Genomic DNA, 56148 nt, shown 5'->3' with positions numbered 1-56148 from the left:
GCTGATCAGCCGTACCCACAAGGGCGAACCTTTGCCCGATGAAGAGCCACTGATCGCGCCAGTGGGAGGTCGTTGATATGTGGGATCTCATCGAAAAAGGGTTGGAACATAACGGCTTGATCACCGCATTTGCCTTTGTCGGCGTGGTGATGTGGATTTCCGTGGTGCTGTCCAAGCGCCTGACGTTCGGGCGCATCCACGGCTCGGCGATTGCTATCGTCATCGGCCTGGTCCTGGCGTGGGTCGGCGGCACGATCACGGGCGGCCAGAAAGGCCTGGCTGACCTGGCGCTGTTCTCCGGCATCGGGTTGATGGGGGGCGCGATGTTGCGCGACTTCGCCATCGTCGCAACGGCGTTTGAAGTGCAAGCCACCGAGGCGCGCAAGGCCGGGATGATCGGCGTGATTGCGCTGCTATTGGGCACGATTCTGCCATTTATCGTCGGTGCGAGCATGGCCTGGGCGTTTGGTTATCGCGATGCAATCAGCATGACCACCATCGGTGCCGGTGCCGTGACTTATATCGTCGGCCCAGTGACGGGGGCGGCGATTGGCGCGACCTCGGATGTGATGGCGCTGTCGATTGCCACCGGGTTGATCAAGGCGATTCTGGTCATGGTGGGAACGCCGGTCGCGGCACGCTGGATGGGGTTGGATAACCCGCGTTCGGCGATGGTGTTTGGTGGGTTGGCCGGCACGGTGAGTGGGGTGACGGCGGGCCTGGCGGCGACGGATCGGCGGTTGGTGCCGTATGGCGCGCTGACGGCGACATTCCACACTGGGCTGGGTTGCCTGCTTGGGCCTTCGTTGCTGTATTTCATCGTACGCGGGCTGGTCGGCTAACTTCGGAATGTGTGTTGTCGGGCCGGGCGTCTTCGCGAGCAAGCCCGCTCCCACATTTGGAATGCATTTCAAGTGTGGGAGCGGGCTTGCTCGCGAAAGCGGTGTGTCAGGCTGTCACCTGTCGATTGGCATACATCCGACACTCCGCCAACAATGCCAGCAAATTCGGATCACGCTCCTTGGCCTTCAGAAACACCACGCCAATATGCTGCTGCAACCGATACCTGGGTTGCAGCGGTATCAGTTTCACGCGGTTCTCATATACGGCTGCAATCCGCCCCGGCAGCAGCGCATAACCTACCCCTGAGCTGACCATGCTCAACAGCGTGAAGATGTCATTCACCTGCATCGCCACCTTCGGCTCGAACCCTGCCTGCTTGAACACGCGGTTGCCATCCTGGTGGGTGGCGAAGCCTTGGGTGAGGGTGATGAAGGTTGCGTCACGCACGTCGGCGAGGTCGATCTCCCGCTCGCGGTCGAAGGGCGAGTCGGCGGGAGTGGCGAGGAAGATATCGTCGGAGAACAGCGCGATTTGTTCGCAGTCCGGGTCGTTGGCGTGCTCGTCGAGGGAGATCAGGATCGCGTCCACTTCCATGTTCTTGAGCTTGTAGAGCAGGTCGAAGTTGGAGCCCAGGATCAGGTCGATATTGAGTTCGCTGCGGCGGATCTTCAGGCCCATGATCAGTTGCGGCACGGTTTTCACCGTCAGCGAATACAACGAGCCAAGCTTGAAACGTTCGGCGGAGAAGCCGGCCGCTTCGCGGGTCAGGCGTACGCTGTCGACCACATCGGCCACCAGTTTCTGCGCGCGTTCTTCCAATACGTAGGCGCTTTCCAGCGGCGTGAGGTTGCGCCCTTCGTGTTTGAACAGCGGGCAGCGCAGGGCGTTTTCCAGGGAGTGGATGGCGCGGTGCACGCTGACATTGCTGGTTTGCAGCTCGGCGGCGGCGCGGGCCAGGTTGCCGGTGCGCATGAACGCCAGGAAGATTTCCAGTTTCTTGAGGGTGAATTCTTCGTCGATCAGCATGGCCGTGGGCTCTTGTTCGAATGCTGTTGATTGTGCCCGCAAAACCCTCTCGCGTCCTCGGAACGTCATAAGCCGCTTGCACTCTTATGCGCAAGGCTGGACGCTTGGCAGCCAGCCCATGACGGTTACAGGAGGTCGGAGAACGATGTACCACGGGGAACGATTCAACGCCTGGAGCCATTTGCTCGGTGCTGTCGCGGCGTGCATTGGCGCCGTGTGGATGTTGGTGGTGGCAAGCCTCGACGGCAGCCCTTGGAAGATCGTCAGCGTGGCGATCTATGGCTTTACCTTGATGGTGCTGTACAGCGCTTCCACCGTGTACCACAGCGTGCGCGGGCGGCGGAAAGAAATCATGCAGAAGGTCGATCACTTTTCGATCTACCTGCTGATCGCCGGCAGCTACACGCCGTTCTGCCTGGTGACCCTGAGAGGGCCGTGGGGCTGGACGCTGTTTGGCATCGTGTGGGGGCTGGCGGTGATTGGCATCCTGCAGGAGATCAAGCCGCGCTCAGAGGCGCGCATCCTGTCGATCGTGATTTACGCGGTGATGGGGTGGATCGTGCTGGTGGCGGTCAAGCCGCTGCTCGCCGCGCTGGGCACGGCGGGGTTTATCTGGTTGGCGTCGGGCGGGGTGCTGTATACCGTCGGGATTATCTTCTTTGCCCTGGAGGACCGCCTGCGCCACTCCCATGGTATCTGGCATTTGTTTGTGATTGGCGGGAGCCTGCTGCACTTCGTGGCGATCATGCATTACGTGCTCTGACGGACAACACCTGCGATCCTCGTTGCTTCGACAGAACGGTCTCTACAGCCGCTCCAATAACTCCCGGGCGCGGTGGCCGAAGATCTCCAGCAAATTCGCCAGCATATGCGGCGGAGGCTCATCGGCGCGGGTCAGGGCGTACAGGGTGATCGGCAGCGGCGGCGTGAGCGGGCGGATGCAGGTGGTGGCCGTCGACGCACCCAACGCGGTGAACGGATCGATCACCGTCAAGCCGGCCCCGGACTCCACCATCGCGCGGGCCAGGGAATAGGTTTGCACCGAGATCGTGACCTTGGGGGGTGGGTCGACGTTTTCCAGGTAGCTATCGAGTTTCGCTGCCAGCGGGTCGGCGCTGGAAAGGCCAATCAGCGCCGTGCCTGCCAGGTCCGCCAGGGGCAATGGCTGGCTCAGTTCGGCGTCGGACCAATAGCCTTTAGACGCCAGTGCCACCAGCACACCATTGGCCAGCACTTGCGTGGTCAACCCTGGATGGCCGGAGAAGTTGAGCGTCAACGCCAGGTCAATCTCGCGCATCAGCAGCTTCTGCACCAACTCGCGGCTATGGTCGCTGGACAGCTCGCACGCCATCTCCGGGTAATCGCGCTTCCATTCCAGGATCGCCGGCGGCAGCAGCGACAACGCCAGCGCCGGGATCGCGCCGATGCGCACACTCTGGCCCGGTGCTCGGCGCAGACTTTTGGCCAGGCGCCGCACGCCTTGCAGGCTTTCGGTGACTTTCTCCACTTCGCTTTCCAGCGCCAGGGCTTCCGGTGTGGGCTGCAATTTGCCGCGCACCCGCAGGAAAAGGGGGAAGCCCAGTTGCAATTCGGCGTGCTGCAGCACCTTGGTCACTGCCGGTTGCGACACATGCAGCAATTGCGCGGCGGCGCTAACGGAGCCGGTCTGGCGGATGGCCTGGAAGATTTCGATATGACGCAAGCGCATGGCAAGTCCATAACCTTTGTTTATAGGTGATCCATCTTTATTCATTGTCGGCAGCCTGTCACCTGCCCCTAGGCTTGAGGCCTCTGGATTTAAAGGTGGGCGGCGGAAATGGTGTGCATCATTGGGGGGGGAGTGATTGGTCTGGCCAGCGCCTATGCGTTGGTGCGTGCAGGTCATGAGGTGACGGTGATCGATGCACGCGAGACCCTGGGCAGCGAGACCAGCTTTGCCAATGGCGGGCAGTTGTCCTATCGCTACGTGGCGCCACTGGCCGATGCAGGGGTGCCGCTGCAAGCCATCGGTTGGTTGTTGCGCGGTGACTCTCCATTGAAACTGCGGCCGCGCCTCGACCCCCAGCAATGGCGCTGGATGGCCGCGTTCCTCGGCGCTTGCCGTGGCTCGGTGAACAAACGCAATGCCGCCCACTTGTTGCGCCTGGCGTCCCTGAGCCAGGACACCTTGCAAGTGTGGCGCGATCTCGATCGCCTGGATGGCTTCGACTGGCGGCGCAACGGCAAGCTGGTGACCTTTCGCAATGCCAACGCTTTTGAGCGCGCGCGTGGCAAGGTCACCGATATCCTGCAACAGCAGGTGCTGTCGACCGCCGATTGCGCTCGCCTGGAGCCTGCGCTGGCGGACGGTGGTTTTGTCGGTGGGATTTATACGCCGAATGAGGAAGTCGCTGATTGTCATGCCTTCTGCCAGCGGCTGGCGGCGCGATTGGAAGCGTCGGGACGTTGCCGCTTTATGCTGGGCCGAAAGGTCACCGGCATTCGCCACGCCAAGGGTAGGGTGCAGGCCATCGAATTGGGCGATGAGGTTATGCCAGTCGAACACCTGGTGCTGGCGGCTGGGTATCGCAGCGCGGAGTTGGGCGTGCCGTTGCCGCTTTACCCGCTCAAGGGTTACAGCCTGAGCGTACCGATTGGCGCGCAACACCAGGCACCGAACGTGAGCATCACCGATTACGACCGCAAGATCGTCTACGCGCGCATTGGCGAACAACTGCGGGTGGCGGCCATGGTGGATATCGTCGGCTTCGACGCCCGTCTTGAGCCCAAACGTCTGGCGCTGATGAAACGTCAGGCCTTGGAGACCTTTCCACTGGCGGGCGACTACGACCAGGCGGTGGAGTGGGCCGGTATGCGCCCGGCCACCCCGACCGGCGTGCCGCTGATCGGCGCCAGTGTCTATCGTAACCTGTGGCTGAACCTGGGCCACGGAGCCCTCGGTTTTACCCTGGCCTGTGGCAGCGGCCAGCTGCTGGCCGAGTTGATTGGCCAACACGCGCCTTCTATTGATATGCAGGGCCTGGCACCCCGCGCCGCATGAGGATGTCTGCATGACTATCACCCGCATCAGCAGTAACGAGCGCCTCTCGGGCGCAGTGACGTTCAACGACTTGGTGTTCCTCTCGGGCCAGGTGCCCGGCGATGGTCTGGACGTGGCGACACAAACCCGTGAAGTGTTGGCCAGGATCGATGCGTTGCTGGCCCAGGCGGGCAGCGACAAGGATCATCTGCTCAACGCCACGATTTACCTGAAAGACATCAGTGAAGGTTTCGCACCGATGAATGAAGTGTGGTCAGCCTGGCTGTCACCGGGTTTAGCGCCGACGCGCACCACGGTGCAGGCAGAACTGGCGCGACCGAGTGTATGGGTGGAAATCAGTGTGATCGCTGTACGTAAATGACTTCAAAGACCAACGGAGAATAACAATGAAAAAGATCCTGTTGACCGGCTGCACCCTGGGACTCTTGCTGGGCGCACAAGCCCATGCGAATCAAGCACCGCTGGACGGCACGCTGGGCAAGATCGCCAGCGCCAAGTCCATTACCTTGGGCTATCGCGATGCGTCGGTGCCGTTTTCCTACGTGGGGGATAACAGTGGCAAGCCCATGGGCTATTCGGTGGAGCTGGCGAGCAAGATTGTCGAGCGCATCCAGCAGAAAACCGGCGTGGCCACGCTTAATGTGAAATACAACCTGGTGACGTCCCAGACCCGCATCCCCTTGGTGCAGAACGGTACCGTCGACCTGGAATGCGGTTCCACCGGCGTAACCGCCGAGCGGCAGAAGCAGGTGGCGTTTTCCTACGGGTTCATCTACGTGAAGGGGCAATTGCTCACGGCCAAGGACAGCGGTATCAAAGGCTTTCCCGACCTGGCAGGCAAGAACGTGGTGACCACCGCCGGCACCACCAACGAGCGCTTCCTCAAAAGCTACAACGCCGAGCACAAGACCAACATGTTCGTGATCAGCGCCAAGGATCACGGTGAGGCGTTCAAGATGCTGGAGACCGGTCGCGCTGCGGCCTTTTACATGGATGACGCGTTGCTCTATGGCGAGCGGGCCAAGGCCAAGGACCCGCATAACTGGGTGGTGGTGGGCGAGGAGCAATCGCGGGAAATCTACAGCTGCATGTTGCGCAAGGACGACCCGCAGTTTCTTGCGGTGGTCAACGAGACACTTGGCGACCTTTACCGCAGTGGGGAGATCAACGGGATTTACCAACGCTGGTTCGAATCCCCCATTCCGCCCAAGGGCTTGAACCTGGAATTCCCGATGACCCGTGAGTTGAAGGCGATTATTGCCAAGCCGATCAGTGATCCGGTGGAGTAAGCCCTAGAAATCGCCCCACAACTGTTGGGCGACGGCCAACGCCACCACCGGTGCCGTCTCGGTGCGCAATACACGCGGGCCGAGGCGGGCGGCGTGGTAGCCGGCGGCTTGCGCAGTGTCGACTTCCAGGTCGGTCAGCCCACCCTCAGGGCCGATCAGGAAGGCCAGGCTCGATGGCTTGGCATGGCTGACCATCGGCTCGGCCACGGGGTGCAGCACCAGCTTCAAGTCCGCTTGGGTCTGTTTCAACCAGTCCGCCAACAGCAGCGGCGGATGAATCACCGGCACCGTGGAGCGCCCGCATTGTTCACATGCGCTGATTGCCACCTGGCGCCAGTGCTGCAGGCGTTTGTCGGCGCGTTCGTCCTTGAGGCGCACTTCGCAGCGGTCGCTGAAAATCGGGGTGATTTCGCTGACGCCCAACTCGGTGGCTTTCTGGATCGCCCAATCCATCCGTTCGCCACGGGACAGGCCCTGGCCCAGGTGAATGCGCAGTGGCGATTCGGTCTGGCCGCTGAAGCTTTCCGTAAGCTGCACGGTGACGCGCTTTTTGCCGACCTCCAGCAGGCTGCCCCGGAACTCCAGGCCGGAACCGTCGAACAATTGCACGGCATCGCCTTCGCCCATACGCAATACGCGGCTGATGTAGTGCGCCTGGGCTTCCGGCAATTCGTGATCGCCGAGGCTCAGCGGGGTGTCAGTGAAGAAGCGGGACAATCTCATTTCTGTTCTCTGAAGAGGTTTACGTAGGGGTTCGTTGATCAACCCGGATCGCGGAAGCCTGGGTGGAAGTCCTTCGGCACTGCAACGCTGACGTTGCTGTGGGTGGCAATGTCGATGCCTTCGCTGGCCACTTCGGCGAGGAAGTCGATCTGCTCGGGCGTGATCACATAGGGCGGCAGGAAATACACCACGCTGCCCAATGGCCGCAACAGCGCACCGCGTTCCAAGGCGTGCTCGAACACCTTCAGGCCACGACGCTCCTGCCAGGGGTAGGCGGTCTTGGTGGCTTTGTCCTGGACCATCTCGATGGCCAGCACCATACCGGTCTGACGCACTTCCGACACGTGCGGGTGGTCCACCAGGTGCGCCGTGGCGGTGGCCATCCGCTGGGCCAGGGCCTTGTTGTTTTCGATGACGTTGTCTTCTTCGAAAATATCCAAGGTCGCCAGCGCCGCCGCGCACGCCAGCGGGTTGCCGGTGTAGCTGTGGGAGTGCAGGAAGGCGCGCAGGGTCGGATAGTCGTCGTAGAACGCGTCGTACACGTCATCGGTGGTGACCACGGCCGCCAGCGGCAGGTAACCGCCGGTGAGGGCCTTGGACAGGCACAGGAAGTCCGGACGGATGCCGGCCTGTTCACAGGCGAACATGCTGCCGGTGCGGCCGAAACCTACAGCGATTTCATCGTGGATCAGGTGCACGCCATAGCGGTCGCAGGCTTCGCGCAGCAGCTTGAGGTACACCGGGTGGTACATGCGCATGCCGCCGGCGCCCTGGATCAGCGGTTCGACGATCACGGCGGCGACGGTGTCGTGGTTGTCGGCCAGGGTCTGTTCCATGGCCAGGAACATATTGCGCGAGTGTTCTTCCCAGCTCATGCCCTCGGGGCGCAGGTAGCAATCCGGGCTCGGTACTTTGATGGTGTCGAGCAGCAGCGCCTTGTAGGTTTCGGTGAACAGCGGGACGTCGCCCACCGACATCGCGGCGATGGTTTCGCCGTGGTAACTGTTGGTCAGGGTGACGAAGCGTTTTTTGTTCGGCAGGCCGCGGTTGAGCCAATAGTGGAAGCTCATCTTCAGCGCGACTTCGATGCAGGACGAGCCGTTGTCAGCGTAGAAGCAGCGGGTCAGGCCCTCGGGGGTCATTTGCACCAGGCGCTCGGACAGTTCGATCACCGGCTGGTGGCTGAAGCCGGCCAGGATCACATGTTCCAGCTGATCGACCTGGTCCTTGATGCGCTGGTTGATGCGCGGGTTGGCGTGGCCAAATACGTTGACCCACCAGGAGCTGACAGCATCGAGGTAGCGCTTGCCTTCGAAGTCTTCCAGCCACACGCCTTCACCGCGCTTGATCGGGATCAGCGGCAGTTGCTGGTGGTCTTTCATCTGGGTGCAGGGATGCCACAGCACTGCGAGGTCGCGTTGCATCCACTGGTTGTTCAAGCCCATCGGTTATCTCCTCGAAGCGGTCCCGCGGCCGGCGCAGGTAAATCAATCGCGCAAGCCTATGCAATGGACGGCTGTGTCACAACCTATTAGAGATAATTCGCAGTAAACGTAGGACGATCTGTCACGTTTCTTAGTAATAGTCCTTAATCCATCGTTAACGTACTGTGCATAATCTCAAGATCGTATTTCTCGATATTTCAAAGCGAAATTTTCGGCTTTAATTCGATAGGTAAATCGCTAGTCTTGGGCACAGCTCTTACGGGATTTGGGACATGCAGCTACGTAATTCGTCGGCCCGCTATGGTTGGGTCAGTATGGTTTTGCACTGGGGCGTAGCCTTGGTGGTGTTCGGGTTGTTCGCGCTGGGCCTGTGGATGGTCGGTCTTGACTACTACAGTGCCTGGCGCAAAGACGCGCCCGACTTGCACAAGAGCATTGGCATCACGCTGTTCGCCATCATGCTGGTGCGTATTGTCTGGCGCCTGGTCAGCCCACCGCCGCCACCGCTGGCCAGCTACAGCCGCATGACCCGTATCGGTGCTGCGTTTGGCCACGCGTTCCTGTATCTCGGGCTGTTTGCCGTGATGATCGCCGGTTACCTGATTTCCACCGCAGACGGTGTCGGTATTCCGGTGTTTGGCCTGTTTGAGATTCCTGCCGTGGTTTCCGGATTACCGGACCAAGCAGATAACGCCGGCTTGGTGCATCTGTACCTGGCCTGGGTGTTGGTGGTCTTCGCCGGCTTGCACGGCGTGGCTGCGTTGAAACACCACTTTATCGATCGTGATGCGACCCTTACGAGAATGCTGGGGCGCAAAGCCTGATGTTCAACCTCGACTCACAAGGAATAGAAAGCATGTTGAAAAAGACCCTCGCTGCTCTGGCAATCGGTACTGCTCTGCTCTCCGCAGGCCAGGTGATGGCTGCTGACTACAAGATCGACAAAGAAGGCCAGCACGCCTTCATCGACTGGAAAATCAGCCACCTGGGCTACAGTTTCATCCACGGTACCTTCAAGGATTGGGACGGTACCTTCAGCTGGGATGCCGCCAAGCCAGAAGCCAGCAAAATCGCAGTCGACGTGAAAACCGCCAGCTTGTGGTCCAACCACGCCGAGCGTGACAAGCACATCGCCAGCAAAGACTTCCTGGACGTTGCCAAGTTCGCTGACGCCAAGTTCGTTTCCACCGCAGTCAAGTCCACCGGCGACAAAACCGCTGATGTGACCGGCGACCTGACCTTCCACGGCGTGACCAAGCCTGTGACCTTCAAGGCCACCTTCAACGGTGAGGGCAAAGACCCGTGGGGCGGCGAGCGTGCCGGCTTCAACGCCAAGACCACTGTCAACCTGAACGACTTCGGCATCAAAGGCCCAGGCCCGTCCTCGCAGACTGTGGACCTGGACATCTCGCTGGAAGGTGTGAAGCAGAAGTAATTTCTGTTTTTACCCAAAAAAACCGGATCCTGCGATCCGGTTTTTTTATGCCAGGAATGCAATCAATGCGGGAGCTGGCTTGCCTGCGATTGCATCGACTCGGTGGGCCTGACGCGCCGAGGTGTCCGCATCGCAGGCAAGGCAGCTCCCACCGCTGATTTGTGTTGAGTCAAAAAAAAGCCCCGTCTCGAAAAGAGGCGGGGCTTTTTTTATGGCGCTTTGAAACTCAGCGATTGCGCGTCAGCAGCGCTGGTTTTTCACCACGAGGACGGCCTGGCAGTTGATCCAACTGCTCGGGTGTCGGGAAGCGATCAGCCTTCGACTCCTTGTGGATGATCTTTGGCGCCGGACCACCACGTGGGTTCTGCACGGCTGGCTCGGACGAACGTTGCTGGTCGTCACGGGCCGGGCGGCGGTTGTTGCTGCGCGAGTCTTCGCGGCGAGCCTGGCCATCACGCGGCGCGCCGTTACGCGGGCCATTGCGCTTGGCTGGCGGCGTACCGGTAGTGCCGCCGCTGCTGTTGCGTGGACCATTCTGACGACCACCTTGTGGCTGGCCGCCACGGGGAGCACCTGCGCCAGCGCCCTGTGCCGGGGCGCCTGGGCGACGGCCACGGCCTTGGGCCGGCTTGGCCTGGGGCACGTAGTCGACGCGGTTACCGAAGTTATCCACATCGTCGTCCAGGAACTCGTCCGGAGCACGGTCGGCAGCAGCGCGTGGCGGCTGGCTCGGCTGGCGCTGTTCGCGGGCCGGAGTGCCTTCGCGGGGCTTCTGCTCACGGGCCGGGCGTTCGCCACGGCCGCTGGCAGATTTTTCCTTGCCCTTGTCTTTGCCCTTGTCGCGACGGCCACCGCCACCCCCGCCGCCGTTCGGGCCATCGCCCTTCGGACCGCGTGGGTTGCGCGGGTTGCGCACGTCCGGACGCTCGCGCGCTTCAGGCTTCTCGGCCTCCACGGCGCTGGCATCGAAGCCCATCAGGTCGCCGTCGGCGATTTTCTGCTTGGTCATGCGTTCGATGCTTTTCAGCAGTTTTTCTTCGTCCGGTGCAACCAGGGAGATGGCTTCACCCGAACGACCGGCACGGCCGGTACGGCCGATACGGTGCACGTAGTCTTCATCGACGTTTGGCAGCTCGAAGTTGACCACGTGTGGCAATTGGTCGATATCCAGGCCGCGGGCGGCGATATCGGTGGCAACCAGGATGCGCACGGAACCGGCCTTGAAATCGGCCAGGGCCTTGGTGCGCGCGTTCTGGCTCTTGTTGCCGTGAATGGCGACGGCGGTGAGGCCGTGCTTGTCCAGGTACTCGGCCAGGCGGTTGGCGCCGTGCTTGGTGCGAGTGAAGACCAGCACCTGTTCCCACGCGCCGGCGGTGATCAGGTGGGCCAGCAGCGCACGCTTGTGGCTGGCGGCCAGGCGGAATACGCGTTGCTCGATACGCTCGACCGTGGTGTTCGGCGGCGTGACTTCGATGCGTTCCGGGTTGTGCAGCAGCTTGCCAGCCAGGGCAGTGATGTCCTGGGAGAACGTTGCCGAGAACAGCAGGTTCTGACGTTTGGCCGGCAGGCGGGCGAGCACCTTTTTCACGTCATGGACAAAGCCCATGTCGAGCATGCGGTCGGCTTCGTCCAGCACGAGGATTTCCACGTGGGACAGGTCGACGCTGCCTTGGCCGCACAGGTCGAGCAAACGACCTGGGCACGCGACCAGCACGTCCACACCACGGGACATGGCCTGAACCTGTGGGTTCATGCCGACGCCGCCGAAGATGCAGGCGCTGACGAACTTCAAATCGCGGGCATACAGCTTGAAGCTGTCGTGCACCTGGGCGGCGAGTTCGCGGGTGGGGGTCAGGACCAGAACACGCGGCTGGCGCGGGCCGTGACGCTGGGATTTGTCCGGGTGACCATTGGGAAACAACCGCTCCAGAATCGGGAGGGCGAAGCCGCCGGTTTTACCAGTACCTGTCTGAGCCGCAACCATCAAGTCGCGACCTTGCAACACGGCGGGAATGGCCCGCTGTTGCACCGGAGTAGGCTCGGTATAGCCCGCTGCCTCGATGGCGCGGACTAAAGCCTCGGAGAGACCGAGGGAAGCAAAGGACATGAGTAATCCTGTTTTAGTTAGGGCTTGGCCCAAAGGGATAATCTTGCCGGGCGTGAATGGCGCTTAGGGGAGCGCAACCCCGTCCGGTCCTGCTGCGTCTGGCGGGCACTCCACCGGCTCGCGCGGGCTGAAAGCTGCGCTGTAGCGGGGTTGGGTGCCTTTTTCAAGACCTCAGCGGCCGGGCGTGAGCCTGGCGGAAAGGCCGGAGTATAACAGAGCAATCACGGCGCGCTGCTTTCCTGCTGCTCAACGGTGTGTCCAGCGCCCGTAATCGCTTGGATTCCACCATATTTGGCGCTCAATGCGCTATATGCCGGTTCTTGTTTGAAGCGTTTGAGCTCGGCGGCAAAGCGTTGTACCAACAGATCCATGCCCGCGCCACGGCGCACCGCAAGGAACTGCTGCTGGCGGCTGACCACCGCCGGCGCCTGGCTGACCTTGCCTTCCAGGCCCAATGCCTTGATCACATGCTGGCCCACCCTGCGGTCCGTGATCACCAAGTCGATGCGCCCGAGCATCAATTTGCCGAAGTTGGCCTCATGGCTGGGAGCCGGTTCGTGGTTGAACAGCGCTGAATCGCTGAAGTCGGCGCCGTACAGGTAGCCCGGCGACGTGCCGACCGTAAGGCCGCGCAGGTCTTCGAGCCCTTGTACGGGGTGTGGGCGCTCATTGGCGTAGAACAGCACGAACTCCACATCCGACAGCGGTTCGCTGGGATACAGCAGCAAGGCGTCGCGCTCATGGCTGTGGAAAATGTCCAGTGCCCCGTCGGCCTGGCCCTGGTCGAGCATGGCCAGGCAGCGCTTCCAGGGCAGGAACTGCCATTGCACCTCGACGCCCAGGCGTTGGAACACGATCGCCGTGGTTTCGTAGTCCAGGCCGCGCATGGTGCCATTGTCGTCGTACACATAAGGCGCCCATGGCTCGGTGACAATGCGCAGTTTCTCGCCATAAGCGGCCAGGCTCAGGCAAGTAAAGAGGGTGGCGGTCAACAACTTGAGAATGACGGGCATGGCCTGAGGTTACGATGCTCCCGCCCTAAAGAGAAGCTCTGGCACGCGCATCCGCAGGCGGGGCTAGGTGGCGCTATTTGGCCGGCGACGTCATCAAATGCTCATAGATCGCCACGCGGCGCTTGCCGAGAATCAGGCGCACCACGGGGTTGGCGAACCAGTGTTCCAGCTGGTGGGCATCGATCGGGCGTTTCTGGCGTTCTTCCTGGTTCTGTCGGGCCTTGTCCCACCACACCGGGCCACACGCCTGGTCGAATTCATTCTCGTGCTCGTAGCAGCCATAGAGAATTTCGCGGATGAACTGCTGCTGGTGCTTGGGCAATACCAGGGTAATCAGTTTGTACAACAGGCGCTGCAGGCGGGGAGGGCGCGGCAGGTGTGAGGAGACCTGGCGAGTGTCGGCCAGTGCCAGTGCGCTGGTCGGGGCCGCCCCATGCTTGGCGATCCACGCCTTGACCTTGGCGCGAAACAGCTGCTTGCGGCTCCAGTAATGGTGGATCAGGTCCGGGCATTCGCGCACGTTGACGGTGCGATAGGCAGCGATCGACAGGCAGAATTCTTCCAGGGTGTAGGCGCCCTGGGCATGGGGGAACAGTTCGTCCATCAACTCGATGGAGCGATCGAGGATATGCGCGTCCTGTTGCGTCAGGCCCATGACCCCGGAGTTGAGGGTCATCATGTCATCGTCGGCCACGCCCATGTCCAGCAGGCGCTGGCGCAGGGCGGTGTAGAGAAGGCTTTCGTGGTTGTCGCCGTACTTGGTGTAGAAGGCGTTGCACAGCAGGGTGCCAGGCTGCACGCGCTCGAACAGGTCCATCGGTGAGTGATGGAAAAAAGTGTCGGTGTCGATCAGCATGGCCACCGGCGATTCTTCCAGCACTTGGCGCAACACCACATGCTTGGTGCGGAAGTGATAGCCGTGGGGCTCGCTCCAGCGTTTACGGGTGGCTTCGTCCAGCGGGCGTACGCGCACTGGCAAAAGGCGATAGGGCTCCGGGTTGTCGCTGAATACCTGGATGTCCACGGCGGCTTCCGGGGTGTCCTGCAGGAAGGCCAGCGCACTGGCGATGCTGAACACCGCTTCCTGGTGGTAGGTCTCGGAGCCGAAGACCAGGTAGACCAGTTGTGGGCGGGAAGTCGTGGGCACTGTATTCATGGACTGCTAGGTTCCGTGGCATGTAAAACGACGAAGGCCCTCGTAGAGACGAGGGCCTTGGCACAGCCGGACAAACTTCAGCGTGGCAGCTTGAGGTTGTTCCAGATGGCAAGGCTGGGTTCAGCCTGGTTCAGGGTATAGAAGTGCAACCCTGGCGCGCCACCTTGCAACAAATCTTCACACATAGTGCTGATGACCTGTTCGCCGAACGCCTGGATGCTCTTGACGTCGTCGCCATAGGCTTCCAGTTGTTTACGCACCCAGCGTGGGATCTCGGCACCGCAGGCGTCGGAGAAGCGCGCCAGCTTGCTGTAGTTGGTGATCGGCATGATGCCTGGCACGATCGGGATGTTCACACCCATGGCCCGTACACGCTCGACAAAATAGAAGTAGCTGTCGGCGTTGAAGAAGTACTGGGTGATCGCGCTGTCAGCGCCGGCGTTGGCCTTGCGCACGAAGTTTTGCAGATCGTCTTCGAAGTTGCGGGCCTGGGGGTGCATCTCCGGGTAGGCCGCCACTTCGATATGGAAGTGATCGCCGGTTTCTTCACGGATGAAGCTCACAAGGTCATTGGCGTAGCGCAGCTCACCGCTGGCCATGCCCATGCCGGAGGGCAGGTCACCGCGCAGGGCGACGATGCGCTTGATGCCGGCGGCCTTGTATTGGGTCAGCAGGCCGCGCAGGTCGTCCTTGCTGTCGCCCACGCACGACAAGTGCGGAGCGGCGGGAACTTTGACTTGGCTTTCCAGTTGCAACACGGTGTTGATCGTGCGGTCACGGGTCGAGCCGCCGGCGCCGTAGGTGCAGGAGAAGAAGTCGGGGTTATAGCTGGCCAACTGCGTGGCAGTCGCCATCAGTTTTTCATGCCCAGCATCGGTCTTGGTCGGGAAGAACTCGAAGCTGTAGCGACGGTCTTGGGACATGGTCGTATCCTTGGAAACTCAAAACTGGAAGGCTTACACCGTCAATGTGGGAGCGGGCTTGCTCGCGAATGCAGTGGGTCAGTCATGATTGCTCCGACTGACACTCCGTATTCGCGAGCAAGCCCGCTCTCACACAAGCCCGCTCCGATAGGGAGAGAGCCGGTTACTTAGTAGCGGTAAGCGTGCGGCTTGAACGGACCTTCAACCGTCACGCCGATGTAGTCGGCCTGGGTCTTGGTCAGTTGAGTCACCACGCCGCCGAAGCCGCGGACCATTTCCAGGGCCACTTCTTCGTCGAGTTTCTTCGGCAGTACTTCCACGGTCAGGCGCTCGGCTTTCTGCGCAGGCGACAGGTCGGCGTACTTCTGGCCGAACAGGAAGATCTGCGCCAGTACCTGGTTGGCGAACGAGCCGTCCATGATGCGGCTTGGGTGGCCGGTGGCGTTGCCCAGGTTAACCAGACGGCCTTCGGCCAGCAGGATCAGGTAGTCGTCGTTCTGTGGGTCGAAATCACCAGCGCCGGTGCGGTGAACCTTGTGCACCTGTGGCTTCACTTCTTCCCATGCCCAGTTCTTGCGCATGAAAGCGGTGTCGATTTCGTTGTCGAAGTGACCGATGTTGCAGACAACGGCGCGCTTCTTCAGGGCTTTGAGCATGTTCGCGTCGCAAACATTCACGTTGCCGGTAGTGGTCACGATCAGGTCGATCTTGCCCAGCAGGGCCTTGTCGATGCTGGCTTCGGTGCCGTCGTTCTGGCCGTTGATGAACGGCGAAACCACTTCGAAACCGTCCATGCAGGCTTGCATGGCGCAGATCGGGTCCACTTCGGAGACCTTGACGATCATGCCTTCCTGACGCAGGGACTGGGACGAACCCTTGCCCACGTCACCGTAGCCGATCACCAGGGCTTGCTTGCCCGACAGCAGGTGGTCGGTGCCGCGCTTGATGGCGTCGTTGAGGCTGTGACGGCAGCCGTACTTGTTGTCGTTCTTGCTCTTGGTCACCGAGTCGTTGACGTTGATGGCCGGGATTTTCAGCTCGCCCTTGGCCAGCATGTCCAGCAGGCGGTGCACGCCAGTGGTGGTTTCTTCGGTCACACCGTGGACGCGGTCGAGGATCTGCGGGTACTTCTTGTGCAGCAGCTCGGTCAGGTCGCCGCCGTCGTCGAGGATCATGTTGGCGTCCCATGGCTTGCCATCTTTGAGGATGGTTTGCTCCAGGCACCACTCGTACTCTTCTTCGGTTTCGCCTTTCCAGGCGAACACGGCGATACCGGCAGCAGCGATAGCGGCAGCGGCCTGGTCTTGAGTCGAGAAAATGTTGCAGGACGACCAGCGTACTTCGGCACCCAGGGCAACCAGGGTTTCGATCAGCACGGCAGTCTGAATGGTCATGTGGATGCAACCGAGGATCTTGGCGCCTTTGAGCGGCTGCTCAGCGGCGTACTTGCGACGCAGACCCATCAGGGCAGGCATTTCGGATTCGGCGATGAACGTTTCGCGACGGCCCCAGGCGGCGAGGGACATGTCGGCGACTTTGTAGTCGTTGAAACCTGCAGGCGTGTTTACTGCGCTCATGAAGAGCCTCCATTCGTAGTGTGCGAATGGGCGCCGTTGTGCGTTTAGTATCAGGCCAGGTGGACCAGGCCGGACAACGCCCCATCCGAGCCTGACAGGTTGAACCTGCTGCAGCGCCCCTCGGACAGGTGGCGGGAGAACGGTATCAACCAGAGATGACCGTTTTGAAACGGCGCCGATTATAGCCTTGTGCGCCAGACTTCCCAAGCCTTTCCGTCGGCCATATGAAGATCGCTGATGGGGTTGATAGGTAATGGCACATAGAGCTTGGGCCCACGCTCTGCCATGATGTTGCCCATCATTCGGCAAGACGCTTTGGAGTGACCATGAACTTCCACACCCGCAAATGGGTAAAACCTGAAGACCTCAACCCCAACGGCACCCTGTTCGGCGGCAGTCTGCTGCGCTGGATCGACGAAGAAGCGGCGATCTACGCCATTGTGCAACTGGGCAACCAGCGCGTGGTGACCAAGTACATCTCCGAAATCAACTTTGTCAGCGCCTCGCGCCAGGGCGACATCATCGAGCTGGGCATCACCGCCACTGAGTTCGGTCGCACCTCTATCACGTTGACCTGCGAAGTGCGCAATAAGATCACCCGTAAAAGCATCCTCACAGTAGAGAAAATGGTGTTCGTCAACCTGGGTGAAGACGGTTTGCCGGCACCCCACGGTCGCACCGAGATCCGGTACGTGAAGGATCAGTTCAAGGACGATAGCCTTCCCGAGTAACCCCGCAGTGGGGTGATTTGCTTTACCAAATCATTCCGTACGGATCTTTCGCAGGCGCTCTCATCACTCAGGGCCACATCCCGTAGAGAGAGCCCGTGCATGAAAGTGTTTAATGCAATCGCCACACTCCAACCCTCATTGAACGAAGAGGCCTTCTCCCCGACCCATCAAGCGGTGGAGACGCCTCTGGTGGAGGGGGTTGGTGCGCGCAATGTGACGCTTCTGCGTGATCACCAGGGACGGGTAGACGTATTTTTATCGGCACCCGCCGTTACCAGCCTTGTACTCAGTGGGGGTGGCGCCAAGGGTATTGCTTTCTCGGGGGTGGTGCGGGCACTTGAGGATGCTCAGAAGCTGGAAGGTATCCAATCGATCTCCGGCTCATCTGCCGGTGCGATTTCCGCGGCACTGATTGCCAGCGGCATGGGGGCGCAAGCGTTCGACAGGTTGTCGGACAGCATCGATTTGCCCAGCCTGCTGAACAGCAAGGACGTCGTGACGGCCTGGATGCAGGATGCCAGTTCGACACTGGGCAAACTGGTCGGCCGCTTGCCCGGCGCTGCCGGCAATATTTCTCAGTTGCTGATGACCTTGCTGCCGCGCCTGCAGACCGAGGCATTACCCCTTGAAGAAGTGATCCGCAACGAGTCGCGCCAGTCGATTCTGGAGCATATCGCGCAAACCCCTCGGGAAACCCGGCCGGGCGAAGTCATGCGCATTGCTGACAAATTGAGTGCCGGTGCCGCCCCTACGTTTGGCGATCTTGACGTGTTGAGCCGGCATATTCCTGCGATCAAGCAGCTCAACATTACCGGCACCGGCATGTTTGCTGGCCGTCCGCAGTTGGTGGTGTTCAATGCCAGCCTGACCCCGCAGATGGATATCGCCCGGGCGGCGCATATTTCCGGCTCGTTGCCGCTGGTGTTCAAAAGCCCGGAGGAGCGGGGGCATGGTTTCCAAACCTCAACTGAAACCACCGCGTTCAAGGACGGCGGCATGCTGCTCAATACACCGGCGCCAGGTGTGGTGGATCGGGCATTTCCCGAGAGTCCCCTGACCAAGTCTGAGTCCTTGATCGTCAAGTTCGAGTCCGACGCGGCTGATGCGCGAACGCGCAGTGGCAGTTTTTTCAGCAGCTTGGCAGACCGCATCACCGGTGTTCCGCATTCGGCTGCGGGAGCCTTTCAGGACAAAAAGCTTGAGGCGTTCGCCGAGCAGATCGTGACATTGCCCCTGAAGACGGAAAAAGGTGATTTTCGAGGCCTGCTAACGGGCACGGTCAACTTCACGATGCAGGATGAGCATAAGCAACATCTGCAGGCGAAGGCGCGCCAGGCGGTAGACGCGCATCTGGAGCGTCGCAGCACCGCGCTTGAGCGCCACTCGTTCCAATCGCTGGATGACGCCGTGTTGGCCATGGACGATGCAATGCTCGCCAGTGTGCAACCAGCGCTGCAAAAAGATCCCGCCGCCGCGGATGTGCTGACGTTTCGCAAGAACGCCCAACAGGCGTTGCACGCCCTGGATGGCGCGATTATCGAAGCCAACCAGGCGAAGGGCGCGCTGGTGTTCACGCCGAAAATCTTATCGGCCCTGCGTAACCTCGACGCCCTGGCCCGGCGTCCCGAGCAAATCGATTGGTTGGGGCGGCGTCTCAATGTCGCCAGTCAGCGCAATTTCCAGCAGTTGTTGCAAGTGGCAGCCAAGCAGATCGCGTCGGGCGCCTTGCCGATGTCCAAGGTCATTGGCAGCGCTGTCGCTGAGATGAGCGTGCGTGATATTGCGATGAAAGCTGAAAGCTTCACGCGGGAAGTGATCTACCCTTCGCTGTTTCGGCCGGGCCAGCCCAACGCCAATGTAGAGCTGTTACACCGTGCGACCCAGGATTTGGCGTGGTCTTCCACGCCCACTGAATTCAACCGAGTGCTCGATACCATCAGCGACCGCTACAAGGCGCGCAACAAACCCTGGGACCGGATGTCCAGTGCCACCACCGTGGAGCAGGCCAAGGCCTGGCGTGTGCAGGTTTAGTTGCCTGGCCACTGAACAGCCATTGCGGCGGCGTGTCGTAGCTACAGGCACCCCTTGGACTCTGGATGATCATGACCACCGAAGAAGCAGGCAAAACCCCCAACCTGTCGCAGGAAGAGCAGCACGACGTGGACAAAAACCAGCCGCCCCGTGCGGCGGTGTTGCATGAAATCATCCGCACCCAGGGCGACCAGGAGCTGGAGCGCAGTGTCGCCGCGTTGTGGTGGTCGGCATTGGCTGCCGGGCTGACCATGGGGTTGTCGCTGATGGCGATGGGCTTGCTCAATTCCCGTTTGCCGGAGGGCGAAGCTTTCAAGGTGATCGCCAGCTTCGGTTACTGCGCAGGCTTCCTGGCAGTGATCCTCGCACGCCAGCAATTGTTCACTGAAAATACCCTGACCGCCGTGTTGCCGGTGATGAGCAAACCCACGCTGGGCAACGCGGGGCGACTGTTGCGGCTATGGACGGTGGTGCTGGTCGGCAACCTGTGCGGCACCCTGCTGGTAGCCTATGTGATGTTGCACCTGCCGATCTTCGATACCAAGACCGACCTGGCCTTCCTCGAAATCGGTCGCAAGATCATGGAGAACGATGCTGGCCAGATGTTCGCCAAGGGCATCATCTCCGGCTGGATGATCGCGACCATGGTGTGGATGATCCCGTCGATGGAAAGCGCCAAGATGTTTATCATCATCTTGATCACTTACCTGATGGCCCTGGGGGATTTCACGCATATCGTGGTGGGTTCGGCGGAAGTGTCGTACCTGGTGTTTGCCGGCGAGCTGGCATGGAAGGACTTCTGGCTGGTGTTCGCCGGACCGACCTTGGCAGGCAATATCATTGGCGGCAGCTTTATCTTTGCGTTGATCAGTCATGCGCAAATTCGCAGCGAAGGCAGCCTGCCGGACAAGAAAGCTGCGGACCCGAGGCATCCGCAGCAGATCAGCAAGGATCAGTGAGTGTCCGGCGCGGCCTGGGGCTCGTCCCGGGTCACGCGCTTGACCAGTTTGCCGATGCTCAACCCCTGCAACAGGATCGACGAGAGCACCACGATGTAGGTGATGCTCAGCAGCAGGTCACGCTCCGGGCCCAGCGGCAGTGCCAAGGCCAACGCTACCGACACACCACCGCGCAAGCCGCCCCAAGTGAGGATGCGGATGGTGCCGCGTGGCACCGTGCGCCAGCGCCGTAGCAGCAGGATCGCCGGGGCCACCGTCAACAGGCGCGACAGCAGGATCGCCACGGCCAGCAAGCTGGCGGCGAACACGTGCAGCCAATTGAACGGCAACAACAGCAGTTCCATGCCGATCAGGGCGAACAGTAGGGCGTTGAGCATGTCATCGAGCAACTCCCAGAAACCGTCGAGGTAGCGACGGGTCATGTCGTTCATCGCCAGCTTGCGGCCCAGGTTGCCGATGATCAGGCCGGCTACCACCATCGCAATCGGTGCCGAGACGTGCAGTTCGGTGGCCATCGCCGAGCCGCCGATCACCAGGGCGAGGGTCAGCATCACTTCGATCTGGTGCTGCTCGATGCTCTTGATCATCAGGTAGACCAGGTAGCCGATCAGGCCGCCGAACGCCACGCCGCCGATGGCTTCATGGGCGAATAGCATGGCGGTGGCGCCGACCGTGGGGGTTTCGCCCAGTTGTGCGATGCCCAGCAGTACGGTGAAGACCACGACTGCGGTACCGTCGTTGAAAAGTGATTCACCCACGATGGTGGTTTTCAGTGGTTTCGAAGCATTGGCCGTACGCAATACACCCAGCACGGCAATCGGATCGGTAGGTGAAATCAGCGCGCCGAACAGCAGGCAGTAAAGGAAGCTCACGTGCCAGCCGAACAGGGCAAAGATGTAGTACGCCAGGCTACCGATCACCACCGTCGCGATCAGTACGCCAAAGGTTGCCAGCAGGCCGATGGGCCAGCGATAGCTGCGCAGGTCGTTAAGGTTCACGTGCAAGGCGCCGGCGAACAGCAGGAACGACAGCATCCAGTTCATCAACAGGTCGCCGAAGTCGATCTGGCCGATCAACTGCTGGATGCGCTCTTCCAGGCCAGGGTAGCCGAGAACGCTCAACCCTTGCAGGATCAGCGAAAACACCAAAGCTGTGACCATCACACCGATGGTGGGCGGCAGGCCGATAAAGCGGAAGTTCACATAGGTGAGCAGGGTGGTGAGGCAGATAAAGGCGGCGACAAGTTCAAGCATCCGGGGTCCTTGGAGTTGGGTGGCAGTGCGTTATTGGGTGGATGGACCGCACCAGTGGCGCGATGTTGCAAGGCATTGGCTAAAACGCCATAGAACCTTTGGGCGAGCCAGGGCTCATAGCGGTGAGTGCGGTTTGGTATTTTTAGTGCTAAAACTCTAATCGCTGTTTAAAACTACAAAAGGAATGTGTGATGACGGTGGCTTTCTGGTGTGTGTTGATCGCAATTTTTCTACCTTACCTGTGCACGGGTGTGGCCAAGTTCAGCGGTGGCAAGTTCGGTCCACGGCAGAACCACGACCCCCGCGCGTTCCTGGACACCCTTGAAGGGTTTGCCAAGCGTGCCCACAGTGCCCAGCTCAACAGTTTTGAAGTCACACCGGCCTTCGCGGCCGCAGTGATCATTGCGCACCTGGCCGGTACGGCCGAATTGGTGACCATCAATGTGCTGGCCGTACTGTTTATCACCAGCCGCCTGCTGTACATCATCTGCTACCTGGCGGACTGGGCGATGCTGCGGTCGCTGGTGTGGTTCGTGGGGATGGCGTTGATTGCGAGTTTCTTCTTCGTATCGATCTAAAGGTCGAGCGGAGCCCCTATGGCGCGGGCTATTGTGGCGAGCGGGGCAAGCCCGCTCACCACAATAAACCGAGTTTGGCAGAGCGCTTTCAGCTCCCGACAGGTGCATCCGGCACGTGCGGCAATGCTGCGCCCTTGGGCCACAACATCCAGATCTGCCCCTGCTGCTTCATGTTCCCCGCCAGTTCGCCGGCCGTATCACCGGTACCCCAGAACAAATCCGCACGCACTTCACCCGTGATCGCACCACCGGTGTCCTGTGCGGCGACGGGCCGTATGATCGGTGAACCGTCTGGCTTGGTAGTCGACAGCCACAGCAGGCTGCCCAAAGGAATCACCTTGCGATCCACCGCCACGCTGTAGCCGGCGGTCAGCGGCACGTTCAAGGAGCCGCGCGGGCCTTCGTTGCTGTCGGGACGCGCGCTGAAGAACACATAGCTGGGATTGCTCGCCAGCAGTTCCGGGATACGCTGCGGGTGCGACTTGGCCCAGGCGCTGATGGTACCCATGGTGACGTCTTCTTTGTTCAATTCGCCTTGTTCCACCAGCCAACGGCCGATCGGGCGATAGGGGTAGCCGTTCTGGTCGCCATAACCGATGCGCAGTTGGCGCCCTCCGGCCAGTTGGATGCGGCCAGAGCCCTGGATTTGCAGGAATTGCAGGTCCATCGGGTCAGTCAGCCAGGCGATTGGTTTGGCTGTTGAGCCCTGGCCGTTGATGACGCTGGCATCGTCGTAAGGCTTGAGCACGCGACCTTCCAGGCGACCGCGCAGGCGCTTGCCCTTGAGTTCGGGGTAGATACTTTCCAGGTTGACGATAATCAGGTCGTCCGGCACGCCGTATACCGGCACGTTGGCTTTGGCGGTCTTGGTCAGGCTCCCGGGGTAGACCGGTTCGTAGTAGCCGGTGATCAAGCCGTTCGGGGTGTTGTCAGCCGAGCGTAGGCCGAACACATCCAGGCGTTCCTTGAGAAACCCGCGCACCGCCACGGCATTGCTCGGCACTGTCGCGGCTGCCGCACAGGTCGCGCCCCACACCGGGTCGGCCTTGAGGCGCTGGCAGGCGCTGCGCCAGGACTCAAAACCCGCCAGCAGGTCGCTGTCGGACACTGCCGGCAAGGCTTCCCATGGCGCACTCACATAGGTGGCGACAGCGTGGGGTTTCGACGTTTCGTCTTTGGCTGTTTCTTTGCCCGCGTCGCAGCCAGCCAGCAGCGCGATCATCGGCAGGGCCCACGCCAGGCGGCGGCCCCAGGGTTTCAACGTGACATTCATACAAACAATTCCTGAAGCGATTGCCCGCGCCACAGCGCTGTTTGGCAACCCTTATTATTAATAGGGCTATTGGTCTTTACGGGCGGGGCGAGGATACTGGCCGCCGTTTCCCGTGACCTCGAAGCCACCATGACTTTTAAAAAACTGACCGTTGTATTGCTGGCCTGCCTGACACTGTCCGCCTGTGGCGGCGTGGATCCGAATTCGCCGCTGGGCCAGCGCAAGGCGATCTTCAAGCAGATGCTCAAAACCGGCGAAGACCTGGGCGGCATGTTGCGCGGGCGGATCCCATTCGACGGCGCTAAATTTGCCGAAGGCGCAGTCAGGCTGGACGCGTTGTCCCATGAGCCTTGGAAGCATTTTCCGAGCGTGCGCGAAGAAGATCACACCAGTGCCAAGGATGATGTCTGGCAGAAGCAGGCGCAGTTCCAGCAACTGGCCCGCGACCTTGAAGCGGCCACCGGTGAATTGGTGACCGCCAGCCAGGTTCAGCCATACAAAGCGAGCAACCTGGGGCCGGCAGTGCAGAAAGTCGAAGATGCCTGCAGCGCATGCCATAAGCAGTTCCGAGACCACTGACCGGTTTTACTGGTCGAGCTCTTCCACCGCGTCCTGCAGTTCTTTGCGGGACTCGGCGAGTTTGTCCTTACGTTTGTTGATCTTGTCCGCGTCACCTTTTTTCATGGCCTTGTCGAGGTCGGCCTGACGGCGGCTGACTTCATGCTTGGCATCAAGCACCTTGTTTTCCCGTTCCTTCTTCAAGGACGCCTCGGTGCAGTTGGCGGTGACTTCGCTCAAGGCTTTTTCCAGACCGGCTTGCTGGGCGCTGTTGCCGTGCGCCTTGGCCTGTTCGATCTGGGTGCTGATGGCTTGGCGCTTGGCGGCGCAACCGGTGAGCTGCGGGGCTTCTTCGGCGGCCAGCAGGGGGGTGGCCATGAAGCTTGCGACGGTCAACAGGGCAAAGGGGGCTAGAAATTTCATGTGGGACTCCAAGGTCGCAATCTGATGGTCGGCTCGGGTTCAAAACCCATCGATGCCGGCCACGCGTAATGTGTCTGCCAAGGCCTGTACTTGCGGGTCGCGGAAAAAGGCGCTCAGTTGCGCCGCGCGGCCCGGGCCGATGCCATCGATGGCCAGCCAGGCCTGGGTGTCTCTGGCGACCAGCGTCTGCCAGTCGCCTTCCAGGTTGTTACGTGCCGCGGGTGGTACGCCCAAGGCTTTGAGCCATTGTGCAAAGGACCGCTGCCGTGCGCTGTTGAGGCTTTCGAGCACTCGCGTACGGCTGCTATCACCGAAGCCCTCAATGTTAGCAAGCTCTGCCACATCCAGGGTTAACCAATCGAGAAAGCTTGCGATTAGACCGGCCTGGATCAATACGTTCCAAGTCTCGCGACCTATGTGCGGCAACGCCAGGCCCTGATTGCCGCTCAACCAGGTGAGGCGCGCCAGCAGTTGCTCTTCGCAGCCTGGGTCCAGTTGCCAGCAACTCAAGGCATGAAAGTCCCGAGGGTCAGGTGCCGCCAAGTCGGCCCTGTGAGCATTTCGCAGGATGACCTCGTCCAGTCGGGGGATCACCTGGCCCGCAAGGCTGATGGAGACCTGGTCGCCAGGGCGGATATCCAGCGTTTGCCAACGCTTCAATGACCCGGCGCTCACACGACTGATCTGGCGGTCATCCAACTGCACCGGTTCCAGCTCAAGCATGGGTGTGATGCGTCCGGTGCGACCGATCTTGAATCGTACGTTGCGCACCAGCGCCAGGGCCTTGGCCGCCGGATACTTCCAGGCGACCGCCCAATAAGGTTCGCTGGCCTTCCATCGTCTGGCGGGCGGGCGCTGTGCCTGGTGCAACACCACCCCATCGCTGGCGAATGGCAGTGGATGGTTGTACCAATACGCGCGCCAGTGCGTGGCTTCGGCGATATCCCGAATGGGCTGACTGTAGCGTCGGCTGTCGGTAAAACCCCAGCGTGCCAATGCGGCCAAACGCTCGGTAAACGACCCCGGACCCTCGGGCCATGCCCATACGAACAGACCGATGCCGGCGGCGTCGGCGTCGCTCAATTCGAGGCGGTTCATCAGCCCGGCCACCTTGCTGCGGGCATTGAGCCCTCCGTTTGCCGATTGCACGTGGTCGTCGAGGTGCCAATAGAGTTCGCCTTGCAGCACCAGGTCGATGGGCTCCGGCAACTGCTGGACAATGCCGGGGATCCTGCGCGCGGACGCCGACCAGTCGTGGCCCATCAGGCCATCGCCCCGGCTGATGACTTGGCGCAGGCGACCTTGTCGATACACCAGGGTCACCGCCACACCGTCCACCTTGGGTTGAATCCAGACATCCTGGCGTGTGCTCAGCCAGGCGCCGACTGCCTGTTCATCCAGCAGTTTCTCAAGGCCCGTATGGGCAATGGGGTGGCGTAGGGTGCCGCGTGAGCTCGCCAGTGGGTTGTCGGGTTTCGGGGGGGACTCAGGGAAGCACCGGCGCCAGTGGGTCAGACGTTGGCGCGCCTGGTCATAGAGTTCGTCGCTGACGGGGGATTGGTTGAGGCGGTGGTAGCTGTCGTCCCAGAGGCGTATCTGTTCGGTCAGTGTGTTGACCTGTGCCCGGGCTGTGTCGGGACACTCTTCGGCCCACCCCCTGAAGGGTAAAATGCTGAGTAAAAGCGCTAGCAGTAAAGGCATCATGAGCATCCTTGCTCGGAAAGGGTGCCCAGCCTAAATGATCCGATCGGCCACAAAAAAGCCCCGACGCTGCGGGGCTTTTTACTGGGTATTTCTATTTACTTGAACAGACCGCCCAGGGCCTTCACGGCGTCTGGTTTATCGGCCTTCGCCTCTTGAGTTTGCTGCTTCGCGTCGGCTTTTGCCTGGGCTTCAGAAAGTTTGTTGCAACCTTTGTTGATCTGGTCTTGCGCGGCTTTGAAGGCCTTCACCTTCAAGGTGTCCTTCTGGGCTTCAGCTGCATCGATCTTGGCTTGCAGATCGGCTGCTTGTTTCTGGCAATCGCCAGCGTTGCCGCCACCCAGTTGGGCGCTCAGGGCACCACTCAATGCGCTCAGGTCGGCGGCGTTTACCGGCAGGGCGAACAGGCTGAAGAGAAGGGCGGCAGGGGCGAGCGTGGAGATGCGCATGAAAAACCTCAATGTTCGATTGCCTGCGCGTTTGTCTGTCTCGGGCTGGCGCAGGGCAATATCCAAATAAGGTAAAGGGCCCGAGAGGGCGCGGATTCTAGAGGGCCATCATTAGGCCTGCAAGGTTTGGATCCAAAAAACGTGAAGATCATCGCGCAATAAAAAGCCCCGCCGGAATAACCCGGCGGGGCTTTTGTGCATCGAGAGCGATTACAGGCCGGCGGCAATCCGCAGGTCGTTGGCGCGGTCGGTTTTTTCCCAGGTGAAGGTGGTGAAAGTGTCGTCGCCGACGGTCTTCTGCGCTGGGGTACGACCGAAGTGGCCGTAGGCTGCGGTTTCCTGGTACATCGGGTGCAGCAGGTCGAGCATGGTGGTGATCGCGTAAGGGCGCAGGTCGAAGATCTCACGCACCAGCTTGACGATCTTGTCATCGCTGATCTTGCCGGTGCCGAAGGTATTCAGCGAGATCGACGTAGGCTGGGCTACACCGATTGCGTAGGAAACCTGGATCTCACAACGCTCGGCCAGACCGGCCGCGACGATGTTCTTGGCCACGTAACGACCGGCGTAGGCCGCCGAACGGTCAACCTTGGACGGGTCTTTACCCGAAAACGCACCACCGCCGTGGCGGGCCATGCCTCCGTAGCTGTCGACGATGATCTTGCGACCGGTCAGGCCGCAATCGCCCACTGGGCCACCGATGATGAACTGGCCGGTCGGGTTGATGTGGAACTGGGTGTCCTTGCTCAGCAGTTCGGCCGGCAGCACGTGCTTGACGATAAGCTCCATGACGCCTTCGCGCAGGTCGGCGTAGGACACGTCCGGGTTGTGCTGGGTCGACAGCACGACCGCGTCGATACCCACCACCTTGCCGCCTTCGTAACGGCAGGTCACCTGGGACTTGGCGTCCGGACGCAGCCACGGCAGCAGGCCGGATTTACGGGCTTCGGCCTGGCGCTGTACCAATTGGTGCGAGAAAGTGATCGGCGCAGGCATCAGCACGTCGGTTTCGTTGCTGGCGTAGCCGAACATCAGGCCTTGGTCGCCGGCGCCTTGATCTTCAGGCTTGGCACGGTCGACACCCTGGTTGATGTCAGGCGATTGCTTGCCGATGATGTTCATCACGCCGCAGGTCGCGCCGTCGAAGCCGACGTCGGAGCTGTTGTAGCCAATGTCGGTGATCACGTCACGCACCAGCTGTTCCAGGTCAACCCAGGCGGAAGTGGTCACTTCGCCGGCGATGATCGCTACGCCGGTTTTCACCAGGGTCTCGCACGCCACACGGGCGAACTTGTCTTCAGCAATGATGGCGTCCAGCACCGCGTCAGAAATCTGGTCGGCGATTTTGTCCGGATGCCCTTCAGACACGGACTCGGAGGTGAAAAGGGAGTATTCGCTCATCTCGATGTTTTCCTGATATTTACCGATGGTGAGTGTCGCCAGCCGGTCGCTGAAAATGGCGGACCTGGATCTGGAAACCATTACGTAAACCTACATAGAGGCTTTCCCCGGGAACGAGTCCCGCAGCGGTGGCCCAACGGGCCAGATCATCCTGTTCAAAACCCAACCAGAGATCACCGCAGGCCTCCCTGGCCCAATTCTGGTTGTGGCTGCATAAATCCGTAACCAACAGGCTACCGCCGGGGTGCAGCAGCCCGGCCATTTGCTTGAGGGCGTCGGCGGGTGCGGCGAAATGGTGCAAGACCATGTTCAGCACCACGCAGTCGGCCTTTAACGCCGTGCTGTTCAATGCGTCGGCCAGTTGCAGGCTGACATTGCCCAGTGACTCGCGCTCACAAAGCTGACGCGCCAGTTCCAGCATCGCCGGGCTGTTGTCCAAGGCTGTGACTTGCTGAAAGCGCCGCGCCAGCTCCGGCAGGAAACCGCCATCGCCGGGGCCGACTTCCAGTGCCGTGGCCTCTTCACTGAAGCTCAGCTTGTCGAGCAACGCCAATACGCTGTCGCGGTATTGGGCAAGACCGGCAATCAGGTCTTGCTGGGCGCGAAACTTCTCGGCAACCCGTGCGAAAAAATCCTGACTCGCGGCAGCGCGCTGCCCATGGACCTGGCCGATGCGCGACTGTACGTCGCCTGGCAGGCTGAGGTTGTCCACTTCTTCGAGCAGGGCAGCGTGCAGTTTGCCGCCCAGCAGTTCGGTATGGGGCAGCGCACGGCGGTAGAAAATCGCATTGCCTTCACGGCGGGTGGCTACCAGGTCGGCCTGGGCCAGTACCTTCAAGTGGTGACTCATGCCCGATTGGCCGATGGCGAAGATCTGTGCCAGTTCCAGTACGCCGAAGGAATCGTTGGCCAGTGCGCGCAACACGTTCAGACGCAACGGATCGCCAGCGGCCTTGCACAAGGCTGCCAGTTCATCGCCGTCGTCGGGGCGCAGTGAGGGCATAGGTAGATTCATAAGGCCAGCAGTCTAGTGACGGGTGGAGGGCATCGCAAGGTCAATATCAAAAAGTTTTGATATTGATCGATAAGTGGTGGTTATAAGCCGCCGCTATAACTGTTAGACGAACCGGTTAAAGGTTTCTGCAACGGATTGATGCCCAAAGCACAGGAAAAACGTCCTCAAGTGACTATCTGTCATTGCCCGCAGGCGGTGGCTGAGGGAAAATGCCGGTCCTTTTTTCCGTTTCTTTTCAGCAAACCCAGGAGATCAGCGATGCCCAGCCGTCGTGAGCGTGCCAACGCCATTCGTGCACTCAGCATGGATGCCGTGCAAAAAGCCAACAGCGGCCATCCCGGTGCCCCGATGGGCATGGCGGATATCGCCGAGGTGCTTTGGCGTGACTACCTGAAACACAACCCGAGCAACCCTTCGTTCGCCGACCGTGACCGCTTCGTGCTGTCCAACGGCCATGGCTCGATGCTGATCTACTCGCTGCTGCACCTGACCGGCTACGACGTCACTATCGACGATCTCAAAAGCTTCCGCCAGCTGCACAGCCGCACTCCGGGTCACCCTGAATTCGGCTATACCCCAGGCGTCGAGACCACCACCGGTCCCCTGGGCCAAGGCCTGGCCAATGCCGTTGGTTTTGCGCTGGCCGAGAAAGTCCTGGGCGCGCAGTTCAACCGTACAGGCCACAACATCGTCGACCACCACACCTACGTATTCCTGGGTGATGGCTGCATGATGGAAGGCATTTCCCACGAAGTCGCTTCCCTGGCCGGCACCCTGGGCCTGGGCAAGCTGATTGCCTTCTACGATGACAACGGCATCTCCATCGACGGCGAAGTCGAAGGCTGGTTCACCGATGACACCCCTAAGCGTTTCGAAGCCTACAACTGGCAGGTGATCCGCAACGTCGACGGCCACGATCCGGAAGAAATCAAGACCGCCATCGACACCGCCCGCAAGAGCGCGCAGCCAACCCTGATCTGCTGCAAGACCACCATCGGTTTCGGTTCGCCGAACAAGCAGGGCAAAGAAGACTGCCACGGCGCCCCACTGGGTGACGCGGAAATCGCCCTGACCCGTGAAGCATTGAAGTGGAACCACGGCCCGTTCGAAATTCCGGCCGACATCTACGCCGAATGGGATGCCAAGGAAAAAGGCCTGGCCACCGAAGCCGAGTGGGACCAGCGTTTCGCGGCCTACTCCGCCGAATTCCCTGAGCTGGCCAACGAGCTGGTCCGCCGCCTCGCCGGCGACCTGCCTGCCGACTTCTCGGAAAAAGCCTCGGCCTACATCGCCGAAGTCGCGGCCAAGGGCGAGACCATCGCCAGCCGTAAAGCCAGCCAGAACACCCTGAACGCGTTTGGCCCATTGCTGCCTGAGATCCTCGGCGGTTCGGCCGACCTGGCCGGCTCCAACCTGACACTGTGGAAGGGCTGCAAAGGTGTTTCGGCTGAAGACGCCAGCGGCAACTACATGTACTACGGCGTACGTGAGTTCGGCATGAGCGCCATCATGAACGGCGTGTCCCTGCACGGCGGCCTGGTGCCTTACGGCGCGACCTTCCTGATGTTCATGGAATACGCCCGTAACGCCGTGCGCATGGCTGCGCTGATGAAGAAGCGCGTGATCCACGTGTATACCCACGACTCCATTGGCCTGGGCGAAGACGGCCCTACGCACCAGCCGGTCGAGCAATTGACCAGCCTGCGTACCACGCCAAACCTGGACACCTGGCGTCCAGCCGACGCGGTGGAATCCGCCGTGGCCTGGAAACACGCCATCGAACGCAAGGACGGCCCTTCGGCGCTGATCTTCTCGCGTCAGAACCTGCAGCACCAAGTGCGTACCGACGCACAGATCGCCGACATCAGCCGTGGCGGCTACGTGCTCAAGGACTGCATCGGCGAGCCGGAGTTGATCCTGATCTCCACGGGTTCCGAGGTGGGCCTGACCGTCCAGGCGTACGACAAGCTGACCGCCCAGGGCCGCAACGTACGCGTTGTGTCCATGCCGTGCACCAGCGTGTTCGAAGCCCAGGACGCCGGCTATAAGCAATCGGTCCTGCCATTGCAGGTCAGTGCGCGTATCGCCATCGAAGCGGCTCACGCCGACTACTGGTACAAGTACGTGGGCCTGGAAGGCCGTGTGATCGGCATGACCACCTACGGTGAGTCGGCGCCGGCGCCAGCATTGTTCGAAGAGTTCGGTTTCACCCTGGAAAACATCCTGGGTCAGGCTGAAGAGCTGCTGGAAGACTAAGCTGTCGATTGAGGTGGCTGTACTGGCCTCTTCGCGAGCAAGCCCGCTCCCACATTGGAATGCATTTCAACTGTGGGAGCGGGCTTGCTCGCGAAAGCGGTCTAACAGCCACCCCTTCACCCAAGGTAATCGAGAACCCCATGCCTCAACCGCGTCGCTACAAAGTTGCACTCAACGGCTACGGCCGCATTGGTCGTTGCGTCTTGCGTGCTCTGTTCGAGCGAGGGGCGGATGCCGGGTTTGAAATTGTTGCGATCAATGATCTTGCCGACATGGCGAGCATCGAATACCTGACACGCTTTGACTCCACCCACGGCCGCTTTCCCGGCAAAGTGCGGGTCGAAGGCGATTGTCTGCACATTAATGGCAACTGCGTGCAGGTCTTGCGCAGTGCCACCCCTGAAGGCATCGACTGGACGGCATTGGGCGTTGACCTGGTGCTGGAATGTTCCGGTGTCTACCACACCCGTGCCGATGGCCAGCGTTTTCTCGACGCCGGCGCACCCCGTGTGCTGTTTTCACAGCCGATGGCCAGCGAGGCAGATGTCGACGCCACCATCGTCTACGGCATCAACCAGGACTGCCTGACCGGCGATGAGCTGCTGGTGTCCAACGCCTCCTGCACCACCAACTGCAGCGTGCCGCTGTTGCGTCTGTTGGATCAGGCGATCGGCCTGGACTACGTGTCGATCACCACGATTCACTCAGCGATGAACGACCAGCCGGTCATCGATGCCTATCACCACGAAGACCTGCGCCGTACGCGCTCGGCGTTCCAGTCGGTGATTCCGGTATCCACCGGCCTGGCGCGCGGCATTGAGCGACTGTTGCCGGAACTTGCCGGGCGAATCCAGGCCAAAGCCGTACGGGTGCCGACGGTGAACGTGTCCTGCCTGGACATCACTATGCAAACTGTCAGCGACACCGATGCGACGGAGGTCAACCGGATCCTGCGCGACGCCGCCACCAGCGGCCCGCTCAAAGGCCTGCTGGCCTATACCGAGTTGCCCCACGCCAGTTGCGATTTCAACCATGACCCGCATTCGGCGATTGTCGACGCCAGCCAGACCCGCGTTTCCGGCCCAAGGCTGGTGAATATCCTGGCCTGGTTCGACAACGAATGGGGTTTTGCCAACCGAATGCTGGATGTTGCGGAACATTATCTGCACATCGCCTCTAAACAACCTCAACAGTAATTCAGGAACTGCGACCCATGACCGTGTTGAAGATGACCGACCTCGATCTGCAAGGTAAGCGCGTACTGATCCGCGAAGACCTCAACGTCCCAGTCAAGGACGGTGTTGTCGCCAGCGATGCGCGAATCCTGGCCTCGCTGCCGACCATCAAGCTGGCCCTGGAAAAAGGCGCGGCCGTGATGGTCTGCTCCCACCTGGGTCGTCCGACCGAAGGTGAGTTCTCCGCCGAAAACAGCCTCAAGCCCGTCGCCGATTACCTCAGCAAAGCCCTTGGCCGCGACGTGCCGCTGGTGGCTGACTACCTAGGCGGCGTTGACGTGAAGGCTGGCGACATTGTGCTGTTCGAAAACGTGCGCTTCAACAAAGGCGAGAAAAAGAACAGCGACGAACTGGCCCAGCAATATGCGGCGCTGTGCGACGTGTTCGTGATGGACGCGTTCGGCACCGCCCACCGCGCTGAAGGCTCGACCCACGGCGTGGCCAAGTTCGCCAAAGTTGCTGCCGCTGGCCCGCTGCTGGCCGCTGAACTGGACGCACTGGGCAAGGCCCTGGGGGCTCCGGCCCAACCAATGGCCGCCATCGTGGCCGGTTCCAAGGTGTCCACCAAGCTGGACGTGCTCAACAGCCTGAGCCAGATCTGCAACCAGCTGATCGTTGGCGGCGGTATCGCCAACACCTTCCTGGCCGCAGCCGGGCATCCCGTGGGCAAGTCCCTGTACGAGCCGGATTTGCTCGACACTGCTCGTGCCATCGCCGCGAAAGTCAGCGTGCCACTGCCGGTGGACGTAGTGGTCGCCAAGGAATTTGCCGAAAGCGCCGAAGCCACCGTCAAGCTGATCGCGGATGTGGCCGCCGACGACATGATCCTGGATATCGGCCCACAAACCGCAGCCAACTTCGCTGAACTGCTGAAAGCCTCCCAGACCATCCTGTGGAACGGTCCGGTGGGTGTGTTCGAGTTTGATCAGTTCGGCAACGGCACCAAGGTGCTGGCCAAGGCCATCGCTGAAAGCTCGGCATTCTCCATCGCCGGCGGCGGCGACACCCTGGCGGCCATCGATAAATATGGCGTTGCTGACCAGATCTCCTACATTTCTACCGGTGGTGGCGCCTTCCTCGAATTCGTCGAAGGCAAAGTACTGCCCGCCGTTGAAGTGTTGGAAACCCGAGCCAAAGGCTGAGGCTCGTGATCCGGAAAAGGAGTGTTCCTATGACCAAGTCGTTGGCAATGGTGATCGCAGCGGGCCTGCTGGCTGGCTGCGGCAGCACGCCACATGCGGAGCCGGAAGCTGGAAAGCCTGCGGCGCAGCAGAAAAAAAGCTGCTACCAGGCGGACTGGCAAGCCGAGACCATGCCGGTGATCAACAAACGCATCGGCAACGAACGGCTGGAGAAATACGACTCCGCGCCCAACGGTCAGGAACAGGGTTGCCCTTGACGGGTCTGATCAACTAACCGACAGCAGCGGCGGCCTCCGGGTCGCACTGTGAGGATTGGCAATGAAAGGCGTTTTCGCCCTGGCAGCTCTGGCCTTGTTGGCCGGCTGCAGCAGTATGAACATGTTCGACAGCAAGGCAGAAACTGCCGACAAGTGGACCACTTGGACCTGCGACAGCAAGGCCGAGGTCAACTGGCGTTTCGCCAACCAGGCTAAATCCGAGGTGGAGTTGCGCCTCGGCGGTTCCGACCAGATCTACCGTCTTAAACAGGACGTCGCTGCCTCGGGCGTGCTGTATGCCAACGACCAATTGGCGTTTCACACAAAAGGTGAGGAAGGCCTGGTTTACTGGGTGGCCACCGATGATTTGATCGGCCGCGGCTGCAAGGCTCAATAGAGAGATCACGATCTCAAAGTTGATGAGGCCCAAGTGTGGGAGCGGGCTTGCTCGCGAATGCGGTGTATCAGTCACCGAATCCGCTAGCTGCTTTTCACCGCTTTCGCGAGCAAGCCCGCTCCCACATTGAGCCGGTTTCAAAGTGAGATAGGTGTTGAGCCCGCCTGAAAAAACGATTCAGCAGGCCAGGCATGTAAAACCTGACCGGCAATAACTTGAATAGCAGCCGCCGCTACGGCAGGCTTGCACGATTAACGACCCTCGACCGGGAGAGACAACACAATGGCACTTATCAGCATGCGTCAAATGCTGGACCACGCAGCCGAGTTCGGCTACGGCGTCCCAGCCTTTAACGTCAACAACCTTGAGCAGATGCGCGCCATCATGGAAGCCGCTGACAAGACCGACTCCCCCGTGATCGTCCAGGCTTCGGCCGGTGCCCGCAAATACGCCGGTGCTCCGTTCCTGCGTCACCTGATCCTCGCCGCGATCGAAGAATTCCCGCACATCCCGGTGTGCATGCACCAGGACCACGGCACCAGCCCGGACGTGTGCCAGCGCTCCATCCAACTGGGCTTCAGCTCGGTCATGATGGACGGCTCCCTTGGCGAAGACGGCAAGACCCCAACCGATTACGAGTACAACGTACGCGTCACTCAACAAACCGTTGCCATGGCCCACGCCTGCGGCGTGTCGGTTGAAGGCGAGCTGGGCTGCCTGGGTTCCCTGGAAACCGGTATGGCCGGCGAAGAAGACGGCATCGGCGCCGAAGGCGTGCTGGATCACAGCCAGATGCTGACTGACCCGGAAGAAGCTGCTGACTTCGTGAAGAAGACCCAAGTTGACGCCCTGGCGATCGCCATCGGCACCAGCCACGGCGCCTACAAGTTCACCAAGCCACCTACCGGCGACGTGCTGGCCATCGACCGCATCAAGGAAATCCACAAACGCATCCCTAACACCCACCTGGTGATGCACGGTTCTTCCTCGGTGCCGCAAGAGTGGCTGGCGATCATCAACCAGTACGGCGGCGACATCAAAGAAACCTACGGCGTACCGGTTGAAGAAATCGTCGAAGGCATCAAGTACGGCGTGCGCAAGGTCAACATCGACACCGACCTGCGCCTGGCGTCCACCGGTGCGATGCGTCGCTTGATGGCCACCAACCCGAGCGAGTTCGACCCGCGTAAATTCTTCGGCGCCACCGTGACCGCGATGCGTGACGTGTGTATTGCGCGTTACGAAGCGTTTGGCACTGCCGGTAACGCTTCGAAGATCAAGCCGATCTCGTTGGAAGCGATGTATCAGCGTTATTTGAAAGGTGAGTTGAACGCCAAGGTGAATTAAGCCTCAGCGTTTAAAAGGAGCCCGCAGTGATGCGGGCTTTTTTGTGGTTGGTATTCAGTCGTGATCAATATCCAGCTTCGCAAACGTCACCCGTGCACCTTCCTTGCTATCCCCACTGTTGTCCTGCACATACGCTCCTGCCTTGAAGTACAACGGCTTCGCCCCCCACGCAGCGCCAATACGCTCATTCCACTCACCATCGGCGGCATACACACTGAGCAGCCCGGCTTTGTTGAGGTTGATCACGTAAGTGAAGCTCTTCTCCAGTGGCACGTTCGACGCCACGATGATTACCCGCCCTTCATCCTCATCCGGGCGCATGCGGACTTTGGCGACGATGTTGCCTGTCTGGGTTTTTTCCTTGAATTGATACTCCAGTTTGATCAGCGGCTTTTGGCTGTCATAGGCATGAATCTGCCCAATCACGATTTTGCCGGTGGAGGGCACTTGGTTGACTGCCAAGGTCGCGCGCAGGAAGTTGTCCGCATCCGGATAGGTCCAGTTACGCAGCCGTCCATCGGCGTAGGTCTCACGCAATTCGCTGCGCGGGTAAACGGCATTTTCGGTGCGGGTGCCGGTGACAGGGGTCCAGAATTGCACGTTGCTGCCTTCGGCCTGGAAATACTGGTCGTTGAAACCATTCATCAGTTTCGGAGTGTCGATGGTGGCGGGCGGGGAGCCGACCGGAATGCTCAGGTTCCAGGTGGAAAGGTCGATCATGGCATTTGCCTTTTTACAGAAGGTGAAGGCTTTGGCCCGTGGGCCAGACAGGTTCTTTATAGGTGGTGTTAACCGTCTTGTTAAATGGTCGATGGCAAATTATTGGCGTCAAGGGAATGCCAAAAAGCCATGTTTCCCAGGAATCGCGGGCTGTAGCGGGTTACCGTTAGTCGGCTTCCTGAAAATTGGCGCAATGATGGCACCGTCGTTACTTCTGCTTTTTTGGAAGCGGGGCTAGAGTGAGGCCTCAGAGTTTGTCCGGGTTTTCTGTCAGAATTGACCGGAGTGGCTCCCTAGGAAGAGACGTAGCATGGAATGCGCTCCACACCACGCCGATGGCAGTTCAGTTCTTTTGGTGGTCGATGACTACCCCGAAAACCTAGTCAGTATGCGTGCGCTCTTGCAGCGTGAAGACTGGCGGGTGATCACCGCAGGTTCTGGCCTGGAAGCTTTGGAATTGTTGCTCGCCCACGACGTCGATCTGGTCTTGCTGGACGTGCGCATGCCAGGCATGGATGGCTTTGAGGTGGCGCGGCTGATGCGCGGCAGCCAACGCACGTGCATGACGCCTATCATCTTTCTTACGGCTAACGCCCAGTCCCCCGCGGCGGTGCTGGAGGGTTATGCCAGTGGCGCCGTCGATTATCTGTTCAAGCCGTTTGATCCGAACATCCTCAAGCCCAAGGTCCAGGCTCTGTTGGAGCATCAGCGCAATCGCCGTGCCTTGCAGCGCTTGAGCCATGACCTAGAGTCCGCCCGCGCCTTTAATGCATCGGTGCTGGATAACGCCGCCGAGGGCATTCTGGTGGTGGGTGAAGGGAGTGTGATCGAGTACGCCAACCCGGCTATTTCGCGGCTTCTGAATGCCACCATGACCGAATTGCAGGGTGAGAGCTTCCTGAGTTTCCTGCAAAAACCCCATGTACCGGCCTGGCTGGGGTTCCCGATGTTCGAGGCTTATCGCAAAGGCGAAACCTGGCGTCAGCACGACGCTATTTTACGCACCGGTCGCGGTCAGCAGGTACCGGTGGCACTGTCATGCGCGCCGTTGCCCGCCGAGCAGAAGGCTATGGTGGTGACGGTGCTGGACATGTCTGAAGTGCGCCATTTGCATCAGCAGTTGGAGTTCCAGGCGGTGACCGATCCGTTGACCGGGTTGTTGAACCGGCGTGGCTTTCATCAGGCGGTGGAGAACATGCTGCTGCGCAGCGAGCGTAACGAGCAGTCTCTGGTGTTGCTGTACCTGGACCTGGATGGCTTCAAACGGGTCAATGACTCGTTGGGGCACGACGCAGGAGACCGGGTGTTGCGCTGGGTCTCGGAACAGATGCAGGCCTGTTTGCGATCCGGCGACATGCTCGGGCGGATGGGCGGGGATGAATTCACGGCGTTGCTGGAGCTGGAATTTCCAGAGCAAGCCGCGAAGATTGCGGAAAAACTGATCGAACGAGTATCGGTGTGCCAGCAGATCGACGGCCTGGATGTGATGCTGGGCGTCAGTATCGGCATTGCGATGTTCCCGGAGTGTGGTTCGGACTTGAGCGGTCTGTTGCGTGCGGCTGACATTGCCATGTACGAGGCCAAGCGCGCCGGGCGTCAGCAATACCGTTATTACGATCAGGAAATGAACGGGCGCGCCCGCTCTCGGCTGATGCTCGAAGACAGCGTGCGCACGGCGATTCAAAACAAGGATTTCACTCTGGTTTACCAGCCCCAGGTGTCCCTGGAAGGCGGGCGTCTACGCGGTGTCGAGGCGCTGTTGCGCTGGCAGCATCCGAGCGTCGGCGATGTGCCGCCGGGTTTGTTCCTGCCGTTGCTTGAAGAAGCGCGGCTGATCAGCCAGTTGAGTACCTGGATCTACCAGCAGGTCGCCGCCCAGCGTCAGGCCTGGCAATCGGCGTTCGATGAGGAGCTGGTGCTGAGCGTGAGCCTGAGCAGCAGCCAGTTCAATATGCCTAATCTGGCGGCCCAGTTGCAGCAGGTCATTGAGCGACATGGGTTGCAGGGTCGACAGCTGGAGGTGGAAATCAGTGAAGACTGCCTGATGAGTAACCTGGAGGAGTCGACCAAACAGCTTAAGTTGTTGCGCCAGATTGGTGTGCGCACCGCCCTGGATGATTTTGGCCTGGGCAATTGTTCCCTGGCGCATCTGCGTGATCTGGCCTTCGACACCCTCAAGCTCGACCCACAACTGGTCGCGCGCCTGCCCGACTCGGCGCGGGATGCGGTGATGGCGCGCAGTATCATCGAGCTGTGCGGGCATTTTGATGTTGTGGTAGTGGCTGAAGGGGTAGAAACCCAAGAGCAAGCCCGATGGCTCAAGGCCAATGGTTGCCCGTTTATACAGGGCCCGATAGCGGCGTCGCCGTTGATGGCTGAGGAAGTGGCTGATTGGTCGCGCGCTCGCGCGTGCTGAATTCGCTACACTGGCGCCCATTCGAACCCTGTTGCAGACCCCATGACCGCGCTGAAATACCTCCAGGCCTATCCCGCCGCTCTGCAAGAGCAAGTGCGCCAATTGATCGCCAAGGACCAATTGGGTGCCTACCTGGAACAACGTTACCCCGAACGCCACGCCGTGCAGAGCGACAAGGCGTTGTACGCCTACGCCCTGGCCCTGAAGCAGGAACACCTGCGCAATGCCCCGGCCATCGATAAGGTGTTGTTCGATAACCGTCTGGACCTGACCCACCGTGCCCTCGGCCTGCACACCACCATCTCGCGGGTGCAGGGCGGCAACCTTAAATCCAAGAAAGAGATCCGCATTGCGGCCCTGTTCAAGGAGGCCGCGCCGGAGTTCCTGCGCATGATCGTGGTGCATGAACTGGCGCACTTCAAGGAATCGGACCACAACAAAGCGTTCTACAAACTCTGTGAGTACATGATGCCGGGCTACCATCAGGTGGAATTCGACCTGCGCGTCTACCTCACGTACCGCGACCTGCAGGGCAAACCCTGACCGCACAAGGCGACCGACCATGGATGTGAGCAAGACCAAGAGCAGCTTCTACCGCCGCCTGTACGTGGCTTACCTGATCGACAGCGGGCAAGCCAGCAATGTCCCGGCGCTGACCGACGTCACCGGCATGCCCCGGCGCACGGCCCAGGATACGATTGCGGCGTTGGCTGACCTGGATATCCTGTGTGAATTCGAGCAGGAAGACGGTGCCCGCAACCATGCCGGGCACTATCGGATTCGCAGTTGGGGGGCCATTGATCGGCGCTGGATCGAGGCGAACCTTGGGCTGATCAAGCAGGTGCTGGGTTATCCCTAGTCCTTTCTCATGCCAATGTGCGGAATATCGTCCTCAAGGTATTCCTCTCCGGCCACCACAAATCCGTATCGCCCGTAATACCCCTGCAAATGCGCTTGGGCTGACAGGAAAATCGGCGTCTGCGGCCAGATATCGCCGATCCGCTTGAGTGTCTCTTCCATCATTTGATGCCCCAGCCCGGTGCCGCGCGCTACCGACGCCACGATCACGCGACCGATGACCACATCACCGCCCTGTGATTCCGGGTCCAGCAGGCGCAGGTAGGCCACCAGCTGGTCATCCTGCCAGGCCATCAGGTGGTGGGTGTCGCCCGACAAGTCCTGCCCGTCGAGGTCCTGGTAAGCACATTTCTGCTCGACAACGAAGACCTCGTTGCGCAGGCGCAGGATGGCGTAAAGCTGCTCCTTGCCCAGGTCATCGTGGTGCTTGCAGACCCATTCAATTGTCATGGCATGTTCTCTTATTAAATGTCTGCTGCGGATAGTAAGCGCGACAGCCATTCGTGTCTAAATCGACTATTTTTGTGAGTGAAATCAATTTGCCATCATTGAGTGCGTGCGGCGCCGCTTTCTTTGTGTAATCTGAGCTACTGTTAGAACCTCAGGTCTCGCCTGAGCTAGCCTGCCAAGGACTTTGAGCATGCCGCGATTCTCTCGTGCCGTTGCTTTGATTGGAGTGTTATTGCTGGCTCAGCCGGCCTTCGCACAGCGTCTGCGCCTGGTAGCGGATGCCTGGCCACCCTTTACCGACGCCACCTTGATCAATGGCGGGCTTGCCACCGATATCGTCAGCACCGCCCTGGCCCGCGCGGGTTATGCCAGTGATTTCGAACAGGTGCCCTGGGCTCGCGCGTTGATGGGCGTTGGCGACGGTCGTTATGACGTATTGGTGAACGCCTGGTACGACGATGCGCGCACACAGCTGGGGCAGTTCTCCGGCGAGTACTTGCTCAACCGCGTGCGTTTCATCAAACGGCGTGACGATCCCATCGAATTCCAGAACCTTGAGCAACTGCACGATTACCCCATTGCCGTGGTGCGCGGGTATGCCTATTCGGCGGCGTTCGATGGCGATGCGCAGTTACAGAAAGTGCCGGTGCATAACTTCGCCATGGCCGTGCGCATGCTCGCGGCGCAGCGGGTGCGGCTGACGGTGGAGGATGAATATGTGGCGCGGTATTACTTGTCCCGCGAATCGACGCGGGTGCGCAATACAGTGGAGTTCTTACCCAAGCCCTTGAGCGAAAACAGCCTGCATATCCTGGTGAGCTTGAAGAACCCCGAGCATGCGCAGATCGTCGCCAGCTTTGACCGGGAGATTGCCAAGATGAAGGCCGATGGCAGTTATGCGCGGTTGATGAAGCAGCATGGGATGTAGGGTTCTTGCGGGCCTCTTCGCGAGCAAGCCCGCTCCCACATTCGACCACATTCCAAAGGATGGGCGCGGTTAAATGTGGGAGCGGGCTTGCTCGCGAAAGCGGTCTAAGCCGCACGGGTGTCCTTGATCAGATGCGCAGCCAATGTCCTCAGTGGCCCCAACTGCCGGCAAATCAACGCCAACTGTGTCTGCACCAGCCGTTGCCCCTCATCAATCTCATCCGGCATCTGCTCCAGCTCCACCGCCAGCGCTTCCTCGGCATCGCTCTGAATTGCAATCGGCTGCTTGTTCGCCAGCCCCGTGGCGATTTCATCGATGCTCGCCGCCAAGGTGTTCCCTGCGCCTTCGATCAGGTGTTCCCGCACCTCGGCTGGCAATTGGGTCTCGCGGTGTGCCCCCAGCCCTGACAAGTAGCTGAGCAAAGTGTGCGACAGCACCAGGAAGCGGAAGCCCACGTCCGCCTCCTTACGAAAGTGCCCCGGTTCCATCAGCATATTCGCCAGGGTGGTCGACAGCGCCGCATCCGCGTTGTGCGCATTGCGTCGGGCCAGGCGGTAGGCCAGGTCATCGCTTTTGCCGGCGGCGTATTGCTGCATGATCTGGCGCAGGTAGATGCTGTTGCAGGTCAGGGTGTTGGCCAGCACTTTGTTCAATCGGCGGCCCTGCCAGTCCGGCAGGAACAGGAACACCGCCAGGCCCGCAATCAAGCTGCCCAGCAAGGTATCGAACAGGCGCGGCAGGAACAGGCCGTAGCCGTCACCCACTTGGTTGAAGCAGAACAACACCATCAAGGTGATCGCGGCGGTGGCCAGGGTGTAGCGGGTGGTACGGTTGATAAAGAACACCAGGCCGGCCGCGATGGCGAACATCGACTGCACCAGTGGGCTTGGGAACAGATCGAACAGCGCCCAAGCCACGGTTAGCCCGATGGCGGTACCGATGATCCGCTGGCCGAGTTTGCGGCGGGTGGCGCCGTAGTTGGGCTGGCACACGAACAGCGTGGTCAGGATGATCCAGTAGCCTTGGGAGGCGTGAATTGCATGCAGCATGCCGTAGCCCACGGTCAGCGCCAGGGACAGGCGCAAGGCATGGCGGAACAGCAAGGAGGTGGGGGTCATCTGCGTACGCAGGCGTGTCCACATTTCCTTGAGGTTGCGCGGGGCGCGGTCCAGCAGGTTGCTGTCGGTAGCATCCGCCAGGCTGTCGGGGTTGCTGGCGTCGCCCAGCAGGCGGTCCAGGGTGGACAGGTTGGCCGCCAGGGCGCGCAGCGAGCGCAGCAGGCCGCGCCAGGCCGGGTTGCTCTGGATGCGCAGGTGTTCCAGGGAGGCGTTCAGATCGCCCAAGGCTTCGGCGAAGCTGTCGTCATAGATGAATGGCTGGCGCAGTTGGATCGATTCGGCCAGGGTCTGGCAGGCCTTGCCCTGTTGGCGCAGCAGGCGCTGGCAACGGAACAGCACGTCGCTGTGGAAGAAGGCGTCGGCCAGGGCGTTGTAGGGGTAGTGGGACGAGCTGGCGCGTTCGTGGATGTCTTGGGCCAGGAAGTACAGCTTGAGGTAGCGGCTGACTTTCGAACCAGGGCGGCCATTGCCGACGCGGTGCAGGATGATCTCCTTCGCCGCATTCAGCGCGGCAACGACTCGCCCATTTTGCTGGGCCAGTTCCAGGCGACGCGCCTCAACATCCAGTTGGCGGATCGGTTCGAACAACGATGACTTGAGCTTGAGGTAACGCCCCAATTCGCGAAACAGCCGCGCCAGGCTCTGCTGCACCGGCTGGTTGGAAAACAACGCTTGCCACAGCACCGACAGCGCGCCATACCAGGCGGCGCCAGCCACCAGCAGCAACGGCTCGTGCCAGAAATCGGAGACGGCGCCACCGCGCTGGTCCACGCCGATCATGGTGTACACCGACAGGATCAGCGTCGCCGATGCAATCGCGCCATACCGTTCGCCCAAGGCGCCGAGCATGGTCAGGCAGAAGGTGGCCAGGGCCAGGGAGATCGCGAAGATCCAGGGATAAGGGAACAGCAGCTCCACCGACAGCGCGGCGATGCTGAAACACACCAGCGTCACCGCCAGGGCATTGAGACGGCCTTGCCAACTGTCATCGGTCTCGGCCAAGGCGCTGGCGATAATCCCCAGGAACAGCGGGATCAGCAGTGTCATTTCATCCTGATACCAGCACAGCGCCATGCTGCCGGTGAGGGCGATGAACACCCGAATGCTGTAGCTGAATTTATCCAGCGCCCACAGGCGCCGCATGGACTGCTTGAACGAGGTTGATGACATGAAGTCTGGAGTCTTCCGGGACGATGCCGCTAAATTGAGCTATCAAGGACGCCACGGCAAGCGTGACGATCACATCCAACAGCAAATTATTCCCTGGTACACCACAAATCAAAATGTGGGAGCGGGCTTGCTCGCGAAAGCGGTGGGGCAGTCAGCTCATCCGGCGACTGGCACTCCGCATTCGCGAGCAAGCCCGCTCCCACATTGTTTACCGCGTTGTGTCAGGCGTACTGTGCGGCGGCGTAACCCGACGCCCACGCCCACTGGAAGTTGAAGCCGCCCAGGTGGCCGGTCACATCCAGCACTTCGCCGATAAAGTACAGGCCAGGGCTTTTCAGCGACTCCATGGTCTTGGACGACACTTCCCGCGTATCCACCCCACCCAACGTCACTTCCGCCGTGCGATAACCCTCGGTGCCCGCCGGCACCAGTTGCCAGCTGCCGAGCTTTTGCGCGATATCGGCAATCTCGGCATGGGTGTACTGCTTCATTGGCTTGGACACAAACCAGGTCTCCGCCAGCAGGTTCGCCATCTTCTTGGTGAAGATCTCGCCCAGCAGGGTTTTCAGCTCGCTGTTGGGGCGCTCGACCTGTTGCTGTTGCAGCCAGGTGTGGGCGTCGTGGTCGGGCAGGAGGTTGATTTCCACCGTGTCGCCGGGCTCCCAGTACGAGGATATCTGCAAGATCGCCGGCCCGCTCAGGCCACGGTGGGTAAACAGGATGTTCTCGCGAAAGCTCTGGCCGTTGCAGCTGACCAGGCAGTCCACCGAGGTGCCGGACAACTCGCCGCACAGATCCTTGAGCTGGTCGGTGATGGTGAACGGCACCAGCCCGGCGCGGGTCGGCAGCAATTCATGGCCGAATTGCTTGGCCACTTGGTAACCGAACCCAGTGGCGCCCAGGGTCGGAATCGACAGGCCGCCCGTGGCGATCACCAGGGATTCGCAGCGCAGCTCACCCAAGGTGGTTTGCAACTGATAACCGGCTTCCAGTTTGGCAATCTCCTGGACCGACGTGTCCAGGTGCAGGCTCACACCGACCTGGATGCACTCATCGAGCAGCATGCCGAGAATGTCGCTGGACTTGTTATCGCAGAACAACTGGCCGAGCTTCTTCTCGTGATAGGGCACGCCGTGCTTGGCCACCAACCCGATAAAGTCCCACTGGGTGTAGCGCGCCAGGGCGGACTTGCAGAAATGCGCGTTGTGCGACAGGAAGTTGGCCGGCTCGGTGTACATATTGGTGAAATTGCAGCGGCCACCGCCGGACATCAGGATCTTCTTGCCGGCCTTGTTCGCATGGTCGATCAACATCACTTTGCGCCCACGCCCGGCGGCGGTCAGTGCGCACATCAAGCCCGCGGCGCCGGCGCCAATGATCACAACTTCGGTCGAGCGCAAAACGGTGTCCTCATACATTTTCTGATTTGGAATACAGTCAAATGTGGATCTCCCTTAAGTTGGAGATCTTTACAGGATGCGCACGCGCAACGAACGGCCTTTGATCTTGCCGTCGTTCAAACGCTGCAACGCCTGCTTGGCGATCCCGCGCTCCACGGCCACGAAGGCCTGGAAGTCAAAGATCGCGATCTTGCCGACCTGGGCACCCGGGATGCCGGCTTCACCGGTCAGCGCGCCGAGGATGTCGCCAGGGCGAACCTTGTCTTTACGGCCGGCAGCGATGCACAGGGTGCTCATCTGCGGCAGCAACGGACCACCGCTTTGTGGCTTGAGGTTGTCCAGTTGATCCCAGTTCAGTGGCGACTTCTGCAGTTGCTCGATGGCCTGGGCGCGGTGCGCTTCGGACGGTGCCACCAGGCTGATGGCGATGCCGGTTTCGCCAGCACGACCGGTACGGCCGACGCGGTGAATGTGGATTTCCGAGTCGCGGGCCAGTTCGACGTTGATCACCATGTCCAGCGAGTCGATGTCCAGACCGCGTGCGGCAACGTCCGTAGCAACGAGCACCGACGTGCTGCGGTTGGCGAACATCGCCAGCACTTGGTCACGGTCGCGCTGTTCCAGGTCACCATGCAGGCCGACGGCGGAAATGCCCTTGGATGTCAGGTGATCCACGGTTTCCTGCACTTGCTGCTTGGTAAAGCAGAAGGCCACGCAGGAGGCTGGACGGAAGTGCGCCAGTACTTTGGTCACGGCGTCCATGCGCTCTTCCGGCGAGATCTCGTAGAAACGCTGTTCGATCTGATCGTCGGAGTGGAACGCTTCGGCTTTCACTTGCTGCGGCGCGCGCATGAACTTCGAGGCCAGCTGCTTGATGCTCACCGGGTAAGTGGCCGAGAACAGCAGGGTTTGGCGGCGCGGTGGGGTCTTGCTGATGATGTCTTCGATGGCGTCGTAGAAGCCCATGTCGAGCATGCGGTCGGCTTCATCGAGGATCAGCGTGTTCAGGCCGTCGAGTACCAGCGAACCTTTGCGCAAGTGCTGCTGGATACGACCCGGTGTGCCGACGATGACGTGGGCACCGTGTTCCAGGGAGGCGATCTGCGGGCCGAGGGACACGCCGCCGCACAGGGTCAGTACCTTGATGTTGTCTTCGGCACGGGCCAGGCGACGAATTTCCTTGGCGACCTGGTCGGCCAGCTCACGAGTCGGGCACATCACCAGGGCCTGGCAGCCGAAGTAACGCGGGTTGATCGGGTTCAACAGGCCGATGCCGAAGGCGGCGGTCTTGCCGCTGCCGGTCTTGGCCTGGGCAATCAAGTCCAGCCCCTTGAGGATCACCGGCAAGCTTTGCGCCTGGATCTGCGTCATCTCGACATAACCCAGCGAGTCGAGGTTAGCCAGCATGGCGGCGGACAGGGGCAAAGTATTAAAAGCGGTGGCGATGGTAGTCACGGGACTGGCTCTGCAAAACAAAATGTCGCGCAGTGTACCAGCCTCGTGGGAATTTCCCTGCAAGTTCTAGACGAGAAGCCTGTTAATGCTCGATATGCTGCTCCGGGCTGGCTGCACGCTTGCCGTCTTTGGGCGACAGTTGCAGGAAGATCGCCGCCGCCAGCATCGCCATGATGCCCACGGTGAGGAAGGTCAGTTGGAACGCGCCGAGGACGCTTTCCACACCGTCGTTGCCGGTTTCGGCGGTAAATCCGCCGAGCAGTGCACCGGCGCACGCGACCCCGAGGCTCAGCGACAACTGCGCCACCACCGACAGCAGGCTGTTGCCGCTGCTGGCCTGGGCATCATCGAGGTCGATCAGGGTGACGGTGTTCATGGCGGTAAATTGCAGCGAATTGATCGCCCCCAGTACCGCCAGCATACCCAGTAGCAGCGGGTAGGGCGTGTGCTCCGTGACCAGTCCCATGCTCGCCAGCATGATGCCCAGCGCCAGGGTGTTGCCGGTCAGGACGATGCGGTAGCCCAGGTGTTCGATCAGCGGGCGTGCCACGGACTTGGCAAACATCGCCGCCGCCGCCAGGGGCAACATGCTCATGCCGGCTTCCGACGGTGAATAACCCAGTGCCACCTGCAACAGCAACGGCACCAGGAACGGCAGGGCACCGCTGCCCAACCGCGCGAACAGGTTGCCGAGGATGCCCACGGCGAAGGTGCGGGTCTTGAACAGCACCGGTGAGAACAACGGGTTATCGATATGCCCGGCCCGCAGCCAATACGCCGCCAGGCACGCGAGCCCGCCGAACAGCAGCAACATCACCCGCAAGTGCGGCAGGTGCAGCTCGCCCAGGCCTTCCATGGCGATGGTAATCAGGATCATCGCGGCGCCAAACAGCAGGAAGCCGATTCCGTCGAATCGCGTGCGCTCAGTGCCGCGCAGGTCGGGGATGAATTTCCACACGGCGTAGCAGCCGATCATGCCCACCGGCAAATTGATCAGAAAGATCCAGTGCCATGTCAGGTACTGCACCATCCAGCCGCCCATGGTCGGGCCGAGCAACGGGCCGAGCAAGCCGGGGATGGTGATGAAGCCCATGATGCGCACCAGTTCGGAGCGGGGGTAGGCGCGCAGCACCACCAGTCGCCCGACGGGCAGCATCAGCGCACCGCCCAGGCCTTGGATCACCCGTGCGCCCACCAGCATGGTCAGGCTGCTGGACAGGGCGCACAGCAGCGAGCCAATGCTGAACAGCATGATGGCGCCAAAGAAGATTTTCTTGGTGCCGAAGCGGTCAGCGATCCAGCCCGACGCCGGGATCAGCAAGGCGACGGTGAGCATGTAGGCGATCACCACCCCTTGCATGCGCAATGGGTTCTCTGCGAGGTCCCGTGCCATCGCCGGCAGTGCCGTATTGAGGATCGTCCCGTCCAGCGACTGCATGAAGAAGGCAATCGCGACCACCCAGGGGAGCCAGCGGGCGGTCTTGGCATCAAGCGGGACGCGGTTCGGCATGGAATACCTTTTTGATAGCAGGCTATGTGTTTGCGATTATGCGCCAACCGTCGCGTGTTTTCCCACCAGGAAATCCAGCAGCTCACGGTGCACCGCTACGGCGGCTTCGTTGGATTCAAGGTCGAGCAAGTGGCCCGTCTGCTCGGCCACGGCAAAGCTGCTGCGCCCCACGTACTGCTTGAATAACTGGGCCTCGGCGGCGGGGGTGTATTCGTCCAGCGCGCCGTTGAGGAAGTGCACTGGTGTTTCAATCTGCCGCAGTGCCGGCAGGTAGTTGCCATCGCCCAAGGCCAGTACCTGGTGGATATGGAAACGCGCCTGGCGGTACTCGGTGGTGGCCATGGTCGACAGGTGACGGTGGTTGTTGCGTTTGAGCCGGGGCGACAAGTATTTGCCCACGGTTTCATTGAGCAAGTGGCCGACGGCAGACTTGTCATCCGCTTCGATCAGCACGCGCACACGTTCCACGTAGTCGAGCATGGCTTGATTGAGGTTGGGTGCCAGGGCCATCACCACCGAGCTTTCGATGGAGGGTGGGTTGTGCGCCAGGGTCAGCAGCGTCGAGATACCACCCCAGGAGGCCGACACCAGGTGGTTGACCTGGAAACGCTCGACCAGGGCGCGCAGCATGTGCACCTCGTCGTCCTTGGTTACCAGGTCGAGGTCAGTGTTGTGTTCGCGGGAATAGCCGGAGAACGGCAGGTCGAACAGCAGCACATTGAAATGCTCTGCCAGGCATTTACTGGTGCGAGCGAACGAGCGCGTGGTGGACAGCGCGCCGTTGACCATCAAGACGGTCTTTTTTGCAGAATCGTTTCCTAGCTGCTCAACATGAACGTTGTAGTGCTTGAACAGCTTTTCAATGACAAAACTTCCATGGTTCATGTCAACGCTCCAGCTTGCCCTTCCCGGGCAAGTGCATGCAGTACTACCTGTCGGGTGGCGGGATGCCACTAACCGTTATATCGAGGTTTTTTACAGGCGACAACAGGCTGCCCATACAGAAAGGGGGAGAAGAGAATTGACCGTAGGAGGGGATGGAGCCGAGGTGTCAGAACCTGACACAGCCCCTGTGGGAGCGGGCTTGCTCGCGAATGCGCAGTGTCAGTCAGTACATGTGTGACTGATGCACCGTATTCGCGAGCAAGCCCGCTCCCACAGGGGATAGTGGTGGTTAAAGGGTTAGCGTCAGGCGTTTTACCAAAGCCCCCGGCAGCAGGTTGGAGGCGGTGTTGCGCTGGCTGTAAGTGCTGGCCGACAGCAGCAGTTCCCGTTCAGCGGTCAGGGCTTCCAACTGCGTGCCGAGCAGGTGGTAGACGCTGTCATCAAAGCGCATGGTGCTGACCGGCGCCTTGATCTCGCCGTCTTCCACCCAAAAGGTGGCGAAACGCGTCATGCCGGTCAGGCGTGCCGCCGGAAGGTCCGAATAGTTCAGGTACCACAGGTTGCTGATGTACAACCCGGTGCCCAACTGCTTGAGGATATCGGCTTGGGCCAGGCTGCCGGCGGCCATCTGCAAGGCGCTGGGCGATTCATCACTGCTCGCGCCGTTGGTGCTCAAGCCGTATTCGGCAGCGCTGCGCGAATTGATCAATTGGCCATCGGCTTTCCCCGCCTTGATCAGTGTGACGTCGCCGCGTGGATAACCCTCGGTGGAAAACGCCTGGCTCAGGGAGCCGCTGATCTGTTCAGTCAGCGTCACCTGCGGGCTCAGGGACTGTTCGCCGGCATACAGCTTTTGCAGCGAGCTGCCCTTGCTGGCGATCGCCTGGGCGGAAAACCCGCCCCAGGTGATGATGCTGATGATTTCTTCAATCGCCGCCGGGGCGAGGTAGGCGCGGTAGTGTCCGGGCGCCAGTGTGTGCAGTGGGCGGCCGAGGAACTCAAGCTGTTCGCGGGCCTGCTGGAAGCGCGCGGCAAATTCGGCGCTGTCCCAGGTGTGTCCGGCGTAGCTGGCTTTCACCGCTTCGCCATTGGCGTGGAACAGGCTGAAATCGAAATTGAAGCTATTGGCCTGGTGCCAGCCGAAGGCGCCCGACGAACTGGCAAAGCCTCGGGTGATGGGGCCGGCTGCATAGAAACCGACCAGGTCGACGCCGTGGGCGGCCGCCTTGATGTCTTCCAGTACCTGCGCCAGTTCCGGCAACGGCCGGGTTTGTTCGTTGCTGCTTTGCCAGGCGTTGTGGTTCAGCAGCAGGTACGGATCCTGCGGCAGCAACGGCAGGGTTTCACGCAACTGTTGCAGGCCATCGGCCAAGCGTTGGCGGTCCAGTTCCAGCTCGCCGGCCAGGGTGATGCCGAGGTCCGCGTGGCGGCCGTCGTTGATCAGTTTCAAGCTGAGGCTGGCCTGTTGCACTTGGCCGGCCTGGCGCACCTTGGCGTGGTTGAAGCGCACGAACTCGGACGCTTCATCCGCATACCCGAGGTGGAATTGTTCGCTGTCGGTGATGGCGTGCTTGAGCCAGTCCACCAATGCCTTGAAGGTGTTCATCAGGCGTCTCCCCCAAATACGTCGACATCACTGAATACGCAGGCGGGCGACGCATGGCCGACGCGGATCACCTGGTTGGGTTCGCCTTTGCCACAGTTCGGCGTGCCCAGCACCTTGAAGGTACTGGCGTCACCGACCGCGCTGAGGTTGCGCCAGAAATTCGCGGAAATAGCCCGGTAGTTGGGGTTTTTCACCACGCCTTTCAGCTCACCGTTCTCGATCAGTTGGCCCCATTCACAGCCGAACTGGAATTTATTGCGCGCATCGTCGATGGACCATGAACGGTTGGTCGACATCAAGATGCCGTTTTCGATGCCACCGATCAGTTGCGCAAGGCGCTTGTCGCCCGCTTCGATGTTCAGGTTGGCCATGCGGTCGATGGGGGCGCGGTTCCAACTGCTGGCCCGGCTGTTGGCCACGCCGCTCATGCCCGAACGGTATTGCGACAGCGCACCGCCCAGCGGTTTGAGCAGCAGCCCTTCGCGGATCAGGAACTGCTTGCTGGCGGGAGTGCCGTCGTCGTCATGGCTGTAGCTGGCGAGTTGTTCGGGGATGTCCGGGTCGAACGTCACGTTGAGCAACTTGGAGCCATATTGCAGGTGACCGAAGTCGCTGGCCTTCACAAAGCTGGTGCCGGCGTAATTGCGCTCGTCACCCAGGATGCGATCCAGCTCCAGTGGGTGACCGATGGACTCATGGATCTGCAGGATCATCTGGTCGGGCATCAGCAACAGGTCACGCGGGCCGTTGGGGGTGTTGGGTGCAAGCAGCAATTGCACGGCTTCGTCGGCAATGCGTGGCGCGGCTCCGACCAGGCCGAAGCGGCTGATCACATCAAACCCGCCTTGCTGGCCGAAATTGCTGCCGCCGAGGGTGCGGCTCTGGCTGTCGTTGCCGTCGTAGGCGGTGACATTGACGCCGGGGAATACAAAGCGCTGGGCCTGGCGCAGTTCGGCGCCGGCGTTGTTGAGGTAGATTTGCTCGACGTGGGTCAGGCCGAGGCTGACTTCCCAGCTCACCAGGCGCTCGTCCTTGGGCACCGCGGCGGATTCGTCACCCAGCAATTGGTAGCAGTCGCTCAGGGACGGGAAGGGCTGGTTGAGTTCGGGGGACAGATAGTCCGCCACATCGCTGGAGACGTGCTGGTCACGCAGGTCGAGTAGCGCGTGGGGCTTGATCAGGCGGGCTTGCTGTTCGGCACGCTCAAGGGCGGCTTGCAGGCCAGGCAGGGAAATGTCGTTGGTCGCTGCGTAGGCTTCCACACCGTTGAGGCGCACGGTGAGCATGGCGCCCTCGTCGTGGTTCAGGTGTGGTGGTTCGGCGACGTTTTTGCGCACGGCCAGGTATTGGCCGGATTCGCGTACGTAGCGCAGGGAGAAGAATTCGGCGCGAGTGCGCAGGGCACTGAAATGCTGTTTGAGTGTGGCGTGGTGGTCGAACATGGGGCCTTCCTTGTGGGCGGCTCGGCGCGGGCAGGCAAACAGAGTAGCCGATCAAGGAGAGGTTTTGCAGTGAATGGTTAGGCCCCTTCACGAGCAAGCCCGCTCCCACATTTTGACCGTGTGAACCCGATCAAAGGTGGGAGCGGGCTTGCTTGTGAAGGCAGCACCGCGGTGTATCAGTTACTGCGCCAGCGGGCCCACTTCACGCATCGGCTTGCCACGCACCGGCGCATCGCCGGCCACGTAGTAGTCGGCGGTGCTGCGCGGCAGTGGCTGGCGGCCACGGATCTTGTCGGCGATTTTCTCGGCGATCATGATCGTCGGTGCGTTCAGGTTACCGGTGGTGATGATCGGCATGATCGACGCATCCACAACGCGCAGACCCTGCATGCCATGCACGCGGCCTTCGCCGTCCACTACCGCCATCTCGTCGGTGCCCATCTTGCACGAGCAGGACGGGTGGAACGCGGTTTCAGCGTGTTCGCGGATGAACTTGTCGAGCTGTTCATCGGTTTGCACGTCAATACCTGGGCTGATTTCGCGGCCACGGTAGGGGTCCAGTGCCGGCTGCTGCATGATTTCACGGGTCAGGCGGATGCCGTCGCGGAATTCCTGCCAGTCCTGTTCGGTGGCCATGTAGTTGAAGAGGATGCTCGGGTAGTCCCGTGGGTTCTTCGACTTCAGCTGGATGCGGCCACGGCTCGGCGAACGCATGGAGCCCATGTGCGCCTGGAAACCGTGCTCTTTCACACCGTTGCTGCCGTTGTAGTTAATCGCTACCGGCAGGAAGTGGTACTGGATGTTCGGCCACTCGAACTCTTCACGGGTGCGGATGAAACCGCCCGCTTCGAACTGGTTGCTGGCGCCGATGCCGGTGCCGTTGAACAGCCACTCGGCGCCAATGGCCGGCTGGTTGTACCAGAGCAGCGACGGGTACAGCGACACGGGTTGGGTGCACGCGTATTGCAGGTACAGCTCAAGGTGGTCCTGCAGGTTTTCGCCGACGCCTGGCAGGTCATGGACCACCGGGATGTCGAGGCTTTCCAGCAGTTTGGCCGGGCCGACACCGGAGCGTTGCAGCAATTGCGGCGAAGCGATTGCGCCGCTGCACACCAGTACTTCTTTACGGGCGCGGGCTTCAACGCGTTCTTCGGCGGCGCCGATCAGGTAACGCACGCCCACGGCACGCTTGCCTTCGAACAACACTTTGTCGGTGAGGGCGTGGGTGACGATGGTCAGTGTCGAACGCTTCTTGGCCGTGTCCAGGTAACCGCGCGCGGTGCTGGCACGACGGCCGTTTGGCGTGACGGTACGGTCCATCGGGCCGAAGCCTTCCTGCTGGTAGCCGTTCAAGTCTTCGGTGCGTGGGTACCCGGCCTGTACGCCGGCTTCAACCATGGCGTGGAACAGTGGGTTGTTGCCGGCTTTCGGCGTGGTCACGCTGACCGGGCCATCGCCGCCGTGCCAGTCGTTCGGGCCGATGTCCCGAGTTTCAGCTTTTCTGAAATAGGGCAGGCAGTCCAGGTACGTCCAGTTTTCCAGGCCTGGCAATTTCGCCCAGTTGTCGTAGTCCATGGCGTTGCCACGGATGTAGCACATGCCGTTGATCAAGGAAGAGCCACCCAGGCCCTTGCCGCGACCGCATTCCATGCGACGGCCGTCCATGTGTGGCTCTGGATCGGTCTCGTAGGCCCAGTTGTAGCGGCGGCCTTGCAGCGGGAACGCCAGGGCGGCTGGCATCTGGGTACGGAAGTCTAAGCGGTAGTCGGGGCCGCCGGCTTCCAGCAGCAGGACGGTGACGCCTTCGTCTTCGGTCAGACGGGTCGCCAGGGTGTTACCGGCGGAGCCGGCACCCACAATGATGTAGTCGTATTCTTGGGACATTGGATGCACCCTCTTTGAAGTCTAGTCAGGTCGGGCCTCATCGGGGGGCAAGCCCCCTCCCACCTTTGACTGTATTTACACATCTGAACTTGTGAACACAGTCAGTGTGGGAGGGGGCTTGCCCCCGATGGCGGCCTTATAGGCAATACAAGGCTCGGTTCTTAGAACACCGAGGCGTAGTCGCCCAGTTCAACCTGTACCGATTTGATGCGGGTGAAGTTGTTCAGCGAGCTGATACCGTTCTCACGACCCACACCGGATTGCTTGTAGCCACCCACCGGCATCTTCGCGTCGGATTCGCCCCAGGCGTTGATCCAGCAGATACCCGCTTCCAACTGATGAATCACGCGGTGGGCGCGGTTCAGGTCTTTGGTCACCAGGCCGGCGGCCAGGCCGAAGTCGGTGTCGTTGGCGCGGCGGATCACTTCTTCTTCGGTTTCGTAAGTGAGGATACTCATCACTGGGCCGAAGATTTCTTCACGGACGATGGTCATTTCGTCAGTGCAGTCGGTGAACACGGTCGGGGCCACGAAAGCGCCTTTGGCGAATTCGCCGTCGGTCAGACGGTCGCCGCCGCACAGCACGCGTGCGCCTTCTTCCTTACCTTTGGCGATGTAGCCCAGCACGCTTTCCATGTGGGCGAAGCTGACCAGCGGGCCGAAGTTGGTGTTGTCGTCTTGCGGGTTGCCGACGCGGATGCGTGCAACGCGCTCAACGATCTTGGCTTCGAACGCCGCTTGCAGGTGCTTGGGCACGAACACGCGAGTGCCGTTGGTGCAGACCTGGCCGGAGCTGTAGAAGTTGGCCATCATCGCGATGTCGGCGGCACGATCCAGGTCGGCATCTTCGAACACGATCAGCGGCGACTTGCCGCCCAGTTCCATGGTCACTTCCTTGAGCGACGAGCTCGAAGCGCTGGCCATGACTTTCTTGCCGGTGTCGGTGCCGCCGGTGAACGAGACTTTTTCGATGCGCGGGTGCTCGGTCAACCAGGTGCCGACTTCACGGCCGCTGCCGGTCAGGACGTTGAACACGCCAGCCGGAACACCGGCTTCGGTGTAGATCTCGGCCAGTTTCAGGGTGGTCAGCGAAGTGACTTCGCTAGGTTTGAAGATCATCGCGTTACCCGCGGCCAGGGCCGGTGCGGATTTCCACAGGGCGATCTGGATCGGGTAGTTCCACGCGCCGATACCGGCGACCACGCCCAGCGGCTCGCGGCGGGTATAGACGAAGGAAGTGTCGCGCAGTGGGATCTGCTCGCCTTCGATGGCCGGCACCAGGCCTGCGTAGTATTCGAGCACGTCAGCGCCGGTAACGATGTCGACGTACTTGGTTTCGGAGAAGGCTTTACCGGTGTCCAGGGTTTCCAGGGCGGCCAACTCGTCGTTGCGCTCGCGCAGGATGTCGACGGCACGACGCAGGATGCGCGAACGCTCCATGGCGGTCATAGCAGCCCAGATTTTCTGGCCTTTTTCGGCGCTGACCACGGCACGTTCAACGTCTTCTTTCGTTGCGCGTTGCACTTGGGCGAGAACTTCACCGTTAGCCGGGTTGATGGCTTCGAAGGTGGCATCGCTGCCAGCGTCGGTGTAGCCGCCGTCAATGTAGAGTTTTTGCAGGTCGAAACGGGCCATAAAGTCCTCGCAAGTGCATAAGTGGTTGGCGTTAACCGCCGAAAAGTGGGCCATAAGGGTCTGGCAACACTGATCAACAGCCGTTCAGGGGTTGAGCGGTTATAGATGCTCTAACTCACCTGCTTGGCCAATTGGAAATCCATGTATTCGTAAGCGATCCGTTGCGCCTGCTCCGTGTCGAAAGCGTCTCCCGACAGGGCGCCGCGCAACCACAAACCGTCGATCAGGGCCGCCAGGCCTCTGGCTGCTTTGCGTGCGTGCGGCAGCGGCAGCACTCGGCGGAACTGGCAGCACAGGTTGGAATACAGACGTTGATCGTTGATCCGCTGCAACCTGTGCAATGACGGGTGATGCATGCTGGTGGCCCAGAAGGCCAGCCAGGTTTTCATTGCCGGGCCATTGACCTGGCTGGCGTCGAAGTTGCCCTCGATGATCACCCGAAGGTGCGCCCGTGGGCTGTCGTCCTTCAGCGCAAGCCTGCGTTCGTGGACGTTCTCGATCAGCACATTCATCAAGTACCGCATCGTTGCGGCGATCAGGCCGTTCTTGTCCTGAAAGTAGTGACTGATGATGCCGTTCGAGACGCCGGCCAAACGGGCGATCAGCGCAATGCTGGCATCTCCCATTCCGACCTGATCGATCGCCGTCAGTGTGGCTTCGATCAACTGCTGGCGGCGTATGGGTTGCATACCGACCTTGGGCATGTAGCACCTCTCCTTAGGCCTGCCGATGGACGATCCACGTCCGTCGGCTTGAGGGCCAGTCTATTTTGTTTTGATTGAACGTTCAATCAACAAAGAATAAGATCTGCGACAAATGGTCGCTGCCTACAGATATTTCCTACTTGTGAGCCGCGACATCTGACACCTGTAAAAAACCTTGAAACAGGCCGTATCAGGGCCTGGGCGTCGCTTCGGCGAGGCTCAAGAATTTTAGGGGTGTCTTTATAACACCCGTCCGTCGACTGCCGAAAAATCGATGTCCCGGGATAACCGTTGCCTTGTGTTTCTCTCTCGCACTGCCCGGAGCATCTGCGCCATGAGTTCTGCCTCTCTTATAAAGACCCCGCCGGAAAAGGTGCGGGTCAAC

At 60.7% G+C, this 56148-nt stretch carries 51 protein-coding genes and 1 riboswitch (1 of these 52 only partly in view); of the genes, 23 read left to right on the top strand and 28 right to left on the bottom strand.

The genetic code is table 11. The features are described 5' to 3' along the window. Together madL and madM are read left to right on the top strand one after the other, a co-directional pair. Positions 1-76, top strand: the 3' portion of a protein-coding gene (gene madL / locus BMZ57_RS11020; RefSeq protein WP_010207195.1) for a malonate transporter subunit MadL. Its footprint begins 329 nt before the window's first position; the window shows 76 of its 405 coding nt (coding positions 330-405); its start codon lies off the left edge, out of view; the stop codon is at positions 74-76. A gap of 1 nt (position 77) precedes the next feature. Then, entirely contained in the window at positions 78-842 is a 765-nt protein-coding gene (gene madM / locus BMZ57_RS11015; RefSeq protein WP_010207194.1) for a malonate transporter subunit MadM, read from the top strand. Between the two features lie 106 nt (positions 843-948). Here madM and BMZ57_RS11010 read toward each other — a convergent pair whose 3' ends face one another. Further along, positions 949-1869, bottom strand: a complete 921-nt coding sequence (locus BMZ57_RS11010) for a LysR family transcriptional regulator (RefSeq protein ID WP_010207193.1) — start codon at positions 1867-1869, stop codon at positions 949-951. A 145-nt stretch (positions 1870-2014) separates the two neighbouring features. Here BMZ57_RS11010 and trhA point away from each other — a divergent pair, with 145 nt between their 5' ends. Then, complete coding sequence (gene trhA, locus BMZ57_RS11005) at positions 2015-2632, top strand: PAQR family membrane homeostasis protein TrhA (RefSeq protein WP_010207192.1); 618 nt, start codon at positions 2015-2017, stop codon at positions 2630-2632. A 42-nt stretch (positions 2633-2674) separates the two neighbouring features. On the opposite strand, the gene BMZ57_RS11000 is transcribed toward trhA, so the two are convergent. After that, entirely contained in the window at positions 2675-3577 is a 903-nt protein-coding gene (locus BMZ57_RS11000; RefSeq protein WP_021492682.1) for a LysR family transcriptional regulator, read from the bottom strand. Positions 3578-3685: 108 nt separating this feature from the next. Between BMZ57_RS11000 and BMZ57_RS10995 the strand changes: the two genes are divergently transcribed. The 3 genes from BMZ57_RS10995 to BMZ57_RS10985 are packed head-to-tail and all read left to right on the top strand — an operon-like array spanning position 3686 to position 6198. Then, the gene (locus tag BMZ57_RS10995; RefSeq protein WP_069672928.1) at positions 3686-4909 is read left to right on the top strand and encodes a D-amino acid dehydrogenase; all 1224 of its coding nucleotides are present in this window, start codon (positions 3686-3688) and stop codon (positions 4907-4909) included. 10 nt (positions 4910-4919) lie between these two features. Further along, complete coding sequence (locus BMZ57_RS10990; RefSeq protein WP_010207188.1) at positions 4920-5270, top strand: RidA family protein; 351 nt, start codon at positions 4920-4922, stop codon at positions 5268-5270. A 25-nt stretch (positions 5271-5295) separates the two neighbouring features. Further along, positions 5296-6198 (top strand): transporter substrate-binding domain-containing protein, encoded by a 903-nt coding sequence (locus BMZ57_RS10985; RefSeq protein WP_010207187.1) that lies wholly within the window; start codon positions 5296-5298, stop codon positions 6196-6198. 3 nt (positions 6199-6201) lie between these two features. On the opposite strand, the gene BMZ57_RS10980 is transcribed toward BMZ57_RS10985, so the two are convergent. Together BMZ57_RS10980 and BMZ57_RS10975 are read right to left on the bottom strand one after the other, a co-directional pair. Continuing rightward, entirely contained in the window at positions 6202-6921 is a 720-nt protein-coding gene (locus tag BMZ57_RS10980) for a 16S rRNA (uracil(1498)-N(3))-methyltransferase (RefSeq protein ID WP_021492685.1), read from the bottom strand. Positions 6922-6959: 38 nt separating this feature from the next. Further along, on the bottom strand, positions 6960-8366 hold the full coding sequence (locus BMZ57_RS10975) for an adenosylmethionine--8-amino-7-oxononanoate transaminase (protein WP_021492686.1): 1407 nt from the start codon (positions 8364-8366) through the stop codon (positions 6960-6962). 272 nt (positions 8367-8638) lie between these two features. Between BMZ57_RS10975 and BMZ57_RS10970 the strand changes: the two genes are divergently transcribed. Then, positions 8639-9190: a cytochrome b gene (locus tag BMZ57_RS10970; RefSeq protein WP_010207182.1), complete on the top strand. Its 552-nt coding sequence runs from the start codon at positions 8639-8641 to the stop codon at positions 9188-9190. A gap of 32 nt (positions 9191-9222) precedes the next feature. Continuing rightward, entirely contained in the window at positions 9223-9801 is a 579-nt protein-coding gene (locus BMZ57_RS10965; protein ID WP_021492687.1) for a YceI family protein, read from the top strand. A gap of 226 nt (positions 9802-10027) precedes the next feature. Here the strand turns inward: BMZ57_RS10965 and rhlE2 are convergent, their stop codons facing one another. The 5 genes from rhlE2 to ahcY form a co-directional block, all read right to left on the bottom strand. After that, entirely contained in the window at positions 10028-11908 is a 1881-nt protein-coding gene (gene rhlE2, locus BMZ57_RS10960; RefSeq protein WP_010207180.1) for an RNA helicase RhlE2, read from the bottom strand. A 221-nt stretch (positions 11909-12129) separates the two neighbouring features. Further along, positions 12130-12921: a substrate-binding periplasmic protein gene (locus tag BMZ57_RS10955; RefSeq protein WP_010207179.1), complete on the bottom strand. Its 792-nt coding sequence runs from the start codon at positions 12919-12921 to the stop codon at positions 12130-12132. 73 nt (positions 12922-12994) lie between these two features. Then, entirely contained in the window at positions 12995-14077 is a 1083-nt protein-coding gene (locus tag BMZ57_RS10950) for a hypothetical protein (protein ID WP_010207178.1), read from the bottom strand. 77 nt (positions 14078-14154) lie between these two features. Beyond that, positions 14155-15000: a methylenetetrahydrofolate reductase [NAD(P)H] gene (gene metF, locus BMZ57_RS10945; protein WP_010207177.1), complete on the bottom strand. Its 846-nt coding sequence runs from the start codon at positions 14998-15000 to the stop codon at positions 14155-14157. A gap of 167 nt (positions 15001-15167) precedes the next feature. Continuing rightward, positions 15168-16577: an adenosylhomocysteinase gene (gene ahcY / locus BMZ57_RS10940; protein ID WP_021492689.1), complete on the bottom strand. Its 1410-nt coding sequence runs from the start codon at positions 16575-16577 to the stop codon at positions 15168-15170. 21 nt (positions 16578-16598) lie between these two features. After that, positions 16599-16705: riboswitch (S-adenosyl-L-homocysteine riboswitch) on the bottom strand. A gap of 198 nt (positions 16706-16903) precedes the next feature. Between ahcY and BMZ57_RS10935 the strand changes: the two genes are divergently transcribed. From BMZ57_RS10935 to BMZ57_RS10925, 3 genes are all read left to right on the top strand, one after another. Continuing rightward, positions 16904-17308: an acyl-CoA thioesterase gene (locus BMZ57_RS10935; RefSeq protein WP_010207175.1), complete on the top strand. Its 405-nt coding sequence runs from the start codon at positions 16904-16906 to the stop codon at positions 17306-17308. Positions 17309-17407: 99 nt separating this feature from the next. Continuing rightward, complete coding sequence (locus tag BMZ57_RS10930; protein WP_069672927.1) at positions 17408-19339, top strand: patatin-like phospholipase family protein; 1932 nt, start codon at positions 17408-17410, stop codon at positions 19337-19339. Between the two features lie 71 nt (positions 19340-19410). Then, positions 19411-20298, top strand: coding sequence for a formate/nitrite transporter family protein (locus BMZ57_RS10925; protein WP_069672961.1), 888 nt, complete (start codon positions 19411-19413; stop codon positions 20296-20298). Here BMZ57_RS10925 and BMZ57_RS10920 read toward each other — a convergent pair. Then, positions 20292-21551 carry a cation:proton antiporter gene (locus tag BMZ57_RS10920; RefSeq protein WP_042571432.1) on the bottom strand — a complete coding sequence of 420 codons (1260 nt, stop codon included), beginning with the start codon at positions 21549-21551 and terminating at the stop codon, positions 20292-20294. The genes BMZ57_RS10925 and BMZ57_RS10920 overlap by 7 nt on opposite strands. A 191-nt stretch (positions 21552-21742) precedes the next feature. Here BMZ57_RS10920 and BMZ57_RS10915 point away from each other — a divergent pair, with 191 nt between their 5' ends. Next, the gene (locus BMZ57_RS10915; RefSeq protein ID WP_010207167.1) at positions 21743-22129 is read left to right on the top strand and encodes an MAPEG family protein; all 387 of its coding nucleotides are present in this window, start codon (positions 21743-21745) and stop codon (positions 22127-22129) included. Between the two features lie 88 nt (positions 22130-22217). Here BMZ57_RS10915 and mltA read toward each other — a convergent pair whose 3' ends face one another. Next, a complete protein-coding gene (gene mltA / locus BMZ57_RS10910) occupies positions 22218-23402 on the bottom strand; it encodes a murein transglycosylase A (protein ID WP_069672926.1) in 1185 nt (394 codons plus the stop codon). A gap of 129 nt (positions 23403-23531) precedes the next feature. Here mltA and BMZ57_RS10905 point away from each other — a divergent pair, with 129 nt between their 5' ends. Then, the gene (locus BMZ57_RS10905; protein WP_010207165.1) at positions 23532-23981 is read left to right on the top strand and encodes a c-type cytochrome; all 450 of its coding nucleotides are present in this window, start codon (positions 23532-23534) and stop codon (positions 23979-23981) included. Between the two features lie 6 nt (positions 23982-23987). Here the strand turns inward: BMZ57_RS10905 and BMZ57_RS10900 are convergent, their stop codons facing one another. The 5 genes from BMZ57_RS10900 to BMZ57_RS10880 all read right to left on the bottom strand — a co-directional run bounded on the left by BMZ57_RS10900 (position 23988) and on the right by BMZ57_RS10880 (position 28949). Next, positions 23988-24383 carry a DUF1090 domain-containing protein gene (locus BMZ57_RS10900; protein WP_010207163.1) on the bottom strand — a complete coding sequence of 132 codons (396 nt, stop codon included), beginning with the start codon at positions 24381-24383 and terminating at the stop codon, positions 23988-23990. 39 nt (positions 24384-24422) lie between these two features. Continuing rightward, positions 24423-26087 (bottom strand): NAD-dependent DNA ligase LigB, encoded by a 1665-nt coding sequence (gene ligB / locus BMZ57_RS10895; protein WP_031291100.1) that lies wholly within the window; start codon positions 26085-26087, stop codon positions 24423-24425. Positions 26088-26182: 95 nt separating this feature from the next. Next, positions 26183-26533, bottom strand: coding sequence for a hypothetical protein (locus BMZ57_RS10890; protein ID WP_047542543.1), 351 nt, complete (start codon positions 26531-26533; stop codon positions 26183-26185). Positions 26534-26743: 210 nt separating this feature from the next. Further along, the gene (gene metK, locus BMZ57_RS10885; protein ID WP_010207159.1) at positions 26744-27934 is read right to left on the bottom strand and encodes a methionine adenosyltransferase; all 1191 of its coding nucleotides are present in this window, start codon (positions 27932-27934) and stop codon (positions 26744-26746) included. A gap of 19 nt (positions 27935-27953) precedes the next feature. Further along, positions 27954-28949, bottom strand: coding sequence for an ArsR/SmtB family transcription factor (locus BMZ57_RS10880; protein ID WP_010207158.1), 996 nt, complete (start codon positions 28947-28949; stop codon positions 27954-27956). 258 nt (positions 28950-29207) lie between these two features. Here BMZ57_RS10880 and tkt point away from each other — a divergent pair, with 258 nt between their 5' ends. From tkt to fba, 6 genes are all read left to right on the top strand, one after another. Next, on the top strand, positions 29208-31205 hold the full coding sequence (gene tkt, locus BMZ57_RS10875; RefSeq protein ID WP_021492696.1) for a transketolase: 1998 nt from the start codon (positions 29208-29210) through the stop codon (positions 31203-31205). Between the two features lie 140 nt (positions 31206-31345). Further along, positions 31346-32401, top strand: a complete 1056-nt coding sequence (epd, locus tag BMZ57_RS10870) for an erythrose-4-phosphate dehydrogenase (protein ID WP_021492697.1) — start codon at positions 31346-31348, stop codon at positions 32399-32401. Between the two features lie 17 nt (positions 32402-32418). Further along, a complete protein-coding gene (locus BMZ57_RS10865; protein WP_010207155.1) occupies positions 32419-33582 on the top strand; it encodes a phosphoglycerate kinase in 1164 nt (387 codons plus the stop codon). 29 nt (positions 33583-33611) lie between these two features. Continuing rightward, positions 33612-33839, top strand: coding sequence for a hypothetical protein (locus tag BMZ57_RS10860; protein ID WP_010207154.1), 228 nt, complete (start codon positions 33612-33614; stop codon positions 33837-33839). A gap of 61 nt (positions 33840-33900) precedes the next feature. Continuing rightward, complete coding sequence (locus BMZ57_RS10855; RefSeq protein WP_021492699.1) at positions 33901-34236, top strand: MliC family protein; 336 nt, start codon at positions 33901-33903, stop codon at positions 34234-34236. Positions 34237-34518: 282 nt separating this feature from the next. Continuing rightward, positions 34519-35583: a class II fructose-bisphosphate aldolase gene (gene fba, locus BMZ57_RS10850; RefSeq protein WP_003177554.1), complete on the top strand. Its 1065-nt coding sequence runs from the start codon at positions 34519-34521 to the stop codon at positions 35581-35583. Between the two features lie 54 nt (positions 35584-35637). Here fba and BMZ57_RS10845 read toward each other — a convergent pair whose 3' ends face one another. Beyond that, complete coding sequence (locus BMZ57_RS10845; protein WP_010207150.1) at positions 35638-36303, bottom strand: polysaccharide lyase family 7 protein; 666 nt, start codon at positions 36301-36303, stop codon at positions 35638-35640. Between the two features lie 310 nt (positions 36304-36613). On the opposite strand from BMZ57_RS10845, the gene BMZ57_RS10840 reads away from it, so the two are divergent. From BMZ57_RS10840 to BMZ57_RS10830, 3 genes are read left to right on the top strand one after another with little or no spacing between them, the layout of a single operon-like run. Further along, positions 36614-38719 carry a putative bifunctional diguanylate cyclase/phosphodiesterase gene (locus BMZ57_RS10840; protein ID WP_010207149.1) on the top strand — a complete coding sequence of 702 codons (2106 nt, stop codon included), beginning with the start codon at positions 36614-36616 and terminating at the stop codon, positions 38717-38719. A 42-nt stretch (positions 38720-38761) separates the two neighbouring features. After that, the gene (locus BMZ57_RS10835; RefSeq protein WP_010207148.1) at positions 38762-39262 is read left to right on the top strand and encodes a M48 metallopeptidase family protein; all 501 of its coding nucleotides are present in this window, start codon (positions 38762-38764) and stop codon (positions 39260-39262) included. A 19-nt stretch (positions 39263-39281) separates the two neighbouring features. Further along, positions 39282-39578 carry a winged helix-turn-helix domain-containing protein gene (locus BMZ57_RS10830; protein ID WP_010207147.1) on the top strand — a complete coding sequence of 99 codons (297 nt, stop codon included), beginning with the start codon at positions 39282-39284 and terminating at the stop codon, positions 39576-39578. On the opposite strand, the gene BMZ57_RS10825 is transcribed toward BMZ57_RS10830, so the two are convergent. Further along, positions 39575-40027: a GNAT family N-acetyltransferase gene (locus BMZ57_RS10825; protein WP_010207146.1), complete on the bottom strand. Its 453-nt coding sequence runs from the start codon at positions 40025-40027 to the stop codon at positions 39575-39577. The genes BMZ57_RS10830 and BMZ57_RS10825 overlap by 4 nt on opposite strands. A 190-nt stretch (positions 40028-40217) precedes the next feature. On the opposite strand from BMZ57_RS10825, the gene BMZ57_RS10820 reads away from it, so the two are divergent. After that, positions 40218-40955, top strand: coding sequence for a substrate-binding periplasmic protein (locus BMZ57_RS10820; RefSeq protein ID WP_010207143.1), 738 nt, complete (start codon positions 40218-40220; stop codon positions 40953-40955). A gap of 104 nt (positions 40956-41059) precedes the next feature. Here BMZ57_RS10820 and yccS read toward each other — a convergent pair whose 3' ends face one another. The 10 genes from yccS to betI form a co-directional block, all read right to left on the bottom strand. After that, a complete protein-coding gene (yccS, locus tag BMZ57_RS10815) occupies positions 41060-43243 on the bottom strand; it encodes a YccS family putative transporter (RefSeq protein WP_010207141.1) in 2184 nt (727 codons plus the stop codon). 221 nt (positions 43244-43464) lie between these two features. Next, positions 43465-44643: a BaiN/RdsA family NAD(P)/FAD-dependent oxidoreductase gene (locus tag BMZ57_RS10810; protein ID WP_010207139.1), complete on the bottom strand. Its 1179-nt coding sequence runs from the start codon at positions 44641-44643 to the stop codon at positions 43465-43467. 69 nt (positions 44644-44712) lie between these two features. Next, complete coding sequence (dbpA, locus tag BMZ57_RS10805) at positions 44713-46050, bottom strand: ATP-dependent RNA helicase DbpA (protein WP_231501119.1); 1338 nt, start codon at positions 46048-46050, stop codon at positions 44713-44715. A 130-nt stretch (positions 46051-46180) separates the two neighbouring features. Continuing rightward, positions 46181-47608 carry a multidrug transporter subunit MdtD gene (gene mdtD / locus BMZ57_RS10800; protein ID WP_010207136.1) on the bottom strand — a complete coding sequence of 476 codons (1428 nt, stop codon included), beginning with the start codon at positions 47606-47608 and terminating at the stop codon, positions 46181-46183. 36 nt (positions 47609-47644) lie between these two features. Then, entirely contained in the window at positions 47645-48493 is an 849-nt protein-coding gene (locus BMZ57_RS10795; RefSeq protein ID WP_010207135.1) for an alpha/beta fold hydrolase, read from the bottom strand. A gap of 289 nt (positions 48494-48782) precedes the next feature. Further along, entirely contained in the window at positions 48783-50099 is a 1317-nt protein-coding gene (locus BMZ57_RS10790) for a TldD/PmbA family protein (RefSeq protein ID WP_044288002.1), read from the bottom strand. Then, positions 50099-51541 (bottom strand): TldD/PmbA family protein, encoded by a 1443-nt coding sequence (locus BMZ57_RS10785; protein WP_042571442.1) that lies wholly within the window; start codon positions 51539-51541, stop codon positions 50099-50101. Before BMZ57_RS10785 ends, BMZ57_RS10790 begins: the two co-directional genes overlap by 1 nt. Before the next feature lie 180 nt (positions 51542-51721). Next, on the bottom strand, positions 51722-53425 hold the full coding sequence (gene betA, locus BMZ57_RS10780) for a choline dehydrogenase (protein WP_010207131.1): 1704 nt from the start codon (positions 53423-53425) through the stop codon (positions 51722-51724). A 161-nt stretch (positions 53426-53586) separates the two neighbouring features. Then, complete coding sequence (gene betB, locus BMZ57_RS10775; protein WP_010207130.1) at positions 53587-55059, bottom strand: betaine-aldehyde dehydrogenase; 1473 nt, start codon at positions 55057-55059, stop codon at positions 53587-53589. A 110-nt stretch (positions 55060-55169) separates the two neighbouring features. After that, positions 55170-55763 carry a transcriptional regulator BetI gene (gene betI / locus BMZ57_RS10770; protein ID WP_010207128.1) on the bottom strand — a complete coding sequence of 198 codons (594 nt, stop codon included), beginning with the start codon at positions 55761-55763 and terminating at the stop codon, positions 55170-55172. Positions 55764-56148: the final 385 nt, after the last annotated feature.

The organism is Pseudomonas simiae, from assembly GCF_900111895.1.
GTDB lineage: Bacteria > Pseudomonadota > Gammaproteobacteria > Pseudomonadales > Pseudomonadaceae > Aquipseudomonas > Aquipseudomonas simiae.
This window is presented reverse-complemented; position numbering and strand designations above follow the sequence as displayed.

What these genes read in the sequence shown, in the direction of transcription:
- madM (WP_010207194.1), top strand. Translation starts at nt 78, where the DNA reads ATGTGGGATCTCATCGAAAAAGGGTTGGAACATAACGGCTTGATCACC.
- BMZ57_RS11010 (WP_010207193.1), bottom strand. Translation starts at nt 1,869, where the DNA reads ATGCTGATCGACGAAGAATTCACCCTCAAGAAACTGGAAATCTTCCTG.
- trhA (WP_010207192.1), top strand. Translation starts at nt 2,015, where the DNA reads ATGTACCACGGGGAACGATTCAACGCCTGGAGCCATTTGCTCGGTGCT.
- BMZ57_RS11000 (WP_021492682.1), bottom strand. Translation starts at nt 3,577, where the DNA reads ATGCGCTTGCGTCATATCGAAATCTTCCAGGCCATCCGCCAGACCGGC.
- BMZ57_RS10995 (WP_069672928.1), top strand. Translation starts at nt 3,686, where the DNA reads ATGGTGTGCATCATTGGGGGGGGAGTGATTGGTCTGGCCAGCGCCTAT.
- BMZ57_RS10990 (WP_010207188.1), top strand. Translation starts at nt 4,920, where the DNA reads ATGACTATCACCCGCATCAGCAGTAACGAGCGCCTCTCGGGCGCAGTG.
- BMZ57_RS10985 (WP_010207187.1), top strand. Translation starts at nt 5,296, where the DNA reads ATGAAAAAGATCCTGTTGACCGGCTGCACCCTGGGACTCTTGCTGGGC.
- BMZ57_RS10980 (WP_021492685.1), bottom strand. Translation starts at nt 6,921, where the DNA reads ATGAGATTGTCCCGCTTCTTCACTGACACCCCGCTGAGCCTCGGCGAT.
- BMZ57_RS10975 (WP_021492686.1), bottom strand. Translation starts at nt 8,366, where the DNA reads ATGGGCTTGAACAACCAGTGGATGCAACGCGACCTCGCAGTGCTGTGG.
- BMZ57_RS10970 (WP_010207182.1), top strand. Translation starts at nt 8,639, where the DNA reads ATGCAGCTACGTAATTCGTCGGCCCGCTATGGTTGGGTCAGTATGGTT.
- BMZ57_RS10965 (WP_021492687.1), top strand. Translation starts at nt 9,223, where the DNA reads ATGTTGAAAAAGACCCTCGCTGCTCTGGCAATCGGTACTGCTCTGCTC.
- rhlE2 (WP_010207180.1), bottom strand. Translation starts at nt 11,908, where the DNA reads ATGTCCTTTGCTTCCCTCGGTCTCTCCGAGGCTTTAGTCCGCGCCATC.
- BMZ57_RS10955 (WP_010207179.1), bottom strand. Translation starts at nt 12,921, where the DNA reads ATGCCCGTCATTCTCAAGTTGTTGACCGCCACCCTCTTTACTTGCCTG.
- BMZ57_RS10950 (WP_010207178.1), bottom strand. Translation starts at nt 14,077, where the DNA reads ATGAATACAGTGCCCACGACTTCCCGCCCACAACTGGTCTACCTGGTC.
- metF (WP_010207177.1), bottom strand. Translation starts at nt 15,000, where the DNA reads ATGTCCCAAGACCGTCGCTACAGCTTCGAGTTCTTCCCGACCAAGACC.
- ahcY (WP_021492689.1), bottom strand. Translation starts at nt 16,577, where the DNA reads ATGAGCGCAGTAAACACGCCTGCAGGTTTCAACGACTACAAAGTCGCC.
- BMZ57_RS10935 (WP_010207175.1), top strand. Translation starts at nt 16,904, where the DNA reads ATGAACTTCCACACCCGCAAATGGGTAAAACCTGAAGACCTCAACCCC.
- BMZ57_RS10930 (WP_069672927.1), top strand. Translation starts at nt 17,408, where the DNA reads ATGAAAGTGTTTAATGCAATCGCCACACTCCAACCCTCATTGAACGAA.
- BMZ57_RS10925 (WP_069672961.1), top strand. Translation starts at nt 19,411, where the DNA reads ATGACCACCGAAGAAGCAGGCAAAACCCCCAACCTGTCGCAGGAAGAG.
- BMZ57_RS10920 (WP_042571432.1), bottom strand. Translation starts at nt 21,551, where the DNA reads ATGCTTGAACTTGTCGCCGCCTTTATCTGCCTCACCACCCTGCTCACC.
- BMZ57_RS10915 (WP_010207167.1), top strand. Translation starts at nt 21,743, where the DNA reads ATGACGGTGGCTTTCTGGTGTGTGTTGATCGCAATTTTTCTACCTTAC.
- mltA (WP_069672926.1), bottom strand. Translation starts at nt 23,402, where the DNA reads ATGAATGTCACGTTGAAACCCTGGGGCCGCCGCCTGGCGTGGGCCCTG.
- BMZ57_RS10905 (WP_010207165.1), top strand. Translation starts at nt 23,532, where the DNA reads ATGACTTTTAAAAAACTGACCGTTGTATTGCTGGCCTGCCTGACACTG.
- BMZ57_RS10900 (WP_010207163.1), bottom strand. Translation starts at nt 24,383, where the DNA reads ATGAAATTTCTAGCCCCCTTTGCCCTGTTGACCGTCGCAAGCTTCATG.
- ligB (WP_031291100.1), bottom strand. Translation starts at nt 26,087, where the DNA reads ATGATGCCTTTACTGCTAGCGCTTTTACTCAGCATTTTACCCTTCAGG.
- BMZ57_RS10890 (WP_047542543.1), bottom strand. Translation starts at nt 26,533, where the DNA reads ATGCGCATCTCCACGCTCGCCCCTGCCGCCCTTCTCTTCAGCCTGTTC.
- metK (WP_010207159.1), bottom strand. Translation starts at nt 27,934, where the DNA reads ATGAGCGAATACTCCCTTTTCACCTCCGAGTCCGTGTCTGAAGGGCAT.
- BMZ57_RS10880 (WP_010207158.1), bottom strand. Translation starts at nt 28,949, where the DNA reads ATGAATCTACCTATGCCCTCACTGCGCCCCGACGACGGCGATGAACTG.
- tkt (WP_021492696.1), top strand. Translation starts at nt 29,208, where the DNA reads ATGCCCAGCCGTCGTGAGCGTGCCAACGCCATTCGTGCACTCAGCATG.
- epd (WP_021492697.1), top strand. Translation starts at nt 31,346, where the DNA reads ATGCCTCAACCGCGTCGCTACAAAGTTGCACTCAACGGCTACGGCCGC.
- BMZ57_RS10865 (WP_010207155.1), top strand. Translation starts at nt 32,419, where the DNA reads ATGACCGTGTTGAAGATGACCGACCTCGATCTGCAAGGTAAGCGCGTA.
- BMZ57_RS10860 (WP_010207154.1), top strand. Translation starts at nt 33,612, where the DNA reads ATGACCAAGTCGTTGGCAATGGTGATCGCAGCGGGCCTGCTGGCTGGC.
- BMZ57_RS10855 (WP_021492699.1), top strand. Translation starts at nt 33,901, where the DNA reads ATGAAAGGCGTTTTCGCCCTGGCAGCTCTGGCCTTGTTGGCCGGCTGC.
- fba (WP_003177554.1), top strand. Translation starts at nt 34,519, where the DNA reads ATGGCACTTATCAGCATGCGTCAAATGCTGGACCACGCAGCCGAGTTC.
- BMZ57_RS10845 (WP_010207150.1), bottom strand. Translation starts at nt 36,303, where the DNA reads ATGATCGACCTTTCCACCTGGAACCTGAGCATTCCGGTCGGCTCCCCG.
- BMZ57_RS10840 (WP_010207149.1), top strand. Translation starts at nt 36,614, where the DNA reads ATGGAATGCGCTCCACACCACGCCGATGGCAGTTCAGTTCTTTTGGTG.
- BMZ57_RS10835 (WP_010207148.1), top strand. Translation starts at nt 38,762, where the DNA reads ATGACCGCGCTGAAATACCTCCAGGCCTATCCCGCCGCTCTGCAAGAG.
- BMZ57_RS10830 (WP_010207147.1), top strand. Translation starts at nt 39,282, where the DNA reads ATGGATGTGAGCAAGACCAAGAGCAGCTTCTACCGCCGCCTGTACGTG.
- BMZ57_RS10825 (WP_010207146.1), bottom strand. Translation starts at nt 40,027, where the DNA reads ATGACAATTGAATGGGTCTGCAAGCACCACGATGACCTGGGCAAGGAG.
- BMZ57_RS10820 (WP_010207143.1), top strand. Translation starts at nt 40,218, where the DNA reads ATGCCGCGATTCTCTCGTGCCGTTGCTTTGATTGGAGTGTTATTGCTG.
- yccS (WP_010207141.1), bottom strand. Translation starts at nt 43,243, where the DNA reads ATGTCATCAACCTCGTTCAAGCAGTCCATGCGGCGCCTGTGGGCGCTG.
- dbpA (WP_231501119.1), bottom strand. Translation starts at nt 46,050, where the DNA reads ATGCTGGCTAACCTCGACTCGCTGGGTTATGTCGAGATGACGCAGATC.
- mdtD (WP_010207136.1), bottom strand. Translation starts at nt 47,608, where the DNA reads ATGCCGAACCGCGTCCCGCTTGATGCCAAGACCGCCCGCTGGCTCCCC.
- BMZ57_RS10795 (WP_010207135.1), bottom strand. Translation starts at nt 48,493, where the DNA reads ATGAACCATGGAAGTTTTGTCATTGAAAAGCTGTTCAAGCACTACAAC.
- BMZ57_RS10790 (WP_044288002.1), bottom strand. Translation starts at nt 50,099, where the DNA reads ATGAACACCTTCAAGGCATTGGTGGACTGGCTCAAGCACGCCATCACC.
- BMZ57_RS10785 (WP_042571442.1), bottom strand. Translation starts at nt 51,541, where the DNA reads ATGTTCGACCACCACGCCACACTCAAACAGCATTTCAGTGCCCTGCGC.
- betA (WP_010207131.1), bottom strand. Translation starts at nt 53,425, where the DNA reads ATGTCCCAAGAATACGACTACATCATTGTGGGTGCCGGCTCCGCCGGT.
- betB (WP_010207130.1), bottom strand. Translation starts at nt 55,059, where the DNA reads ATGGCCCGTTTCGACCTGCAAAAACTCTACATTGACGGCGGCTACACC.
- betI (WP_010207128.1), bottom strand. Translation starts at nt 55,763, where the DNA reads ATGCCCAAGGTCGGTATGCAACCCATACGCCGCCAGCAGTTGATCGAA.